We start from the raw sequence: 56,244 nt of genomic DNA, 5'->3' as shown, positions 1-56,244 counted from the left end.
CCGTCAACCGCCGCCGTGCGGATCGTCAGAACCGCGGCTGGGCCGGGGCTCATCGCGATCAAAAGCTGCACAAGAGCAAGGCTGGCGAGTGCGGTTGCCGTCATTCCTTGCTCATGTCCGGTGCGTCTACGGCTTTCATACCGACAACGTGATAGCCTGCATCGACGTGCAGGTTCTCGCCCGTGGTGCCGGAGCCCAGATCGGAGACAAGGAACAGTGCCGCCTTGCCCACATCATCAATGGTCACGTTGCGGCGCAGGGGCGAATTGTATTCGTTCCACTTCATGATGTAGCGGAAGTCGCCAATGCCGGAGGCGGCCAGCGTTTTGATCGGACCGGCAGAGATCGCGTTGACGCGAATGCCGTCTTTGCCCAGATCCTCGGCCAGATATTTCACCGATGCCTCAAGCGCAGCCTTGGCCACACCCATGACATTATAGTGCGGCATGACCTTTTCCGCGCCGTAATAGGTAAGCGTGACAGCGCTGCCGCCGGGCGACATCATCTTTTCTGCGCGTTGCATCACTGCGGTGAAAGAATAGACAGAGATGTCCATCGACATGGCAAAGTTGCCGCGGCTGGTGTCGACATAGCGCCCGCGCAATTCGTTTTTGTCGGAGAACCCGATGGCATGAACCACAAAATCCAGTTCGCCCCAGCGTTCTTTGAGATCGGCAAACAGTGCATCCAGTGAGGCCTCATCGCCCACATCGCAAGGCAAAACAATGTCACTGCCCAGTTGCGCGGCCAGCGGATCAACGCGTTTCTTCAGCGCATCGCCCTGATAAGAAAACGCCAGTTCTGCCCCGGCATCGGCCAGTGCGCGTGCGACGCCCCAAGCGATGGATTTGTCGTTGGCGAGGCCCATAATCAGCCCGCGTTTGCCCTGCATCAAGTCGTTCGCCATAGTGCTGCCTCACCCTGAAAGTCATTAACAGAGCCACGTTTAGGGGATTGTGACCATGCCATCAAGCGCCGCGCGGCGCATATGTCCAATTGACCTTTGCGTTGCCGCCATATGTCTATTGCGTTAGCGATTTGGAAATCCCGGCGCTGTCGGAACAAAGCATGGATGAGTATCACAATGGAAAAACGTACAGGTCTGTTTGCGGGTGATGACCCTTTTGAGATTGCCCGCCGTTGGTTGGCAGAGGCCGAACCGGCCGAGGTGAATGACCCCAACGCGATTGCTCTGTCGACAGTGGATGCGGATGGTTTGCCCAATGCGCGGATGGTTCTGCTTAAGGAAATTGAGGCGGATGCCTTTGTTTTTTATACCAATTACGAAAGCGCCAAAGCACAGGAACTGGATGGTGCGGGCAAGGCGGCCTTTGTGATGCATTGGAAATCCCTGCGCCGGCAGGTGCGGGCGCGGGGGCTGATCACCCGTGAGGACGGACCGCAGGCCGATGCATATTACGCGTCGCGGTCCCTCAAAAGCCGGCTGGGGGCCTGGGCCTCTGCCCAGTCGCGGCCACTAAGCAGCCGCACCACTTTGATGGCGGAAGTGGCCAAGATCACCGCCAGCAAAGGGCCGAATCCCCCCCGTCCACCGTTTTGGGGCGGCTACCGTTTGAGGCCGCTTGAGATCGAGCTTTGGGCAGATGGTGATTTTCGTCTGCATGACCGATTTCAGTGGCGCCGCGACAGCCCTGATGCACCATGGAGCGTGACGCGTCTAAATCCGTGATGTGATATGACATAGATCGCGGGCTAAATTTGATGCAAAACCCGAAAAAATGTCTAAGGTCGTGATGATAACGAAGCCGTGATCGGCAAAACAGTAATGGTTGAGATGTGTCACAAGACAATCCTGAAATACCCCAGGTTGATCCGCAGCCACTGACTGGTGTGGTCAAATGGTTTGACCCAGTCAAAGGCTTCGGGTTTGTTGTGTCGGATCATGGCGGACCTGATATTTTGTTGCATGTCAACGTGTTGCGGAATTTTGGGCAAAGCTCTGTCGCGGACGGGGCCAAGATTACGTTTCATGCCCATCAGACAGATCGCGGCGTTCAGGCGGCAAGCATTACCGAGATCATTCCACCTGAGGGTGCGCAGGCGGCGGTGCTGACGGACATTGGTGAATTGGATGCAGGCGCGATGGCAGATACGCCGTTGCAACCGGCGCGTGTCAAATGGTTTGATAAGGCCAAGGGATTTGGATTTGCCAATGTCTTTGGCAAGGACGAAGATGTGTTTTTGCATGTCGAAGTGTTGCGCCAGTCGGGCTTGTCCGATCTGCAACCGGGCGAAGCTTTGGCGATGCGGGTGATCAACGGTAAACGCGGCGTTATGGCCGCAGAGGTGCAGGCATGGGAAGCAGCAATTGGGGCAGACGAGGGTGGCGGCACCTAGGCGGAGCGGCGGCACTGTCGTTCTTGCCATTGGGAGCGGTCGCTCAGGACATCTGCCAAGACGATACGGTCAGCCTGCGCGGCGATTGGGGGCAGGCGCGGTTCAACGTTGAAATTGCCGATGATCCCGACGAACAGGCACAAGGGTTGATGCACCGCGAGGAACTGGCGGCCAGCGCCGGGATGCTCTTTGTCTATCCCGCGCCGCAGGTTGCCCAATATTGGATGCGCAACACGCTGATTCCCCTCGATATGCTGTTTGCCGATGCGCACGGCGTCGTGCAGCACATTCACCATCAGGCGATTCCCCTTGATGAAACGCCGATCTTTGGCGGTGATCAGGTGCTGGCGGTGCTTGAGATCAACGGAGGAATGGCGAAAAAACTGGGGATCACCGAGGGCAGCGCCCTGCGGCATCCGGCCTTTGGACCGCATGATCCGGCCTGGCCTTGCAATTGATCTCAGAAACTCGAAATCAGGGCTTTTCATTCAGATCAACTGTGGCTAAAGAGGCCACGTCGGAGCGTGGCGCAGCCTGGTAGCGCACCTGTTTTGGGTACAGGGGGTCGGAGGTTCGAATCCTCTCGCTCCGACCACTTTCACTAACATCATCAAAGACTTCCGCTTTTGCGGAGTGTTTGGTGCGTGAAAGTTTTCATCCGCCATGGCGGAGGCATTTTTCACCTTTCTTAGCGTTTCTCGGATAGTTTCCTGCGCAAGCCGCATTTGATCTGCAGGGCTGCAAACCGATCCGGCCTGGGCGAATCCCGGTTGAACTGCGGCCCACGGCAAGGCACTCTTTTGCGATTGAGGCCAATAGACATCTGCCTGTGAAGGAACGGAGATATGGCATCTATCGAAATTGCCGGACGCAGGGTTGGACAGGACGTATCGACCGGCGCCGGCCATCTTGCATTGATCCTGACCGATGATCTGGGGGCGGAGTTTATTCTTTCGGCCTATACGGACAACACCCTGTTTTCAGGGGAGTTATTCATTGAGATCTATGGGCAAAGCGCATGGGTGCCGCGTGCGTTGTCATCAGAAAACAACATTGCAGAGCACCGGATTGACCGCGTGACGCTGGATCTGGGGGCCAGATCGCCTGCGGCTGTGGCCATGCTGATTGACCAGTTTGCGCTGGCGATGAATGGTCAGACCCTCAGCTACGAAGTGTTTGACCAAAACAGCAACTCTGTGATCGGGACGTTGTTGGATCTGGTCGGGATTGACGTGGATGATGTGCTGCCCAATCCGTCCGGTGTGGGCTGGCTTGGTTTTGTGGCGCGGGACACGTTGATCCAATTCCCGTATTCAATCGTTGGTACGCCGGAGGCGGATATCATCCAGTCCCGTGGATTTGACCAAGAGATATTTGGCGCTGGAGGGGATGACAGGCTGTCTGGCGGTGCTGGTGACGACCTATTGGATGGCGGTCAAGGTATTGATACTGCTGTCATTTCGGGAGCAAAGGGCAGCTATACATTGAGCATTGGCCCCGAAGATGTAGTGCTGCTGGATCGCAGGCCGGGCGGCGAGGGCGCAGATACCTTGATCCAGATCGAACATCTGCAGTTCAGCGGCGCACCTGCCGATGCCGGGGTTTATCTATCGGGCCTGATGGCGCTGCCGAAGATCGCAGAGGCTGATCTGAGGCTTATCATCGAGCTTTACGTGGCCTATTTCGACCGGGCACCAGACGCAGAAGGCCTGCACTTTTGGGCCGGGGCGTTCGCGGGCGGGGTATCGCTGGATCAGATGTCACAGGCGTTTTCCGATCAGGCTGAAACGATTGCCACCTATCCCGCCGGCACCAGCACGGCAGATTTTGCGTCTGCGGTTTACGACAATGTTCTGGGGCGTGCGCCCGATCCGGATGGGTTAAACTTTTGGCTGGGGCTGCTGAACAGCGGGCAAGTGCAACGCGATGCATTCATCCTGCGGGTGCTCGAAGGTGCCAAGGCCGAGCCGCCCGAAGATTTGGGGCAGGACTTTATGGATCAGCAACTGGCGGACGTGGCGTTTCTCAGAACCAAGACTGATATTGGCGCGTATTTTGCTGTGCAACTTGGCATGTCTGACGTGCAAAGCGCGGCCTCGGCGATGGCTCAGTTTGATGGCAGCGGCGATGGTCTTGTCGCAGCGATTGCAACCATTGATCAGGCGCATTTTGCCGCGCTTGATCCGGTTGATGGGGCATTCCTGGTGCCGGTGACGGGCATTTTGGATGATCTATTTGCCGTGGCCTGAGCCTAGATCGCGAACGGATCATCCACCACACCCACAACAGAGATCAGGAATTCGCCGTTCTGGGCGTCCACTGCATCTGCAAAGTATCCGTCGATGGCCGCTTTTGCCTCGGTGATGCTGTCTGCACTTCCGTCGAACAATGACATGGCAGCACGGGCATTTTCCACATCGCTCATACCTTTGATGGCAGAGAAATAAGTGCCCAGATCGCCCTTGTTTGACAGATAAGCCACATCGGCGGCCTTTTGATCCTTGAAGGCCTGGCTTGCGTCATCGGGGGCGGGGGCCTTGGCGCCATAGATGATTTCAAGCATGAAGGTTGGCAGGGCAACAGCGCCGCTTTGCAGAACCGACACCCAGAAATCCAGGCCAGCTCGATCAAATTGGCGGCCCAGAACGTTTTGATAGACCTGTTGGGCAAATCCCTGCAGGTCTGTGATCTCTTCGCCATAGATGCTGCGGGTTTCGTCCTGATCAAAGAACAGGCCCGCGATGGTTTCCAATGGGGTACCGTTGGACAAGGCATTTGCCCAGAAAAACAGGCCCTCGGCATCGGGAGCGCGGTTGAAATAGGCGATATACATCTCGATGAAGGTCGAAAACTCCGCCTCGCTCAGCGTCGTCACGTCAGAAAAGACATGCAGCGGCCAATCGTTGTCCAAAAAGGCCAAGGTTTCGATATTTGCGATCTGGTCGGTACCATCACCATCGGCCCGGCGGTCGTCCACGATGATACCTTGCTGGCTGAGGGTGATGGAGTAGCTTGCCCGATCCGCGGTCAAGGTCAGCGTGTCGTAATCCTCCAAACCATCAATCAGATCGTTGCCAGAGGTGCCGTCCAGTTGATCAGCGGAACTTGTCCCGATGATCGGGTCTGGCATGGCAAGGGCCGCACTGGCGAGGGTCGCTGCCGCACCGGTGCTGTCAACATATTGCAGTTGCACGGTGATTTCACGGCCCATCAGCTCTGGCGTGATTTGCAACATGGCCTCGGTCGCGCCGGTGATGGGCAGTCCGTCGCTGAGCCATTGGTAGTTCTCGCTGCTCAAGGCGAGACCGTCCGGATCAATCAACTGGTCTTTGGAAACCTGCAACACCTCGAACAATCCGGCAGTGCCGCTGATGCCAAGCGATCCCGTCACCGGCGTTGCCTCGGCCGCAACCGGACCGGTGGCAAGGCTGTTCACTGCCTCCGCTGTGCCGCCCTCATCGGTATAAGACACCGCAACCGAGATCGCCGCGCCGACGTCTGCCGCACCAAGGGTCAGGGTATTGGCCGTGGCACCGGCAATTGCGGTTTCACCGCGCAACCATTGATAGGATAGTGTGCTGGCGTTGATGGTGTCCGGATCCTCCAGCTGAGACAGGTTGGCCGATAGGGTTTGCCCGACAACCGCAGCGCCGGTGATCTCAACGTCGCCGGTTGGCGCATCATTCACGTTGTTTATCGTTACAGTGACGGTCGCGGTGTCGGTGCCGCCGCTTTGATCCGTTGCGGTATAGGTGAATGTGTCGGTGCCGTAGAAATCAGGGTCGGGCGTGTAGGTGACCGTGCCATCCGCATTCAGGGCTGCATCGCCAGTACTGCCATCGGTCACCGAGAGGATGGTCAATGGATCGTCCTCTGCGTCGCTGTCATTGTCCAACAGGTTCGCGATGACAAGCGCTGCGTCTTCGGTGCCGACTACGGTGTCATCCTGCGCCACAGGCGGGTCGTTCACTGCGTCGATGGCCAGATCAAAGGTTTGCGTTGCGGTGCCGCCGTTTCCATCCGTAATGGCAATGGTGATCGCATGGGTTCCAACGTCTGCCTGCGTTGGTGTGCCGCTGATGGTGCCGCTTGTCGGATCAAGGAACAGCCAGTTCGGCAAGACGGTGTTTTCTGCGTCGATGGTTGCGGTGTCGCCGTCCTCATCATCAAAGGTCGGGGTGTAGCTATAGACGGTGTCTTCGGTGCCGGTGAGGATCGGGGAGGTCTCAAAGACCGGGTCATCATTGACGTTCAGCACCTCGATGACAAATTCCTGCGTGGCTGTCAGGCCACCCGCATCCGAAATGACAAAGCTGAATGCGTTACCGTCGGTGCCGACATTCTCTTGGGTCGGGGTGCCTGTCAGGACACCGCCCACCGGCGTCAGCCAGGACGGCCATGAAGAGCTGACAAAGCTGAGGTTGTCGTCATCGGGGTCATCTGCCGTAACGCGGTAAGAGAACACCTCGTCCTCGTTGATGGTCAGGGGCGGCACGCTGGTGAATTCAGGGGCACGGTTGGCAAACACCCCGAGTAGGGTGACCGATGTGTCGCCATCAAAGGTAAACACGCGGTATCCATCGGCATCAACAGTTTCGACCACCACGGGTTCGCTTCCAAACCCGACAGAGCCGAATTGATCAATGCCGACCTGAAAATCTGTGATGACGTCATGGCCGCCGCCAGGGGAGAACTGAAAGATGTCGGCGCTGCCGCCGCCGGTCAGGGTGTCATCGCCGCCCATGCCGTTGATCCGGTTGCTGCCCGCGTTGCCGATGATGACATTGCCCACCTCATTGCCGGTCGCGCTCGCGTTCCCACCTCCGGTCAGCGTCAGGTTCTCGATCTGGTTCTCGCCACCCGCTGCCGTCCAGGACAACAAGGCCCAACTTACACTGGAGCGTACCTCATCAATGTCGCCCGTCGCCGTGTTGCCGGGGCCCATCACATCTGAGGACAGCTCGACCGTCTGATCACCAAAGTTGTCGACGATATAGACCGTCGCGCCGCCGCTGCCTTGCATGTAATCTGCGCCGGTGCCGCCGTCGATATACTGCACCGCGCCGCGCCCGGTGATGCTGTCGTTGCCCGCCTCGCCATAAGAGATAGAGTTGTTCCCGGCCGGCAGGTCGTCGCCCATGTTGATCCGGTCGTCGCCATCGCCGCCATAGATTTCATCGGTGACCGTTAGATCGGCTTCGGCCACCCCAAGGTTTGCTCCGTCATGGTCTGGGTCCGGACCGTTCGAGCTGACGATGGTGTCATTGCCGTCGCCGCCCCGGATGGTATCCGCGCCGAGGCCGCCGATGATGCTGTCGTCGTTGTCGCCGCCCTCAATCAGGTCATCACCGCCCAATCCATAGATCGTGTCATTGCCCGCGAGGCCGAGCAGCGTTTCATCCGCCTCCGTGCCGACGATCAGGTTGTCGGGCGAGGTGCCGCTGACGCTGTTCACCAGATCCGTGATTTCCAGGGTATAAGTGCCGATGCCGGTCAGCCCGGTTGCAGACAGGTAATAGACCCCGCTGTAAGGTGCATAAAATGTCGCCGCGCTATTGGCTGTGTCAGGGCCGGCATCATCATTGCCGGTATCCACCGTCGCCGTGCCATCGGACAAAAGACACCTGCGAATTCTGGATCGGCCAAAGTGCCGTCTGCGGTATCCACTCCGCGCATTTCAATCGCATAGACGCGCCCGGCGATCAGCGTGACCTCAAACCAATCTGCATCGCCAATGACTTCGATCTCGCCAGTGACGGCTGTGCCGGGGGTGATTGCACCGGTGGTCAGAATGGTGTCGGCAAAATCGTCAGGCATTTAATTGGCTTTCTCAAATGTCGTAGGGCAGGCCATGGTTGGCGCTTTGCAGCTAGATGATCCGGGTCAGGGGCAGATCTATTTGATTTGGAGGTGCAATTTGTCCTGAACCGCTGCTGCACAAAGTGGCGTACCCTAGACCCAGACCGCAAGTGGGGCCAAGTGGAAATTCGGCAGGCCTTGCTTTGAGGAGGCAACATTTGGTCAAAGAGCCGCATTTACCGCGCCCCCTATATATGGTGGGAGGAGGCGTAAAACCATCCTAGATGAAGTGATTGGCGGAACTGGCTCTCAGAGAGATTCGGTGCCGATTCTTTTGGCGCGGCGGGAAAACGGGCACTGCGCGGCGCAGAAAAGCGCAAAGGTTAACGCGGGGTTAGCGATGGTCAGGCCTTCGATTTTTGTAACTAGTTTTTGTGGATAACTTCACCCAACAGATGAGCAGTTTTGGCTAAGCCTGCCGGAAACTTCGGTTAATTAGGATGCTGTGCGGACCTGTGCAGATGCAAGAGGCTGGGGATAGATTGGCATTGAATCACTTTGGCCGGTTTGGTCCGGATGGAATATCTCTGGTCAACAAATTCTTTTGGAAATTTTTACAATATTTCCGTTGACCCATTAGGGGTGAATACGCCAGTTTGTGGAGGCCGACGATGATGCCACAATATGTAGTGGATGAAACCACAGGGGCGCATCGCAGGTGCAGGCAGGTTTAGGACTAAATACCAAAGTCAGATGCTGCGTTACAGCCGGCCAAATATTATTGGCCGGGCCAAAAAACGACTGCGCCAAACCGGCGGATACAAAGGGGTGGAGGCGACCTGCAATGACGGGTGCGGCTCTTGATGTGAACAGCTGGATATGAGGCAGCGACAATGAAGATTGAACGGAATTTCACCAAAGCCGGGCAGGACGCCTATGCGGACCTGGATTTTATCACCACGGTATCGGAAATCCGAAACCCCGATGGATCGGTGGTGTTCAAACTGGACGATGTCGAAGTTCCGTCAAGCTGGAGCCAGGTTGCCAGCGATGTGATCGCGCAGAAGTATTTCCGCAAGGCGGGTGTGCCGAGCAAGCTCAAGAAGGTCAAAGAAAAGGGCGTGCCTGAGTTCCTGTGGCGCTCCGTTGCTGTGGATGGCGCCGAAATGGGCGGCGAGACCTCGTCCAAGCAGGTGTTCGATCGTCTGGCGGGCGCTTGGGCCTATTGGGGCTGGAAAGGTGGCTATTTCACCACCGAAGACGATGCCCGCGCCTATTATGACGAAATGCGCCACATGCTGGCCAGTCAACGCGCCGCGCCGAACTCGCCTCAGTGGTTTAACACCGGCCTGCATTGGGCTTACGGCATCGATGGTCCGGCACAGGGCCACTATTATGTCGATCACAAATCCGGCAAGCTGACCCGCTCCAAATCCTCATACGAGCACCCCCAGCCGCACGCCTGCTTTATCCAGTCGGTTGCCGATGATCTGGTGGGTGATGGCGGCATCATGGATCTGTGGGTGCGTGAGGCGCGTCTGTTCAAATACGGTTCCGGCACTGGCACCAACTTCTCGTCCTTGCGGGCCGCAGGAGAAAGCCTGTCTGGTGGCGGCAAATCCTCGGGCCTGATGGGTTTCCTGAAAATCGGTGACCGTGCTGCGGGCGCGATCAAATCGGGCGGGACAACCCGCCGTGCGGCCAAGATGGTGATTGTCGATGCCGATCACCCCGATATCGAAGAATTCATCAACTGGAAGGTGCTGGAAGAGCAGAAAGTGGCGTCCATCGTCGCAGGCTCCAAAATGCACGAGCAGAAGCTGAACCAGATCTTTGACGCGATCAAAGCATGGGACGGGGCAGAGGCGGATGCCTATGATCCAGCCAAGAACGATCAGCTCAAAACAGCTGTGCGCGATGCCAAAAAGGTCGCGATCCCAGAGACTTATGTCAAGCGAGTGCTGGATTATGCCAAGCAGGGCCACACCAGCATCGAATTCCCGACCTATGACACCGACTGGGATTCCGAAGCCTATAACTCCGTGTCCGGCCAAAACTCCAACAACTCGATCCGTGTCACCAACGCTTTCCTCACCGCTGTTGAGAAAGATGCCGATTGGGAGCTGATCGACCGGGTGAACGGCAAAGTGTCCAAAACCATCCGCGCCCGCGATCTGTGGGAACAGGTGGGCCACGCGGCATGGGCCTGCGCCGATCCAGGCATCCAGTACCACGACACGGTCAATGAATGGCACACATGCCCCGAAGACGGCGCCATTCGCGGCTCAAACCCTTGTTCTGAATACATGTTCCTTGATGACACGGCCTGTAACCTTGCCTCGATGAACCTGCTGACCTTCCTCAAGGATGGCGAGTTTCAGGTCGAAGACTACATGCATGCCTCGCGTCTGTGGACGGTGACACTGGAAATCTCGGTGATGATGGCGCAGTTCCCGTCCAAGGAGATTGCGCAGCGGTCCTATGACTTCCGCACCTTGGGTCTGGGTTACGCCAACATCGGCGGCTTGCTGATGAACATGGGTTACTCCTATGACAGTGATGAGGGCCGTGCCCTTTGTGGTGCGCTGACCGCGATCCTGACAGGTGTGTCTTATGCCACCTCTGCCGAAATGGCGGGCGAGTTGGGCGCGTTTCCGGGCTATGCTAAGAACGACAAACACATGCTGCGGGTGATCCGCAATCACCGCAACGCGGCATACGGTAATGACACCGGCTATGAAAAGCTGGCGGTCAAGCCTGTGGCGCTGGATCATGGCAACTGCCCACAGCCGGGTCTGGTTGATGTGGCGATGTCCTGCTGGGATGAGGCGCTCAAGCTGGGCGAGGTCCATGGCTACCGCAATGCGCAGGTTTCTGTGATCGCGCCAACCGGCACCATCGGTCTGGTGATGGATTGCGACACCACGGGCATCGAGCCTGACTTTGCGCTGGTAAAGTTCAAGAAACTGGCCGGTGGCGGTTATTTCAAGATCATCAACCAATCGGTGCCGGGCGCCCTGGAAAAGCTGGGTTATGGCTCTGCCCAGATCGAAGAGATTGTATCGTACGCAGTGGGCCACGGCACCATTGGCAATGCGCCGGGGATCAACCACACGTCCTTGGCCGGTCACGGCTTTGGCCCCAATGAACTGGCCAAGGTTGACGCGGCATTGGCGCAGGCTTTTGACATCCGCTTTGTGTTCAACCAGTGGACCTTGGGCGAAGAGTTCTGCACGCAAGTCCTTGGTATTCCCGCAGAAAAGCTGAACGATCCGACGTTTGACCTGCTGAAATCCCTGGGTTTCTCCCGCAAGGATGTGGACGCGGCCAACGATCATGTTTGCGGCACCATGACCCTTGAGGGTGCGCCGCATCTGAAAGAAGAGCATTACGGCATCTTCGATTGCGCCAACCCTTGCGGCAAAAAGGGCAAACGTTACCTGAGCGTCAACAGCCACATCTACATGATGGCAGCCGCACAAAGCTTTATCTCCGGTGCGATCTCCAAGACCATCAACATGCCAAACGATGCCACCATCGAGGATTGCCAAAAAGCCTATGAGCTGAGCTGGTCCTTGGGCATCAAGGCCAACGCGCTCTATCGTGACGGCTCCAAACTGTCGCAACCTCTGGCGGCAGCGCTGGTTGAGGATGACGACGAGGCGGCAGAGGTGCTGGAAAGCGGTTCCATTCAGGAAAAAGCCGCCGTGCTGGCCGAAAAAGTTGTGGAAAAGGTGATCGTCAAAGAGATCATCAAATCCCACCGCGAGAAAATGCCGGAACGCCGCAAGGGCTATACCCAAAAGGCGGTTGTTGGAGGGCATAAGGTCTATCTGCGCACTGGCGAGTACGAAGACGGCAAACTGGGCGAGATCTTCATCGATATGCACAAAGAGGGTGCTGGCTTCCGCGCGATGATGAACAACTTTGCCATCGCGGTGTCCGTTGGCCTGCAATACGGCGTGCCGCTTGAGGAATTTGTTGATGCCTTCACCTTCACCAAGTTTGAGCCAGCGGGCATGGTGCAGGGCAACGAAACCATCCGCAATGCGACCTCGATCCTCGATTATATCTTCCGCGAACTGGCGGTGAGCTATCTGGATCGCACCGATCTGGCCCATGTAAAGCCGGAAGGCGCGACATTTGATGATCTGGGCAAGGGCGAGGCCGAAGAAAACGTGGCCAATGTGTCTGAACTGTCCGAAACCGCCGCAACGCGGTCTTTGGAAGTGCTCAAGCAGATCAGCTCAACCGGGTATCTGCGCAACCGTTTGCCGCAGGAACTGGTTGTCCTGCAAGGCGGGCAGGAAGTTGCTGCGTCGTCCATCGAAGTTTTGGCACCCGAGGTCGCCAGTGGTGGCGGTGTCGCGGTGGCGATGTCGACCACCACCGCTGTGGCGTCCGGCTCTGTCACCAGTCTGGATGCCCGGACCAAGGCAAAGATGCAGGGTTATGAGGGTGAGGCCTGCGGTGAATGCGGCAACTACACCTTGGTGCGCAATGGCACCTGCATGAAATGCAACACCTGCGGCGGCACAAGCGGCTGTAGTTAAGGAATTGGGGCATCGGTGATCCGGTGCCCCTTTGCGATGGGTGGGGCGGTACGTTACGTCCCCCCACCTCACAAGGGGCGGGTGCGCTCGCCCCGGACGACGTTCAGGCCGCAGGCAAAAATAAATCTCGAGCGGTTAACATATTGAGCTTGAACGGCGAAACTCAGGGAGAACTTCGGTTCTCCCTTTCTTCTTTTGGGGGCGTGACGCGGGCTGACTCCACCTTTGTCTGCGCCAAAGGTTCTGTCAGGGGAGTGTGCGTTCTGAAGAACGCCCCCGTGAACGGCGAAACTTAGGGAGAACTCCGGTTCTCCCTTTCTTCTTTTGGGGCGCTGCCCGGCGGGCAAAGCCCTAGTGTCCGGGCAGGAACTGCCGTGGCTTAGAAGCGACGCTATTGCACCGGTAGATGGATCGGAAACGCTTCTCGCAAGGCCTTCTCCAGCATCGGATCAAAGCTGGCGGCGGATCTTTGCCCCAAAATCTGCTCTTTGCGGGCTTTGGCTTTCTCGATCAGGTCCGGTTTGCCCAATTCGTCCCATTCTTTCGGCGACGACCGATCGCCAAGCGCGGGGTAAACATGGTCCTGCTCCATCCGGCTCAGCGTTTGTTCGGTGCCAAGGTAATGACCCGGCCCGCCCATGCAGACTTGCCGCATCTGATCCAGCGCCAGCGTTTCGTCATTCACCTCGATCCCGCGCACACAGCGCAGCGCCTGACCGATCAGATCATCCCCAAGGATCAGGGATTCATGACAAAACCCGAGCAGGGAGGCATGCATCCCGGCGGATTCGTAGATCATATTGCAGCCGGACAATCCGGCCATGACGTTGGAACACATCTGTTCCCATCCGGCTTGCATATCGGGCAGTTTGCTGTCTGCGATTCCCGCCGCCGCGCCGCCGGGCACGCCGTAGAATTTGTGCATCTGCGCGCAACCTGCGGTCAGCAGCGCCTGTTCACCCGATCCGCCCGTCATCGCGCCCGACCGCAGATCAAGGCCAAAGGGCCAAGTGCCAAAGATCGCCGGATGCCCCGGTTTCACCGCGTTGACATAGACCAAACCGGCCAGACATTCTGCCACCGCCTGCACAATCGCGCCCGCGATGGTGGAGGGGGCCGTGGCCCCGGCCATGCCAGCCGAAAGCAGAAGCACCGGCATCCCGCCCTCGATCACCGCCTCCATCACCTCGCAGGATTCAGTGGCGAATTTCATCGGCGGGACCACAAAACAATTGCTGTTGGACATGAAGGGGCGTTCGCGCCATTTGTCCTCGCCGCCTGCAATCATATGAAGCATTTCCAAAGCCTTAGGCACAAAGGATGGTTCGGTGAAAGAGGTGCCGATATGCTTGGTCGTGCCAGAGCAGCAGGCAAAAATGGTGTTGAGGTCCATTTCCTGATTGTCGGGAATATCGCGGCAAACCATGGGGCGCTGCACAAAATGGATGTTGTCCAGAGTGTCACAAATCCGCGCTGCATCATGCAGATCCTGCACACCGCATTCCCGGTAATTGCGCCCCTGCGCATCGACCATATGCACCGCAGCCCCCGCCGTGCCGAAATGCACGCGGTTGCCGCCCAGTTCCAGATCATGGGCCGGATCGCGGGCGCATAGGGTGATCTCGCGGTTGGCTTTGGCCAGCGTATCTTCGACCAAGGCGCGGGGAAAGCGGATGCGTCCATCATCGCCCAAAATCGCGCCCGCACCCGTCAGATAAGCCACGCCGCTGGGCGGCGCATCGGCCAGCCCGATCTCTTCAAGTGCTTCAAGTGCGGCGCGGTGTATGGCCTGCATATCCGCCTCGCTGAGCGGTTTATAGGTGCCGCCCTCAAGGCCGGGACGAATGGGGCGCAGGTGTTGGGCAAGGGGCGCATTGCGCGCAGCACGGCGGGCGGCACGGCCACCGCTGCGTGAGGGAGAGATATCTGACATGGCAAGATCCGTTATGAAAAGAAGGGGAAGGGCGGATTACCCCTTGGCCGGTGCCCCCCGCGCCGCACGCCCCCGTTCCGCACCGATGGTGCGGATCACACGGGAAATAATGCAGAGGTCTCTTTTCATCTGTGCTTTGGTCCTTTTGAAAAGTTTGGGAAATCCCGGATCGCGGTTCTGTCCCGTTTGCGACCGGCTGTTCCGTTTGCGACTTGGCGAAGGCATTGGGGTTTCAAGGGCCGGACAGGCGCGATTGTGCGGGTTTCACGCCCATGCGCCAAAGCTGGCCGATGTCAGATGCGGATCGGGCAGTATTTCGCCCATGCATGGCGCGGGGGATGCGGAGGAGGCAACCCGTTCCTATTTGCCGCGTTAACAGATGATCCCGCCGTATGGGCGGGGCTGTTGTTAACAAGGAGCAGAGATATGACCTATTTTACCAAACTGACCGCCGCCGCCGCGCTGTTGTCTGCCACCGCCTTTACCGGCATCGCTCAGGCAGGCAGCCTGCAAGACCCAGCCGTTGAAGCCCCAGTGGCCGCGCCAGCCCCTGTGATCGCTGCCTCCGGTGACTGGACAGGGTTCTACACCGGTTTGCAGCTTGGCTATGCCGATGTGGATGGTAGCGGGGCGCTGGACGGCAATGACAATTCCTATGGTTTCCACGCAGGTTACGACTATGACTTCGGCGATTTTGTTCTGGGCGGTGAGCTGGACTATGACAAAACAGACGTCAGCCTTGGCGGCGGCGCGGCATCGGTGGATTCCGTTGCACGTCTCAAGTTGAAGGGTGGCTATGATCTGGGCAACACCTTGATCTATGCAACGGGCGGTGTGGCCCGTGCGGACACCTCCGTGGGCAATGAGACCGGCCCGTTTGCGGGGATCGGTGTGGCGCATAAAGTGACCGAGCGGTTTACCGTCGGGGCCGAACTGCTCGAACATCGGTTCAGCGATGTTGGCGGTGTGGCTGGCAACGATGTGGATGCTACAACCTTCAGCTTGCGCGGCTCGCTGCGGTTCTAAACGCGGACTGGGAAACACCCAAAACGGGCCGGGGTGCAGATGTGCCCCGGCCCTTTTTCTTAGCCTTGCGCGCAGGTTTGGGCAAAGGCGCAAAGGGTCTTAAGCGCCGCCTCAAAAGCATCATCCTCAATCGTCATCGCCACACGCAGATGGCCCGCCGCCGCCTCGCCAAAACTTTCGCCGGGCATGGTGGCGATCTGATGGGCATCGAGCAGCGCATTGGCAAACTCTTCGCCGCTCATTCCGGTGCTGCGCAGATCCAGCATCAGATACATTGCCCCCTGCGACGGCACCAAAGAAACTGTGTTCTGTCCGGCCAGAACCCGCCGCGCAATGGCGCGGCGGCGGCGGAACGGATCGGCAATTTCTTCTTCAAACGCAGTGCCTTGTTCCAGCGCGTAAACAGACGCGTCCTGAATAAACCCCGGCACGCCATAGGTTGTGTGGGTGGCCAGATTGATCAGATCACCAATCACATCCTCAGGCCCGATGATCCAGCCGCAGCGCGATCCGGTCATGGCGTGGGATTTCGACATCGACCCGACCACCAATGTACGCTCTGCCATACCGGGCAGGGCACGGGGCGAGATATGTTCGCCTTCCCAAATCTGAGTGTCATACACCTCGTCCGAGATCAGCCACAGATCGTGATCGGTGCAGACCTGCGCGATGCCTTCGAGCGTGGCGCGGGAATAGACCACGCCGGTTGGGTTGTTGGGCGAATTGATCAACAGGGATTTGGCACCTTCGGCGGCCGCCGCGATGTCTGCGGCGCGGGGCTGAAACGCATCTTCGGCGCGGGTGGCAATGCGGCGCGGTGTGCAACTGACCCCGCGAATGGTGCCGGGGTAGGTGGCATAGAACGGATCAAGATAAAGCGCGGTATCGCCCGCATCACAGGTCACCATATGCGCGGCATAAAGCGCCGACTGTCCGCCGGGGGTGATCAACACATTGTCGCGGGTGGTTTTTACGCCGGTGCGGTCCTGAACCCGCTGCGCCACAGTGTCACGCAGCGCATTGGTGCCAGGCACAGCGGCATAGCCTGTGTGACCCGCCATCGCGGCGCGGTGCATGTCTTGCAAAATCGGCGCGGCGGTGCGGATGTCATGTTCCCCGATGGTCAGCTCTGTCACGGCCACGCCATCCGCGATCATATCGCGGGCGCGGTTGAACACATCCCAACCGTCCGATCCACCACCCAGAATGCCGCCAATGCGCTGCGATACCTGCATAACTTTCTCCCATGCTTTGACCGCAGGGGCGCAGAGGTCATTTGATTCGTCAATTGCCCTTGACCAAAGGACGCGGCGCAGGCTAGGCAGGGGTATGAACAAGATGACCTGCATTATCTGCTGCATTATTACCTGCTGAGACTTCTCGCGGGCGTGTTCATGTCGTTTTCATTCTGAGAAATATGTGGCAAGCCCGCGCCAGACCTGCGCGAGGACGAACCCATGACGACGATCAAGCTGCACAATACCAAGACCCGGACAAAAGAGGATTTTGTCCCGATCAACCCTGACGATGTGCGCATGTATGTCTGTGGGCCAACGGTTTACGACCGCGCCCATATCGGCAACGCGCGGCCCGTGATCGTCTTTGATGTGCTGTATCGTTTGCTGCGCCATGTCTATGGCGCGGATCACGTGAGCTATGTGCGCAATTTCACGGATGTGGATGACAAGATCAACGCACGGGCAGCATCTGCCGGGCGTCCTATTTCGGAAATCACTGCCGAAACCACTCAGTGGTTTTTGGATGACATGGCCGCCGTCGGTGCGTTGCAACCGTCGATCAAGGGGGCGGCCCATCAAAAGGCGATGCCCCGCGCCACGGCCTATATCGCCGAAATGGTCGCGATGACCGAAGATCTGATCGCCAAGGGTCATGCCTATGAGGCCGAGGGGCATGTGCTGTTCCGGGTGCGGTCTTATGAGAATTACGGATCGCTTTCGGGTCGGTCTGTGGATGACATGATCGCCGGTGCGCGGGTCGAGGTGGCGCCTTACAAGGAAGATCCGATGGATTTTGTCCTGTGGAAGCCATCAGATGCGGACTCCCCCGGTTGGGACAGCCCCTGGGGCAAGGGGCGTCCGGGCTGGCACATCGAATGCTCGGCCATGGCGGAGGCCTTGCTGGGCAGTGAGTTCGACATTCACGGCGGCGGCAATGATCTGACCTTCCCGCACCATGAAAACGAGATCGCGCAAAGCAAATGCGCTGGTCACGGCTTTGCCCGCTATTGGATGCACAACGAGATGCTTCAGGTCGAGGGCAAGAAGATGTCCAAGAGCCTGGGCAATTTCTTTACCGTGCGCGATTTGCTGGATCAGGGCGTGCCGGGCGAGGTGATCCGCTTTGTCATGCTGTCCACGCATTATCGCAAGCCGATGGACTGGACCGAGAAGAAGCGGGTAGAGGCGGAGAAGACGCTGCGGAAGTGGTACGAACAAGTGGGCGAGACCAAAGATGAAGTTGTGCCGCAGTCCGTAGTGGACTTGCTGGCAGATGACCTGAACACCCATGGTGCCTTGACCGAGATGCATAAGCTGTCGGCAAAAGGTGACACGGATGGCCTGCGGGGGGCGTTAACCGTAGTTGGTTTGCTTGATGGGGGCGTGCCGGATTGGGCCGCAACCCAAAGCATAGATCTGTCGGCGCAGGAGGCGCGGTTTGCCTCTGTTCGAGAGGCTGCAATGCAAAGCAAGGATTTCGCCGAGGTGGACCGGATCAAATCGGCGCTGCTTGAACTGGGCATCGAAGTGCAGATGAGCAAAGCAGGTGTCAAGCTGACTGCGCCATCTGGTTTTGATGTCGCAAGGCTGGAAGGGGTGCTGTGATGTTTGATGGCAATATTCAGAACTGTCCCAGTTCGCGGACGGTCGGGGACTGTTCTTGCCACGGGCACGAACCCGTGTTTGGAACTGATGTCTCCTGCCTACAAGGAGCGCAGTCATGAAAACCCGTCTGTGCCTCTATGACACCACCCTGCGCGACGGTCAGCAGACCCAGGACGTGCAATTCTCCACCGAAGAAAAGCAACAGATCGCCCGTGCGCTTGATGATCTGGGTGTGGATTACATCGAAGGCGGCTGGCCCGGTGCCAATCCGACCGACAATGCCTTTTTTGATGCCGCCCCAAAAACCACAGCCAAGATGACCGCCTTTGGCATGACCAAACGCCCCGGCATGTCGGCGCAAAACGATGATGTTTTGGCCGCCGTGCTGAATGCAGGCACAAATTCGGTCTGTATCGTCGGCAAAACCCATGAATTTCATGTAAAAACCGCCCTTGGCATCACGCTTGATGAAAACCTCGTCCTGCTGCGCGACAGCATCGCGCATATCGTCGCCAGCGGGCGTGAGGCGCTGTTTGATGCGGAACACTTCTTTGATGGCTACAAGGCCAATCCCGACTACGCGATCGCCTGCCTGCAAACCGTGCGGGACGCCGGTGCGCGTTGGATCGTGCTGTGCGACACCAACGGTGGCACATTGCCTGCCGAGGTAGGGCGGATCACGGGTGAGGTCATCGCGGCGGGCATTCCGGGTGAGAGCCTTGGCATTCACACCCATGATGATACCGAAAACGCGGTCGCCTGTACCTTGGCCGCCGTCGATGCCGGGGCGCGGCAGATCCAAGGCACGCTGAATGGGCTGGGCGAGCGTTGCGGCAATGCCAATCTGACGGCGCTGATCCCGATTTTGCTGCTGAAAGAACCCTATGCCAGTACCTATGACATTGGGGTCAGTAAGAATGCTCTCAAGGGTCTGACCCGCACCAGCCGGATGCTGGATGAAATCCTCAACCGCGTACCCAAGAAACAGGCGGGCTTTGTCGGGTCTTCGGCCTTTGCGCACAAGGCCGGCTTGCATGCCAGCGCGATCCTCAAAGATCCCAGTACCTATGAGCATGTCGATCCCGCATTGGTCGGCAACACCCGGATCATTCCGATGTCCAATCAGGCCGGGCAATCCAATCTGCGCCGCCGACTGACCGAGGCGGGGCTAGAGGTGCCAAAGGGCGATCCTGCGCTGGGTCGCATTCTGGAAGAGGTCAAAGCCCGCGAGGCGATGGGCTATGCCTATGACACCGCGCAGGCCAGTTTTGAGCTGCTGGCGCGGGATGCCTTGGGGCAGATGCCGGAACTGTTTGAGGTCAAACGGTACCGCGTGACCGTCGAGCGGCGCAAAAACAAACACAACCAGATGGTCAGCCTGTCAGAGGCGGTGGTGGTCGTAAAGGTCGATGGCGAAAAACGCATGTCGGTCAGCGATTCCATGGACGAGATCGGCGGTGATCGCGGCCCGGTGAACGCGCTGGCGAAGGCCTTGGCCAAGGATCTCGGCAAATATTCCGCCCTGATCGAAGATATGCGGCTGGTGGATTTCAAAGTGCGCATCACCCAAGGCGGCACCGAAGCCGTGACCCGCGTTATCATCGACAGCGAAGACGGGCAGGGCCGCCGTTGGTCAACCGTGGGGGTCAGCGCCAACATAGTCGATGCCAGTTTTGAGGCGCTTTTGGATGCGATCCGGTGGAAGCTGGTGCGCGACACAAAGGAATAAGGTTTTGATTTTTAAAGTTCTTTCGTTTGCGGCCATTTCGCTCTGCATCACATTGGTGATCGCAGTGGGTTTGATCCTGTCACAACGCCCCGGCCCGTTGAAACCCGTTGAGGGTGGGCTTGATTTTGATCAGACCCTTGCGGCGGAGCGCGCAGAACCTGCTGCGCTGGAGCCTGTGAAAATGCGTGATGGATTTGATTTGCAGGTCCGCCGATATGCCGCGGCGAGGCCCGATGCGCCGCTTGTGGTGCTGGTGCATGGCTCTGGCTGGCATGGGCTTCAGTTTGATGGGCTGGCGCGGCAGTTGTCGGCGCAGGCCGATGTGCTGGCGCCCGATCTGCGTGGTCACGGACCCAAACCCGGACGGCGCGGCGATCTCGATTACATCGGCCAGTTCGAAGATGACCTTGCCGATCTGATCACCGCAGAGCGCAAGGCAGGACAAAAGGTTGTGCTGGCCGGCCATTCGTCAGGTGGCGGTCTGGTGGTGCGGTTCGCAGGCGGTGATCATGCCGCGCTGCTGGATGCTGCGGTGCTGATGGCGCCTTTTCTCAAACATAACGCGCCAACCACGCGCCCCAATTCCGGCGGCTGGGCAGAGCCGCTTTTGCGCCGGATTATCGGGCTTTCGATGCTCAACACTTTCCGCATTACAGCCCTCAACCATCTGACAATCATGCAGTTTCACATGCCCGCCGCGGTGCTGAACGGGCCGCTGGGCGATACGGCGACAACTGCCTATTCTTTCCGGCTCAACACCTCCTTTGCCCCGCGCAGCGAATACCTCAAAGACGCCGCAGCGCTGCCGCCTTTCTTGTTGATTGCAGGATCGGAGGATGAAGCGTTTTATGCAGATAAGTATGAGCCGACCCTGGCCGAAGCCACCCAAAAGGGCCGGTATGAGATTGTTCCGGATGTGGGCCATCTGGACATCGTGAGCGCCCCGCAAACCGCCACGGCCATAAAGGAATTTCTCAATGACATCTGACCCGATGAAAGCCTTTTTTGAGCTGCACCGCGATCTGCCCCGCGAGGGGCCGGGCGAGGCCGCGGATGTGGCTTGGGCCGCAGCAATTGCGGGTTTGCCCGCCAGTGCCGAGATTGCTGATGTGGCCTGCGGGCCGGGCGGCGATATTGCCAGCCTGCTGGAAGCTGCGCCTGAGGGCCACGTGACCGCGCTGGACAAGACCGCACATTTTGTCGAGGCCGCCCGCGATGTGTGGCAAAGTGACAGCCGCGTGACCGTGCTCAAGGCTGATATGGCGCGGATCATGAACAGCTATGACATGATCTGGTGCGCTGGTGCGGTCTATTTTCTGGGCGTGACCGAGGCGTTGACGGCTTGGCGCAAATCGCTTCGCCCGGGCGGGGTTGTCGCCTTTACAGAGCCGTGTTGGTTCACCGATGACCGCTCAGAACGGGCACAAAAGATGTGGGCGGAATATCCGCCGATGACGGATGCGAATGGTATCGCGGCGCGGGTTGGGGCCGCAGGGTTTGAAACACTGGCCACGCGCAAACTGTCTGATGCGGCATGGGAGGGGTATTTTGCCCCCATCGACAAGCGGATCGCAGTTTTGCGTCCGGGGGCTGATGCGGCTTTGACTGCGGTGCTCGATGAGGCCGAGGAAGAGGCAGCGACGTGGCGCGCGCACCGTGATGAATGCGGTTATCTGCTGAGTGTTGTGCGCCTCAAATGAGCTTTGACGCTGATCTAAACGCCTGCGCGGCATTGGTGGAGCGGGGCGATCCGCTGCGGTTTCGCGCGGTGATGGCAGCGCCGGTAGCGGCCCGCCGTGTGCTGTTCCCGCTCTATGCCTTCAACGTTGAAGTGGCGCGCGCGCCGTGGGTCACGCAGGAACCGATGATCGCGGAAATGCGCCTGCAATGGTGGCGCGATGTTTGCGAAGAGATCGACAAGGGCGGCCCGGTGCGCCGGCACGAGGTCGCCACGCCATTGGCGCAAGTGATCACTTCAGAAGATGCCAATCTGTTGGATGAGCTGGTCGCGGCAAGGCGTTGGGACATCTACAAAGATCCGTTTGAGGATGCAGCGCATTTTGCCGACTACCTGAACAAGACCTCCGGCCATCTCACTTGGGTTGCGGCGCGGTCATTGGGGGCGGCAGATGAAACTGTCGTGCGCGATGCGGCGTTTGCCGCGGGGGTTGCGACATGGCTGCGGGCCATACCCGAGCTTGAGGCGAAGGGGCGCATTCCCTTGCTGGATGGCACGGCAGGTGGGGTGAAAACCTTGGCCGCAGATGCGTTTGCGCGGCTGCAGAAGGCCCGCAAATCCCGTGCATCGGTTTCAAAAGCTGCCCGCTCGGCACTGCTCCACGTTGGGCAGGCGGAAAGCACGTTGAAGGCTGCAATGGCAGATCCTGCACGGGTCGCTGACGGGCGTTTGCCCGATGTTGCGGCGCAAGATCAGCTGCGCCTCGCTGTGCGCAGTCTCACCGGGCGCTGGTAGCCGCAGATCAGGCGTCTTCGCCGCGCATCACCAGCCAGATCAACGACCCGCCAGCCAGCGCCAGAAACGGCACCATCGCCATATTTACCGCCGTCCAACCTTCGACCGCCGACCCACCAGAGCAATTCATCAGCCCGCCAGAGGCCAGCGATGCCACGGTCACACCGCCAAACACCAGCAGATCGTTCAACCCCTGCATCCGGCCACGCTCATGCGGCTCATGTGCGCCAGTGAGCATGGTCGTCGCCCCGATAAAGCCAAAGTTCCAGCCGAGCCCAAGCAGGATCAAAGCGACAAAGAAGTTTTCAAGATCAACGCCTTGCAGGCCAACGATGCCCGCCGCTGCGAGGATCGCGATGCCCAGCCCCATGATCTTTTCCACGCCAAAGCGGTTGATCAGGTGACCGGTGAAAAAGGACGGCGCAAACATCGCCAGAACATGGCCCGTGACAACATAGCCAGCGGTTTTTTCGGTGTACCCGCACCCAACCACCGCCAAAGGTGTGGAGGTCATTACCAGGTTCATCAACGCGTAAGAGACCATCGCACAGATCACCGCAACCGCGATGCGCGGAGTGGTCAGCAGCTCCCACCGGGTGCGCCCGCGCGGGGCGTTGGGGCTGATAGGTTCAGGCTTGGGGATGTCGAGGAACAAAAACAGCAGCGATCCGATCACATTGACCGAGACAACTGCAAAATAGGTGCCCAGAAACGGCACAACAAAGGCTGTGGAGGTGGCCGTGGCGAGCTGCGGCCCGATCACCGCGGAGATCAGACCACCGGCCATCACATAAGAAATCGCCTTGGGCCGGAAATCATCAGAGGCCGTGTCGGTCGCGGCAAAGCGGTAAAAGCCCTGAGCAGACATATAGATGCCCGAGATGAACGAGCCGACGAGGAACAATGTGAAAGACGCGGTATAAAGCCCATAGGCCGATACAACCGCCCCGGTTGCGCCGCCAAAGGTGCCCAGGAAAAAACCGGCCCGCCGTCCGTAGCGCTGCATGATCGCCGACACCGGCGTCGCCGACAACATCGAGCCAAGGACAATCATCGAAATGGGCAGGGTCGCGAAACACACGTTGCTGGCCAGCATTTGCCCAGCCAGCCCCGCCACAACAAACATCATTGGCATCTGGCTGCCCAGAATGGCTTGCGCCCCGACCAATACCGCCACATTGCGTTTGGCGCGTCTATCATCAATCATCGTAAATCCACTTCTGCGCCAAGGCGTAGCGCCGCGATTGGGCAGGAGCAACCCCTTGCACACGCCGATCAGGGGCCTAATGTCGCGACCATGACAGGCGGATCAGACATAATGCTATTGGCCGGCAGCGCCGAGGCGCGGCAGATCGGCGCAGCACTGCGCAATCAGGGCATAGGCGTGCGGGCCTTGATGTCAGAGCCGCCGCGCGGATCGAATCCAATGCCGATGCCCTATGAACTGCATGATTTTGACGATCTGTGCGGATTGACCGCCCAGATGGAGGGCTGCCGGGCGGTGGTGGATGCAAGCCACGGCTTTGACGGGATCATGACGCAGCAAGGTCATCTTGCGGCGCGGCAGGCAGGCCTGCCTTTTGTCAGCCTCTCGCGGCCAACGTGGGATGTCGGGGCAGGGCGCAATCTGCACGCCGCCGCAGATGTGCGCAGCGCCAATGCAATGATCCCGGCGGGTGCGCGGGTGTTTTCGGCAACCGGCTGGGCCAGTTTGCCCGACTATCTGCCCTTTGAAGGGGCGCAACTGTTCCTGCGCCAAACCGGTCGCCATGACCGCAGGGCACCTTATGATTTTGTTGAGCTGGTTTTTGGCGAACCACCCTTTACCGTGGCCAATGAGATTGCGCTGTTTGAGCGGCTGGCGGTGGATGTTCTGATTTGCCGGAACCTTGGCGGCCTTCCCAGCCGCCCCAAGGTGGACGCCGCAGAGGCGCTTGGTTTGACCACGATCCTGATCGACCGGCCTGCGCCGCCGCAGGGCGCATTGGTGGTGCGTGATGTCGGGGCAATCCTTGATTGGGTGGCGGAGCTTTGAGCGCGCCATTCCGTCTGATCCAAAGCCATGATGACCTCACCGAAGGGGCCGCGTGGCTGGCGCGAGCAGAGCCGCGATTTGCCCCGGTGCTGGATCAGGTCGGGGATTTGCCCCTGCGCCTGAAACCGCCGGGTTTCAAAGGTCTGGTCGAGATTATCATTAGCCAACAGGTCAGCGTTGCCTCCGCCGATGCGATCCGGTTGCGCATGGCCGAGGCCGGACTGTTTCACCCCTCCAAGGTGCGAACGGCTGGTCAAGACGGGCTACGCGCGGCAGGTTTGAGCAAACCCAAGGCCCGCTATGTGCACGCATTGGCGCTGTCAGATCTGGACTATGCCGCGCTTGAGCGCTTGCCGGACGGCGATGCGATTGCCGCGCTCACCGGTCTTTTGGGCATCGGCCCCTGGACCGCACAGATTTATGTCATGTTCTGTCTGGGCCGGGCCGATATGTTCCCGCCCGGCGATCTGGCTTTGCAAGAGGCCGCGCGGGTGCTGTTTGACCTCGACGCGCGGCCCACGCCAGAGGCACTTGCACTCATGGCACAGCAATGGTCGCCATGGCGGTCGGTTGCGGCGCGGGCGCTCTTTGCCTACTACCGCATTATCAAACAACGGGAAGGTCTGGGATGACACGGGTACTCAACGCGGGGCGCCGGGCGCCAAAATCAGGCGAAACACGATCGGTTGTGGTGTTTCTGCACGGCTATGGCGCCAACGGGGCGGATCTGCTGGGGCTGGCTGATCCATTGGCCGACCACTTGCCGGATACGCTTTTTGTCGCGCCCGATGCGCCAGAGGCTTGCGCCGGTGCGCCGATGGGCTTCCAGTGGTTTCCAATCCCCTGGATCGACAATTCTTCCGAAGAAGAATCCGAACGCGGCATGACGCAGGCGGTTGCGGATCTCAATGCCTTTCTCGACGCGCTGATGGTGGATGAAGACGTGCTGCCCGAACAGGTCGTTCTGTTTGGGTTTTCCCAAGGCACAATGATGGCCCTGCATGTGGCCCCGCGCCGCGAGGATGAGGTCGCGGGCATTGTCGCGTTCTCTGGGCGTTTGCTGTCCCCCGAAACGCTTGCGGATGAGGCCGTGGTCAGACCGGCGGTTCTGTTGGTGCATGGCGACGAAGATGACGTGGTGCCGCCGCAATCCTTGCCGCAAGCCGCCGAAGCGCTACAAGAGGCCGGATGGCAAGACGTCTATGCTCATATCATGAAAGGCACCGGCCACGGCATCGCGCCTGATGGTCTGAGCGTGGCTTTGGCCTTTATGCGTGACAAACTGGGGCTCTGAGCGGGCGCATGTTATGAAACTGTCGTAATCCCCGCCTATATGTTCCGCGACATCTTGTGCAAAACCTAGGGCTTGCCAGAGGAAAACCACGAGATATAGTTGATGGAAACGGGCAGGGGGCGACACCAGAAATGGACGGCGATTTCAGAACCGAATTCACCCGCGCACCAGCGGGCCTGAAACACAAGCCAGCGCTTGTGCTGAACGCGGACTGCCGGCCGCTCAGCTATTATCCACTATCACTTTGGCCCTGGCAGGATGCGATCAAGGCCAAATGGCTGGACAGGGTCGATATCGTCGCCGAATACGAAGATGTGGTGCGCAGCCCTTCCACGGTGATCAGGATACCGTCGGTTGTTGTGCTCAAAGACTATGTAAAACCTCAAAAGCGCGTGGCCTTCACGCGCTTTAATTTATTTTTGAGGGATGAATTTCGCTGCCAATACTGCGGCGCAAAGGGAGATCTGACCTTTGATCACGTGGTGCCCCGTGCAGCGGGCGGTGTGACCTCTTGGCAAAACGTGGTGGCGGCCTGTTCGCCTTGCAACTTGCGCAAAGGCTCCAAACCGCTGCACCACACCGGGCTTTCCCTGCGCAAACCGCCGCGCCAACCGGGCGCGGAAGAGCTGCGCAACACGGGGCGCAAATTTCCGCCCAATCACCTGCATGACAGCTGGCTCGACTACCTCTATTGGGACGCCGAGCTCGAAGCCTGAGCCCTGCCTTTTTGGCCTTAAATAATCTCGGGGGTCCGGGGGCAGACAGCCCCCGGCGATCCGCCAAGCAGCGCTAGGCTCAGAAATCCAGATCGACCCAGACCGGAACGTGATCGGACGGCTTTTCGCGCCCGCGCACATCGCGGTCAATCTGGCAATCGCGCAGCATGTCCGCGCAAACCGGGCTCAGCAGGAAATGATCAATGCGGATGCCATTGTTGCGGTTCCATGCGCCGGCTTGGTAATCCCAGAAACTGTAATGCCCCGGCCCCTGCGTGCGGGCACGGAAGGCTTCGGTCAATCCAAGGTTCAACAGCCGCCTCCAGGCTGCGCGAGATTCCGGGCGGAACAGCGCATCCTCGCGCCAGCCCTCCGGTTTGGCGGCATCTTCGGCCTGCGGAATGATGTTGTAATCTCCGGCCATCAAAAACGGCATCTCATCGGCAAGCAGGGCCTTGGCCCGCGCCTCCAGCCGTTGCATCCACGCCAGCTTGTAGTCAAACTTTGGCCCCGGCGCGGGATTGCCGTTGGGCAGGTAAAGCCCGCACACCCGCAAGGCGTCGCGCTCCCCCATCACCGTGGCTTCGATCCAGCGGGCTTGTTCATCATCGTCATCGCCGGGCAGGCCGCGTGTGACATCTTCCAAAGGGTGTTTGGACAGGATCGCCACGCCGTTAAACGACTTTTGGCCATGGGTTTCGACATTGTATCCACGGTCTTCAAACAATTCGCGGGGGAAGTTTTCATCAACCGATTTGATTTCCTGCAGCAAAACCACATCCGGCTGCGCTTCATCAAGCCATGCCGGCAGGGCTTCGGCTCGTGCTTTGATCCCGTTGATGTTGAATGTGGCGATTTTCATCTTGTTGTCCTCACTGCTTCTCTTTGGAATGCCGCAAACCAGAGGTTCGGACAAGGGGAGAGCGCCGAGTTTGATTCGCTTTTGCCGCCTTTGACGGGATTGGCCATTTGCTGATCTTCGCCGAATGGGCACGCCGCCGTGCGATATTTTCAAAAAGCCCTGATTGTGGACAAAATCCAGTAATCTGCCACGCAGAAAAATTTGTGAAGCGTTCTTAATGTGGATAACTGTGCGGCTCTCCTAAAAGTTGATTTGGATCATTGGCAAAACAACCTAAACGAGCATTGCTTATTGAGATTGCAATCAAAACTTTCATTCATCCCAAAAAGGAGATTGTCCCATGACATCACTTGCACTTGCGATCCCAACGCCAGCCCGCCCATCCTCAACCGCACAAATGGACAGCGGTCACGGCCTTGAACTGTTCACCACAGGGTCTGCGCCTGGTGCTGCGGATCTGTTGACCGGCGGCGGTCTTGATCTGTTCACCACCGGCTCTGCGCCATCGGGGCGGCTGGCAACATCGGGTCACGGGCTGGACCTTTTTACCACCAGTTGCTGATCCGTCCTGTCAGGGCCCGCATCCAATTGCGGGCCCTTGGCTTTCATCCCCCAGCAGGAGCGTTCGCATGTCAAATATTGTCACCTTTCAACCCCTGATGCAGCAAAATCAGGAGGCCCGTCTGTCAGCCCTGATCACCGCGATTGTGGAGGAGCGACATGGCGCAAATGACGTCTATTGGCTCAAGGAAGTTGCTGAATTGCTTGGCATTTTGGCCTCCTCGGGGGCGAGCCTGCAATCCGGTGCGCTTGACCCGTTGCAGGAGTTCTACGACCGCATCGAAGATCGGCTGCACTTCTTTCCTCAGTATTACCGGTTCTTGCTGTCGATCTGTCTAGATCTAGAGGATCTTGGCATCAACGGGCGGCGCGGCCAAGCCCTGTGCGATTGGGTGGCCCAACATAAATCTGCCCAAGCCGAGATGTCGGATTTGCAACGTGCCGAGGCCCGGCGGTTGCTTTGCCGGCGTGGTGTTGGTGCGCCAGTTGATGCGGGCCAATTGGGGGCGCGTTTACATCGCTTTATGTCCCGTCCCGCCACCTTTGCATTGCCGAACAAAAAGGCCGCTTATGAGCTGACCCATGTTGTATTTTACCTGTCTGATTATGGCCGCCGCAAAGCGGTAGTGTCAGATGACGCGCTTTTGGGGCTGCATTACGCGGGCATACTGGCGCATCTCGATCAGGATATGGATCTCTTGGCCGAGGTCTGTGCCGCGTTAACCTTGGTCAAGGCACTAGTGCCGGAGGTCTGGACCCGCGCCATCACCGAGAGTTATCGCCAGATTGATCTCTTTGCGGATCAAAATGCTTCGCTGAGCGATGGATACCATCTGTTTTTGGTCACCAGATGGGCCTTGGGTTTGATGGGGGCGCAGCCTGAATTGGCACAGATCCCCGCAGGGCAGTTGCGGTTTTCGCTGCCGGATCTTGCGGTTCGCCCACTGCATGGCATGTCAGAAAGCCTGCATGATATGGGCGCCGCGCGGCAAAGTGATTGGCAAAGGATGCGCGGGCATGTCCTGGCCTATCTGGCGCCAGAGGCACAGGTCATTTTGGCAGATGCAGAGGGCGCAACGCCTTATTTCGAAACGTTTTTTGAATGTTTTTCCCGCGCAACTTTTGCCGCAGGTCCAATGCCTAGATCCGTGCGTTCCGGGGCCTGATGGCCGCGCGGCTCCCTACATCGAGAACGATGTGCCGCAGCCGCAGGCCGAGGTGGCATTGGGGTTTTCGATGGTGAACCGTGCCCCGATCAATTCTTCGCTGAAATCAATCACGGCGTCGGTCAGGAAGGGCAGTGAGATGCTGTCTACAACCACCTTTTGCCCGCCGCCTTCGAGGATCAGATCGTCCTCTTTTGGTTCATCCAGCGCAATTTCATACTGAAATCCTGAACATCCGCCGCCTTCAACGGCAACGCGCAGGGCCTTGCCCTCACCAGCGGCGCCAATCTCGGCGAGGCGTTCAAAGGCGCGGGAGGTCACTTTAGGCGGCAGGTTCATTGCGGTGCTCCGAAGGGTCGGTTTTCATCTGTGGTTGCCTGTAATATAGAAAGCCCAAAGACAGGCGACAAGGACCAGCCGCTATGCGCGCGTCATTTGCCTCTGATCCGGCACAAACCATGGGACGGCGCGTGCAGGAAGAGGAAAGTACATTTCGTTCCTGCTTTCAGCGGGATCGGGACAGGATCATCCATGCCAGCGCCTTTCGGCGTCTGAAACACAAAACGCAAGTTTTTGTGGAGCATGAAGGCGACTATTATCGCACCCGCCTGACCCATTCCATCGAAGTGGCGCAGGTCGCACGGACCATTGCGGGCGCTTTAGGGCTGAATGGGGAACTCACTGAGGCGGTCGCGCTGGCCCATGATCTGGGTCACACCCCATTTGGCCACACGGGCGAAGACGCGCTGCATGCGTTGATGGCCCCTTACGGCGGGTTTGATCACAACGCGCAAGCGATCAAGATCGTGACCTCGCTTGAACGGCATTATGCCGAATTTGATGGGTTGAACCTCACTTGGGAAACCCTTGAAGGCATTGCAAAACACAACGGTCCGGTGGTCGGTGAATTGCCGCATGCCCTGTCCGGTTACAACGCCCTGCATGATCTAGAGCTGGACACCCACGCCAGCGCCGAGGCGCAGGTGGCGGCTTTGTCTGATGACATTGCTTATAACAACCACGATCTACATGACGGTCTGCGCGCCGGTCTGTTTACCGAAGCGGAAATCGCCGAGCTGCCGATGGTTGGTCCGGCCTATGCGGCGGTTGATCAGCTTTATCCTGACACAGACAGCTACCGGCGGCGGCACGAGGCGTTGCGCCGGGTGTTCGGGGTGATGGTGTCGGATGTGATCGACACGTCGCGGAGCCTTTTGGCGGCCTCGGCGGCCACGTCAGCGCGTGACATCCGCCATCTGGGCCGCCCGGTGATCCGGTTTTCGGATCCTGTCTGGGCGGATCTGCGGCAAATCCGGGCGTTCTTGTTCAAGCGCATGTACCGTGCCCCGTCTGTGATGCAAAAACGCGCCGAAGTGACCAAAGTGGTCGAGGATCTGTTTCCGCTGTTCCTGGCACAGCCCGAATTGCTGCCGCCCCATTGGGCGCGGCAGGTGGCCGATGCGGGCGGAGATCCGACAGCACTGGCGCGGATGGTGTCTGACTATATCTCAGGCATGACCGACCGCTTTGCGCTTGGAGAACACCAACGTCTTTTTGGCCGTCAAGAGACCGCCTGATTGACTGCGCCTTCCCAAGTGGTACATGGGCGGTGAACAAGGAAAACTGACATGAATATCTTTGCCGAAATCCGTGGTTTGATCATTGCCACACTGGACCAGATGGTTGCCGAAGGGGCGCTGCCCGAGGGGCTGAACTTTGACCCGATCACCGCAGAGCCGCCCCGCGATGCGGCCCATGGTGATATGGCGACCAACGCCGCGATGGTGCTGGCCAAACCTGCTGGCATGAAACCGCGCGATATTGCCGAGGCACTTGCGGCACGTTTGGCGGATGATACGCGGATCACCTCCGCCGAAGTGGCAGGGCCGGGTTTCCTGAACCTGCGGCTTGCGGCGTCAGTTTGGCAACAGGTGGCGGCAGCAGTGCTGGACAGCGGTACAGGTTTTGGCCGGGGATCGCTGGGGCAAGGGCAGAAGGTCAACGTTGAATATGTATCGGCCAATCCGACCGGCCCCTTGCACGTGGGTCACACGCGCGGCGCGGTTTTTGGTGATGCGCTGGCGTCCTTGCTGGATTTTGCCGGTTATGACGTGACGCGGGAATATTACATCAATGACGGCGGTGCGCAGGTCGATGTGCTCGCCCGGTCAGTGTACCTGCGGTATCTTGAGGCGCATGGGCAAGAGGTTGCCTTTCCCGAAGGCACGTACCCCGGTGATTACCTGATCCCGGTTGGTGAAACTCTCAAGGCCAAGGTTGGCGATGCCTATGTGGGCCAGGACGAAAGCGTCTGGCTGGCTGAGGTGCGAGAATTTGCGACGGAACAGATGATGGATCTGATCCGCGCCGATCTCAAAGCGCTTGGCGTCGAGATGGATGTCTTTTACTCGGAAAAATCGCTTTATGGTACGGGCCGGATCGAGGCCGCCTTGGAAGATCTGAAATCCAAAGGTTTGATCTACGAGGGTGTGCTTGAACCGCCCAAAGGCAAAAAGCCCGAAGACTGGGAGCCGCGGGTTCAGACCCTGTTCAAATCCACCGAACATGGCGATGATGTGGACCGTCCTGTGATGAAATCTGATGGCGGCTGGACCTATTTTGCGCCCGATATCGCGTACCACTACGACAAGGTACAGCGCGGCTTTGATGCGTTGATTGACGTCTTCGGCGCCGATCACGGCGGCTATGTCAAACGGATGAAGGCGGCGGTTTCGGCGCTGTCTGATGGCAAAGTGCCATTGGATATCAAGCTGACACAACTGGTGAAGCTGTTCAAAAATGGTGAGCCGTTCAAGATGTCCAAGCGGGCAGGGACGTTTGTGACCCTGCGCGATGTGGTGGATCAGGTTGGCCCTGATGTGACCCGTTTTGTGATGTTGACCCGTAAAAATGACGCGATGCTGGATTTTGATTTTGACAAAGTTCTGGAACAAAGCCGTGAAAACCCGGTGTTTTACGTGCAATACGCCCATGCGCGGGTGTCATCGGTGCTGCGCAAGGCGGCTGAGGCTGGCATTGATGTGTCCGAGGCCGCGATCAAGGGCGCTGATCTGGGTAAGCTGGACCATGAGGCCGAAATTGGCGTGTTGCGCAAGCTGGCGGAATGGCCGCGTTTGGTCGAAACCGCTGCGCGCACCAATGAACCGCACCGTGTTGCGTTTTACCTTTATGAACTGGCCGGTGATTTCCACGGGCTCTGGAACCGCGGCAATGATGTGACCTCGCTTCGGTTCATTCAGGAGGGCGATGCACAAACCTCGCAGGCAAAAATCGCGCTTGCGCAGGCCGTGGCGATTGTAATTGCGGCAGGTCTTGGTATTCTTGGGGTTAATCCGGCGCAAGAGATGCGATAACGCACCAACGCGCCGATCACAGGCAACCCAAGATCAGCCCCGCAGGGCATCGTATTCTGCGGGCAGTGAGGCAGACATGGCAGATTTTACGTCCTCTCCCGTTTCGGGGGATTACGCAGATGAATCCGCATCCATCTACGTGACGGAACAGCCCGTTAACGCACTGACAACGTTCACCAATGTGGCGGGCGCTGTGGTGTCTTTGGCGCTTGTGATAGGGATCGGGATTTGGGGCTATAAACTGCTTGTGCGTGATGTGTCCGGCATTCCTGTGGTCCGTGCTGTCAGCGGTGAGATGCGCGTGCGCCCCGAAGAGCCGGGCGGCGTATTTGCCCAGCACCAGGGCCTTTCGGTCAATGAGGTTGCCGCCGAAGGCACCGCTGGCCGCCCCGCAGATGAACTGCATCTGGCCCCCGCTGCGCTGGATCTTGCCGATGAGGATCAGGTGATCACAGCGGCGATGGTTGCACAGGCGCCACAGGCCCCGATCGAGGCCCCCGCTGCGCTGAGCCCTGATGCTGCGCAGCCTGCCTTGGACGTATCAGCCGCGCTGCAATCCGGGAATGTGGATGATCTGGTCGCGCAATTGACCGAAGGCGTTGCGCCCTTGTCTGATCTGGATGACACCGCCGCCAAGCCGACCAAGACAGCCGTAAAACAGGCCGTTGCCGAAGTGCAGGCCGCCGAAAAGAAATTGGCCGCGGTTCTGGATGCCCCCGGTGTGCGGCATTCACTGCGTCCGCGCAAACGGCCCGCCAACATGCCGGTGATTGTGCCTGCCTCGTTGGCCCCGGCCACGCCACAGGAAACGCAAGACATTGATCCCGCGACCTTGCCCGCTGGCACTCGTCTGGCCCAGCTTGGCGCCTTTGACAGCGCAGACGTGGCCCGCGAACAATGGGACCAGATCAAGGGCCGCTTTGGCGTTTACCTTGAGGGCAAAAGCCGCATCGTTCAAAAGGCCACCAGCGGCGGACGCGTGTTCTATCGCTTGCGGGCAATGGGGTTTGAAGACATTGCCGATGCGCGGCGGTTCTGTTCGGCTTTGGTTGCCGAAAACGCCGATTGTATTCCCGTGGTGACACGCTGATGGGATTTGGTGCTACCATCCTTGATGCAGAAGGTCTGCGGCTCACGGCCGAGGAAAAGGCGTTTTTCCGTGATGCCGATCCCTTTGGATTTATTGTCTTTGCCCGCAACATCGACAGTCCGGATCAGCTTCGGGCGCTTTGCGGTGACATGCGCGAGGCCGTCGGCCGCGATGCGGTGATCACTATTGATCAAGAAGGCGGCCGCGTACAACGCATGCGCGCCCCGCATTGGCGCGAATGGCCCGCGCCGCTGGAATTTGTCGCGCTTGCCGGGGATCGCGCCGAAGAGGCGATGTACCTGATGTACCGCACTATCGCGCATGAGCTGCGCAGTTGCGGGGTTGATAGCAACTGCGCGCCAATGGTGGATATCGCCGGGCCGCAAACCCATCCGTTTTTGCGCAACCGCTGTTACGGCAGTGACCCCGAGCGGGTGATCAATGTCGCCCGCGCGGCGGCCAAGGGGCTGCTGGATGGCGGAGTGTTGCCAGTGATGAAACATATGCCGGGCCATGGCCGCGCCACGATGGACAGCCATTTCGATCTGCCATTGGTCGAGGCACAGATTGCCGATTTGCGCCGCAGCGATTTTGCGCCCTTCAAGGCGCTCAATGACTTGCCGATGGGAATGACCGCGCATCTGGTCTATGAGGCGCTCGACTATCGCCCGGCGACCCTGTCCCCCAAGGTCATGCATCTGATCCGCGAAGAGATCGGTTTTGACAACCTGATCATGACTGATGACATCTCGATGAAAGCGCTCAGTGGCACACCGCCCGAGAATGCCGCCGCTGCTGTCGCGGCGGGCTGTGATGTGATCCTCTATTGCAACGCGCCGCTGGCCGACCGCATCGCCGTGGCCGAGGCCGCAGGCGAGATGACGCCCGCCGCCCAGACCCGCGCAGAGCGGGCACTTGGCATGCGCATAACACCCGAAGATATTGACATTTCCGCCCTTGATGCGCAGCTTGAGACGCTTCTGGGCGGGGCATCTCATGGCTGACACCTCACTATTCGAAGAAGACGCCGTTTCAGTGGCGGACCGCCTCGCGGCGGAAGCGCTGATTGTGGATGTTGACGGCTATGAAGGGCCGCTGGATCTGCTCTTGTCGCTGAGCCGGACGCAAAAGGTGGATCTGCGCAAAATTTCGGTGCTGCAACTGGCGCGGCAATATCTGGCCTTTGTGGAAAAGGCCAAGGCGCTGCGGCTGGAACTGGCGGCGGATTATCTGGTGATGGCCGCCTGGCTGGCGTTTTTGAAATCCCGTCTGTTGTTGCCGCCGGACCCCGACGAAGAAGGCCCCTCGGGCGAGGAACTGGCCGCGCATTTGGCGTTTCAGCTTGAGCGATTGCAGGCCATGCGCGATGCCGCTGCCCGCCTGATGGCGCGGGATCAATTGGGCCGTGATTTCTTTGCCCGCGGGCAGACCCATGAGGTCAAGCAGGTGCGGCGGGTGACCTATACTGCGACATTGCTTGACCTGATGCAGGGCTATGCCCGGATTCGCACCCGCGATGATTTCCGCCCCTTTGTGATGGATCGCGATGCGGTCTTTACAATGGAACAGGCGCTGGACCGGATGCGCGGGCTGATCGGCTATGCCGGCGATTGGTCGGATCTGACCAGTTATTTGCCCGAGGGTTGGGAAAGTGACCCGGTGCGCCGCCGCTCTGCCACGGCATCAACCTTTGCGGCCTCACTGGAACTGGTAAAAGAAGGCCATCTGGAAATCCGGCAGACAGAGCTGTTTGCGCCGATCCAGTTGCGCAAAAAGGAATAGAACGTGGCCGAAGACAGCCCAGACATCGAAGAAAGCCTGTTTGAAGCGCCGCCCATGGCCGAGCAGGAGCGCATGATCGAAGCGGTGCTTTTTGCCACCTCTGATCCGATCACGCTCAAGGATCTGGCCGCGCGGATGCCGCATGGCTGTGATCCGGCCGAAGCGATGGTGCATCTGCGCGAACGCTATGAGGGGCGGGGGGTGCAGGTGGTGCGTGTCGGGGACGGCTATGCCATGCGCACGGCGCCGGATCTTGGATTTTTGATGCAAAAAGAAACGGTTGAGGTGCGCAAGCTGAGCCGCGCCGCGATCGAAACACTGGCGATCATTGCGTATCATCAACCTGTGACGCGGGCCGAGATCGAAGAAATTCGCGGCGTTTCCGTGTCGCGCGGGACCGTGGATCAATTGTTGGAACTGGAATGGATCCGCTTTGGCCGCCGCAAGATGACACCGGGGCGGCCGGTGACATTTGTGGTTACGCAGACCTTCCTTGATCACTTTGGTCTTGAGAATGCCCGCGATCTGCCGGGACTCAAGGAACTCCGCTCTGCCGGGCTGCTTGAGAACCGTCCGCCGCTTGGCACATTGCCAACACTGGGCGAGGACGCGGAGGAAGATCCTGAAGCGACCGAGGGTCAGAGCGAACTTTTTGAAGATTAATCCCCGCTTTGCCCGAAAAACGACAGATTTAACGCTATGTTAAGCTGCGAGGCAGAAAAGGGTCAGTTCATGAACCAGATTATCAATATGATCATTCGGCAGGTGATGCGCCAGCTTATCAACCGCGGAGTGAACGCAGGTTTCAATCAAGCCAGCAAGCTTGGCAAAGGCAAAAGCGCCCGTGCGGATGCGGATGCCGGGCCGCAGATGACAGGTGCGGAGCGCCGCGCCCAGCGGCAGGCGCGTCAGTCGATGAAGGCAATGCGCCGGGTCAGCAAGTTCTGATCTGCGGATTTTTGCGGTGCAGAAGGGGGCCAGCCCCCGACCGCCCATTGGGCGATCTCCCCCGGATTATTTTTGGCCAAAAAGGGCAGCGGCTCAGGGGCTTTTGAAGTGCTTGGACAGTTTCAGACCTTGGCCCTGATAGTTTGACGCCAGATCCGCGCCGTAAAGCTGGGTCGGCGGTTCGGCCATACGTTCATAGACCAAGCGGCCCACGACCTGACCATGCTCCAGCACAAAGGGGGCCTCATGGCAGCGCACCTCCAGCACGCCGCGCGATCCTGCGCCGCCTGCATCGGCATAGCCAAAACCGGGGTCGAAAAAGCCCGCGTAGTGCACACGGAATTCACCCACCATCGCCAAAAACGGTGCCATTTCAGCGGCATAGTCTGGCGGAATGGTCACCGCCTCGCGGCTGACAAGGATGTAGAACGCACCGGGGTCGAGGATGATTTGGCCATTGTCGCTGTGCACTTCTTCCCAGAAATCGGCTGGTGTGTAATGGCCGATGTTGTCCAGATCGATCACGCCCGTGTGCGGCTTGGCGCGGTAGCCGACCAAGGTTGTGCCGGGCAGGCGCAGATCGACGGAAAAGCCCAGACCTTCGTCAATGACGGCCTCACCATCCACCAGCGGTGTTTCGCTGTGCAGATCGCGCAGGGCGGCATCGTCCAGCACAGCATCACCGCGTCCAAAGCGGATTTGGTTCAAGCGCATGCCCGGACGGACCAGAACAGAAAAGGAGCGCGGGCAGATCTCGGCATAAAGCGGGCCGGTGTATCCCGGCGCGACACGGTCAAACTCTGTACCGCTGTCAGTGATCGTACGGGTCAGAAGATCCAGCCGCCCGGTTGAGCTTTTGGCGTTGGCGACGGCCGCCACATCATCGGGCAGGGCCAGCGATTCCATCAAAGGGACAACGTAAACACAGCCTTTTTCAAGCACGGCACCGTCGGTCAGGTTGACCTGATGCATCTGGAATTCGTCCAGCCGCTCGGCCACGGTTTTACCTGCACCGGCCAGAAACGAGGCCCGCACCCGGTAGGCGACGGTGCCGAGACGCAGATCAAGGCTGGCGGGCTGGATCTGTTCGGGGATCACCGCAGGAGATGCGGCGATGGCGCCGTTTTTGATCATGCCGGAGATATGCTGGTTCGGGATCACGCCGTTCATTGCGCCGCTCTTTCTTCAAAAACAAACGCCCGCGTCCCAACAAGGGCGCGGGCGGTTTGATGTTGTGTTGGTCGGGCTAGCAGGACTCGAACCTGCGACCTTCCGTCCCCCAGACGGACGCGCTACCAGGCTGCGCCATAGCCCGACTTGAGCCGGTTCATACCTGATCTTGCCGCTGGTGCAAGAGGGAATTGCCACCGATTGCATGGGTTTAGTCTTTTGTTCCGGCACTTGCGCCGCCGCGCCGGCTTGCGGCCATCGAATCGCGCAGGGCTGTGAGCCGTTGCAAAAGCGGCGCGGCGAGACGGGCCTGATCGGGCGTGAGGCGTTTGGCGCGGAACGCCGCGCTGAGCACGGCTGGGCTGGCTTCGATCTGGTCTTCGGGCGTGATTGCAGGTCCGTCAATGATCCGAGGTTTCGGGGCAGGCGGCGGTGCTTCCGGCTCTGGCGTGGGCTCAGGGTCTGCGGCCTGCGGTTCGGGTGCTTGCGGGGCCTCATCGGACACGGGCGCGGATGGCTCTTCTGCGGCCGGCGGGTTGTCACGGGCCGCGGGTGTTTCCGGGGTCAGTGGCCGGCGCAGGAAATCTGGTATGGCGGCCGCGGCGGTTTGCTCTTCCGTGGGTTTGGGGCGGTCTGGTGCGGCGGCATCCTGTGCGGCGGTCTCTGTGCCATCGGATGCGGCAGCGGGTTCTGATTGCGCTTGGGATTCCTCGGCAGGCTGCTCAGCGGCAGGCTGCTCAGCGGCAGGCGGCGTTTGCGCCGCGGCGGATAATGGCGATGGCTGGATGCCTGCGGCGTCTTGCTTTGCGGGCGCTGGTGGTGCGCTATCCACAGGGGGTGTCGGCGCGGCAGATACGGCTGGCTGCGCGGGTTCTTGAGCTTCCGCATGGTCATCTGTTGGCGCTTTTATGGGATCGGCTGCAATGTCTGCAACTTCATCTACCGCTTTAACTTCATCAGATGTTTCTTTTTTATCAGTATCTTCTGTGGCGTTTTTGATGCCATCTTCGGCCGGTTTCGCCTCAAAATTCAGCACCACACCTTTGGGTTCTTCGGCAATCGTCACGGGCACTTCGGCCTGCTGCAAGACGCTGGTATCTTCGCCAATTTGCTGCAATGTCAGTTCATCCAGCGGCGGCGACATCTCTGCGACATGGCTCATGCCTTCTTCGCGCAGGATCTTTTGCACGCCTTTGATGGTTAGACCATCCTCGTGCAAAAGCTGCTTGATCCCGCCCAAAAGCATCATATCCGCAGGCCGGTAATACCGGCGCCCGCCTGCACGTTTGATTGGCTTCACTTGCGTGAATTTGCTTTCCCAAAAGCGCAGCACATGGGCCTGAATACCCAGCCAGTCTGCGACCTCGGAAATGGTGCGGAATGCGTCGGGCGATTTGGCCATCAGATCAGGACTTGTTCCCGTCTGCGACACGGTCTTTCATCAGGTGCGACGGACGGAAGGTCAGCACGCGGCGCGGGTTGATTGGCACCTCTTCACCGGTCTTTGGGTTGCGTCCAACGCGGGCGGTTTTGTCCCGTACGGAGAAGGTGCCAAAGGACGAGATCTTGACCTGTTCACCGGCGACCAATGCATCGGACATATGGTCCAGCACGGTTTCAACCAGCTGTGCGCTTTCGTTGCGTGACAGACCGACCTCGCGGAAAACCGCCTCGCTTAGGTCCATACGCGTTAAAGTCTTATTCGACATTCCATCCCCCATGTTTTGATCAACATAGGCCGTTGGGAAATTCGGAGTCAATATCAATGGCTTGCAACGCATGATTGAGTTGCGTTTTTTTGGTCCTGATCTCAGGTATTTACCAGCGCAGAACCACTGCGCCCCAGGCCAGGCCGCCGCCGATTGCCTCGGTCACAATCAGGTCGCCCTGTTTGATTTGGCCGCGGTTGCGGCCCACGGACAGGGCCAGCGGGATCGAGGCGGCAGAGGTGTTGCCGTGGTCCTGAACGGTCACGACCACCTGTTCCATTGGCAGATCCAGCTTTTTTGCGGTGCCTTGAATGATGCGGATATTGGCCTGATGGGGCACGATCCAGTCGATCTCGCTTGCGCTGACGCCTGCACGCTCCATCGCGGTTGTGGCTGTGGCCGCCAGTTTGGAGACCGCGTGGCGGAACACCTGATTGCCCTGCATCCGCAGATAGCCTGTGGTGCCCGTGCTGACGCCGCCATCCACATAAAGCAGGTCGCGGTAACGGCCGTCTGAGTTCAGGTCTGTGGACAGGATGCCGCGATCAGCGGGGCTTCCTGCACCGTCCTGCGCTTCGAGCAGCAATGCGCCTGCGCCATCGCCAAACAGCACGCATGTTGATCTGTCCGTCCAGTCCATGATGCGGCTGAAGGTTTCGGCGCCAATCACCAACACTCGTTTGGCTTGTCCCGAGATGATCAGGGCGTTGGCGTTGCTCAGCGCATAGACAAAACCGGCGCAGACGGCCTGCACGTCAAAGGCAAAGCCGCGGGTCATGCCCAATTCAGCCTGCACCATGGTCGCAGCGCTGGGGAAAGTCAGATCGGGCGTGGATGTGGCCACGATGATGGCATCAACGTAATCCGCGGCCAGCCCAGCGTCCTTGAGGGCGGCTGTGGCGGCGGCTGTGGCCATGTTGGAGGTGGTTTCACCCTCGGCTGCGAAATGGCGGCGTTCGATCCCTGAGCGGCTGCGAATCCATTCGTCATTGGTGTCCAGTGTGGCCTCAAACTCTTTGTTTTCGACAACACGTTCAGGCAGGTAGTGGCCACAGCCGATCACAACAGCGCGCAGGCTCATCTGGGTTATTCCTCAGTCGGTAATGTGGCAGCGACACGGGCTGCCAGCTTATCGTTGAACTGGTTCTCTGACAATTGTGCCGCCAGTTTTATTGCCGCCGAGACACCAGTGGCATCGGCGGAGCCGTGGGATTTGACCACTGTGCCATTGAGGCCCAGAAACACGCCGCCATTGACGCGGCGTGGGTCGATTTTCTTGCGCAGGCGCATCAGGGATGGATAGGCTAACAGCGCGGCCAGTTTGGACAGAATCGAATGGTTGAACGCCTCGCGCAGGCGCAGGCTGACCAGGTTTGCTGTGCCTTCGCCCGTCTTAATCGCGACGTTTCCGGTAAATCCGTCCGTGACAATGACATCTGCCACGTTGCCCGAGATATCACCGCCTTCGACAAAGCCGACAAATTCAAAGCCCGCTTCGGCTTCGCGTTCCCGAATCAGATCATAGGCTTCTTTGAGCTCGCTCCGGCCTTTGTGTTCTTCGGTGCCGACGTTCAGCAGGCCAACGCGGGGGCGGGACAGGTCCATGCCGTTGCGGGCATAGGAAATGCCCATCAAGGCAAAGCGCATCAGATCATCAGCATCTGCCCGCACGTCCGCACCCACGTCCAGCATGACGTTGAACCCATGCGGATTGGAGGAAGGGTAAAGAACAGCAATTGCGGGGCGGTTCACGCCGGGCAATTTGCGCAGGCGGATCATTGAGATGGCCATCAGGGCGCCGGTGTTGCCGCAAGACACGGCCACAGCTGCCTCGCCGGAACGGACAGATTCAATGGCCGACCACATCGAGGTGTCTTTGCCGGTGCGCACCACTTGGCTGGGCTTGTCATCCATCGTGACGACGCCGCTGGTGCCGCGAATTTCGCAGCGCCCAGACAATTCGGGACGTTTCGCCACCAACGCGGTCAATGCGGCCGCGTCGCCGTGCAAAATAAACCCGATGTCGGAATTCAACTTCGCAGACAAAGAACACCCGGCAACCACTGCTGCCGGGCCTTCATCACCCCCCATGGCATCCACGGATATGAGGGTGTGTCTGGCTTTCGCGTTGTTCTGATCGGTCTGGGCCGTCATGACTGCGAATGCCTTATATGATCTGCGAACAGAGGATAAACGCGCTTAAGCTGCGTCGTCTTCCAGATCGATCTCGTCGGTCAGGGCAACAACTTCGTTGTCGTTGTAGTGACCGCAAGATGCGCAAACGTGGTGGGGGCGTTTCAGCTCACCACAGTTGGAGCATTCGTTTGGATTCTCTGCGGAGAGCGAATCGTGTGCGCGGCGGTTGTTGCGGCGCGACTTGGAAACTTTATTCTGCTGGACAGCCATGTCTGGTGCCTTTGTCATTCGGGGGTCGGAGCCAAAATGCGCTGGCCGGACCCGTGTTTCATCTATCCCCTGATCGGGCGTGACGCCGCTTTAGGCCCAAGGCCCCGCAATGTCCAACCTTAATTGGGGTGAGGGCGGCAAAATACTGCGAAACTGTGACGATGCAAGCCCGTAATTCGGCCTGCGCGATCTTGCGCTAGTCCTCATCCTTTTCCAGCTTTCCCTTCAGCGCGGCCAGACCGGCAAAGGGCCGGGCGTCTTCGTCCGTCATCGGGGTCTCTCCGGGCTTGGTATACACCATTTGGCCCAGTTCTGCATCGGTTTTGCGCGGATAATCGGGCACCGCAAGGGCCAGCGCCTCCATCATCACCACGGCGGGATCAATCCACTGGCCAAGTGCCTCGGTGCTGTCATCCTCGGGCATTTCTGCCTCGGCTTCATCGGTTTCTTCGAAGTCGCTGACAAAATGCCGGGTCACATCTACGTCAATGCGGGTAGTCACAGGTTCCAGCGTGACGACGCAGGGCTGCACCACAGTCGCGCCAAGGCGGGCCGTGAGGGTCCAGTCGGTCTTGCCCTGAGGGGCGATGGTGCCCTCAAAGGCCAGCTTGCGCAGGGCGCTGAGGTCCAGTTCCTGTGCGATCAGTTCGCGTTGCGGCGCCTCTGGGCGCAGGGCAAAACTGTTGTCAGAGCTATGCGACAGCTCTGAAACGCGAAACGCGGTGTCACTGGGAGGGGTGCGAGACATGGCAAGCCTTCTTTCGTTTCTTGAAACCAAGGGGCTCCTTGGTGTATGCGGAATAAAAGCCAGAACATCCAAGGGCAAGAGGGCAGACCACATGCGTAACAAGAGCCGCGCCAGCATTATGGCAATTCGGGCTGCATCCTTTGGCCTGATCTTTGCCCTCGGGGCCTGTACGGCCAAGTATCAGAACCATGGATATATACCCCCGAAGGAAGATCTGGATCAGATCACAGTGGGTGTGGACACCCGCAGTTCGGTCGCTGACAAGATTGGCACACCGGCCTCTGCGGGGGTTTTGACCAATTCGGGCTATTACTATGTCCGGTCGCGCAAACGTGCGCTTGGCCCGCTCGCCAACCGCGAGATTGAGCGTGAAGTCCTGGCTATCAGCTTTTCCGAGGCGGGCATCGTGCAGAACATCGAACGGTTCGGCCTCGAAGACGGGCGCGTGGTTGCGTTGGAACGGCGGGTGACATCTTCCGCTGTCAGCAACAAAACCTTCCTGCGTCAGCTTTTGGGCAGCATTGGCCGGATCACACCTGCCGGGTTCAACGGCTGATTTTTTCGGTCATGTTCCGGTTACGTTTTGTGGTCTAACATCGGGCGGTAAAACGCTGATCGAAAGAAGCCGGCATGATCTTGCTTGAAAAAGGCAGATATAGAGCGCGTCAATCCGGCGATCCTATGGATATCGCGGCGGCACAGGCCTTGCGGGCGCGGTGTTTTGGATTGAACACCGCCGCAGATCACGATTCCTTTGATGTCAAAAGCGTGCATATCCTATTGGAAGATTCCACAGACGGGACGTTGGTGTGTTGCTTCCGGCTGTTGCCCTTGCAAGGCCGGGATTTGCCCAATTCCTATGCCGCGCAGTTCTATGAGCTGAGTGCGCTTGCCGCCTATGACGGGTTGATGATGGAAGTGGGGCGATTTTGTATCACGCCGGATCGCACCGACCCAAACATTCTGCGCCTCGCATGGGCGGCGATGACAGATTATGTGGACAGGGCAGGCGTGGGCATGTTGTTTGGCTGTTCTTCTTTTGCCGGGGTCGAAACGGCGCAATATCTGGATGCCTTTGCCGTGCTCAGGGCGCGGCATCTGGCGCCGAAACGCTGGTTGCCACAGATCAAAGCGCCTGACGTGTTCCGGTTTGCTGCGAAACTGCGGCGCAAGCCGGATATGAAACAGGCGATGTTGCGGATGCCGCCGCTGCTGCGCAGCTATTTGATGATGGGCGGCTGGGTCAGCGATCATGCCGTGGTGGATCGCCAGATGAACACCCTGCATGTCTTTACCGGGCTTGAGATCGGGGCGATTCCGGCGGCACGAAAACGGCTTCTGCGTGCTTTGGTCTAGAATAATCAGACAGCGGCAATTGACCTCCGCGCTGGCGCCCGATAGCTGGCAACCATGGCACGCGCACCTCTTTTACAACTGAATGAAATTTCGCTTACCTTTGGCGGCGATCCTGTTTTTGACGGCCTTTCGCTGGTGATCCAGCCGGGGGACCGCGTGGCGCTTGTCGGGCGCAACGGATCGGGCAAATCCACCTTGATGAAAGTCATGGCCGGGCTGGTTGAAGCCGACCGCGGTGATGTGATTGCCGGGCCGGGCGTCAGTGTTGGCTATATGGAACAGGATCCGGATCTGAGCGGGTTTGAAACCTTGGGCGAATTTGCCGCTCACAGCCTTGATCCGGGCGAGATGTACAAAGTCGAACGCGCGGGCGAGGGGCTGAAGTTTGATCCGGCACGACCTGTGGCCACGGCCAGTGGCGGCGAACGGCGGCGGGCGGCCTTGGCGCGTTTGATGGCCGAAGAGCCTGAACTGATGTTGCTGGACGAGCCGACGAACCACCTTGATATCGAGGCGATTGCCTGGCTCGAACAGGAACTGAAAAACACCCGTACCGCCTTTGTGATCATCAGCCACGACCGCGCCTTTCTGCGCGAATTGACCCGCGCGACCCTTTGGATCGATCGCGGTATGGTGCGCCGGCAGGAAAAGGGCTTTGCCGCCTTTGAGGCTTGGCGTGACACCCTGTGGGATGAAGAGGACATGCAGCGCCACAAGCTGAACCGCAAGATCAAGGCCGAGGCGCGTTGGGCGGTTGAGGGTATCTCGGCGCGGCGCAAACGCAATCAGGGTAGGGTGCGGGCGTTGCAGGACCTGAGGGCGCAGCGGGCGGCGCAGATCACCCGCCAAGGCACCGCCGCGATGGAACTGGACGTCGGTCCCAAATCCGGGCGCAAGGTGATCGAGGCCACGGGGCTTTTCAAAGGTTTCGGCGACAAAACCATCGTGAAGGACTTCTCCCTCACGGTGCAGCGCGGCGACCGCATCGCGCTGGTTGGTCCCAATGGCGTGGGCAAAACCACCTTGCTCAATATGCTGATTGGCCGCGAAAAACCGGACGCTGGCACGGTGAAACTGGGCACCAATCTGGAACTGGCGCTGTTTGATCAGGCGCGGGCACAGCTTGATGGCGATATGACTTTGTGGGAAAGCCTCACGGGCGATCCTGACATGCGCGTGTCGGGCAAGGCCGATCAGGTCTTGGTGCGCGGCAACCCCAAGCATGTCGTTGGATATCTTAAGGAATTTCTGTTTGATGAGGCGCAGGCCCGGGCGCCGGTGCGGTCCCTCTCGGGCGGCGAAAAGGCGCGGCTTTTGCTGGCCAAGATCATGGCACGGTCCAGCAACCTGTTGATTTTGGACGAACCGACCAACGATCTGGACGTGGAAACGCTGGACCTGTTGCAGGAACTGCTGGGCAATTACGATGGCACGGTGATCCTTGTCAGCCACGACCGCGATTTTCTGGACCGGGTTGCCGCCACCACCATCGCAATGGAGGGCGACGGCAAAGCAACAATCTATGCCGGGGGCTGGAGCGATTATCTGGCGCAGCGCGGACAGGATGATTTTGCCCAAAGTGTCGCGGAGACCAAGAAAGCCGCCGTGGCACGGCCCAAACAGGATAAAACCGCCAAGAAAGGTCTCAGCTTTACCGAAAAGCACCGCCTTGAAGCTTTGCCATCCGAATTGGAACGCCTTGAGGCCGAGATTGGCAAACTCGAAGAGCTGCTTGCAGATCCTGAGCTGTTCACCCGCGAGCCGGTCAAATTCAAAAAAGCCACCGAAGCTTTGGTGCAGCGCCAAGAGAAACTGGCCGCCTCCGAAGAGGAATGGCTTGAGCTGGAAGAGAAAGCCGCAGGTTGATCAGCCCCAAGGCCGCCAGCGCAGCCATGTGCCGCCGGTCTGTACCCTCCGTGCACCGCTGCGCAGTTTGAACCGGTTCAATCCGGCGGTGCGCGGATTCAGAAGCCCCAGATCAACAGTTTCAATCCCGATCCGCGCCAGATCGCAGAATGCCCGCCATAACAGCAGGTTATGTGCGCACTCCGCCTTGCCCCGCGTGGTGGTGTGACCGATGTGATAACTGGCCCGCCCGCCATGCGACAAAAACAACATATGCGCCACCGGTTGCGGCCCTAAGGATGCGATAAACAAGTGGGTCTGGTCCGGTGCGGCCTTGGCAAAAGCAGCGGTCAGGGGGGCAGGCCAATGGGCATATCTGCGTACCTGCGCCTGCGCCGCATCAAGCCGCAGCACGGGATGATCCGGATCCGCAGGCATAAGCGTTTGCGACACTTTCAGCGGACCGGCTTCTGCCTTGCGCAACTGATTGCGCCACTTGGGATGCAACGCGGCGCGGCGCTGCGCCTCAGGTGGTCGCAGATCCACCTGCGCTGTCGATTGGGGCCGGTGCAGCCGTATCGCCCCGAAACCCTGCCATGACTGCTCCGGTGACAGGATCAGTGGCAAGCGTTGCAATCCTGTGTCCGACAGTTGGGCCGCCAGATCATCCGTGGGCATGGCACGGGGCAGCATCAGCACCGGCACGCCAAAGAATCGCCGCTTGAGAATTACGGTTCCATCCGGCAACACAATCGGATTTTGCCCGCACAATCGCAGCGCAGCCACAAAGGCGGGGTCTTGCAGCAAGGCATGGGAGGAAGGGCGGACCGCATCGAACATGTGCCCGATAAAGCCCGCCCTTGGTTAATTTGCGGTTAGCATGCTTGTGGTCAGCGCTTGTCACCTTGCGAACAAGTGACCCGAAAAAGGGTTGCACTGGTCGATGAATACCTAAGATCGCTGGCCGGGCATTTTCTGCGCCGCTCGAAATGCCCCATCATCTTCTTGGCCTGTGCAACTGACGGGATCGGCGTACCCGCGAGGGTTACGATGCCGACTTCATAAAAGGTCTTACTCCGCCCGGCTTTGCGCGGTTTCGTGGCAAATGCATGGTAGCTGCCTTCTCCGATATAGCGGGTCTTGATGTCGAACGGGATCAGAGCCTCCCCGCGACAGACCGCCTGAACTGTTTGCGGTCTCACAAGCTTTGCAAGGGACTTTGGCAGACAGTTGGCCAATCCCGGTGTCGCGGACATGCACAGGCCCGCGACAAGGCCAAGGTTAACCCAATTGTACAAGCGCATGGCGTTTCTTCCCGGCGGAGAGTTTTATGGGGCTCGACAGGGCAGCCGCGTCAATCATCAGGCCAGCATTGGTCAGCGGGGCGTCATCCAGTTTGGCACCGTTCTCCGCAATCAGGCGCTTGGCCTCCTTGCCGGAACCCGCCAGACCGGACTTCACGATCAGTTGCACAATCGACATCCCGTCGCCCAGATCCGCCGCCGACAGGGTCAATGTCGGCAAATCATCACCGACACCGCCCTTTTCAAACACCTCACGTGCCGTCGCCTCTGCCGCCTGCGCGGCCTCCGCGCCATGCAACAGCGTCGTGACCTCATTTGCCAGCCGCACCTTGGCTTCGTTGATCTCGGACCCGGCGAGGGCACCCAGACGATCACATTCATCCACTGGCATCTCAGTATAAAGCTTCAGGAACCGGCCCACATCGGCATCTGTGGTGTTGCGCCAGAACTGCCAGAACTCATAGGGCGACAACATATCGCCATTCAGCCAGATCGCACCGGCCTGGCTTTTGCCCATCTTCTTTCCATCCGAGGTGGTCAGCAAAGGCGATGTCAGACCGTAAACCTCACCGTCAATCACCCGGCGGGTCAGGTCGATCCCGTTGACGATATTGCCCCATTGATCCGACCCACCCATTTGCAGGATACAGCCATAACGGCGATGCAATTCCATAAAATCATAGGCTTGCAGGATCATGTAGTTGAATTCGAGGAACGACAGGCTTTGTTCGCGGTCCAGCCGCGATTTGACACTTTCAAAGCTCAACATCCGGTTGATCGAAAAATGCCGGCCAATGTCGCGCAGGAAATCGAGATAGTTCAACTCATCCAGCCATTCGGCATTGTTGATCATCATCGCATCCGACGGACCATCGCCATAGGTCAGATAGGCCGAGAATACCTTTTTGATGCCCGCGATGTTGTCGTCAATCTGATCGGGGCCAAGCAGGGGGCGTTCATCGGCGCGGAACGAGGGATCGCCCACTTTGGTTGTGCCGCCGCCCATAAGGGTGATCGGCTTGCCACCCGACTTTTGCAGCCAGCGCAACATCATGATCTGGATCAGAGACCCCACATGCAAAGACTTCGCAGTGGCATCAAAACCGATATAGCCCGGCTGCCCGCCCTTGCGCAGCGCCTCATCGAGGCCCTGATAATCGGTGCAATCGGCGAGAAAGCCGCGCTCTTTCATCGTGTGGATGAATTCCGATTTGGGATGGTAGGTCATGATCACTTGCCTCGGGCTTGAATTGCGGGGCAATCTATAGGCGCAGAGCAGTCAAAGGAAAAGGCCATGAATAAGGCCATCGGAAAAACAGGCCCGGTTGTGGCATTGGGGGCGATGTCCGGCACCTCGCTGGATGGGGTGGATGCGGCGGTGCTGAGTACCGATGGGCATGACATTCTGTCCTTCGGGGGCAGCGCCTATCGTGCCTATACGCCGCAAGACCGTGCCACGATCGCAGCCGGTTTCGGCAAATGGTCCGGAGCCGAAGTCGAAGCCGCTGCACAGGTGGTCGAAGCCGCGCATCTAGAACTGCTTGCAACTTTCGAAGATGTTGATTTGGTTGGATTTCACGGCCAAACTCTGGCCCATGCCCCACGGATGCAAGGCACCTTGCAAGTGGGAGACGGTGCAACCTTGGCCAATGAATTGGGCCTGCCAGTGGTCTGGGATTTCCGCAGCGCCGATGTGGAACTCGGCGGCGAAGGGGCGCCGCTGGCACCGTTCTTTCACCACGCCTGCGCCCGCTGGGCCAAGCTGGAAGGGCCGGTCGCATTCCTCAATTTGGGCGGGGTCGGGAATTTGACATGGGTTGATCCCAGCTTTGATCACCCTCAGGAAGAGGGGGCGCTATTGGCGTTTGACACTGGCCCTGCCAATGCGCCGGTCAACGATCTGATGCACTCGCGTCTGGATTTGCCATTTGATGAGGGGGGCAAGATCGCCGCCAAAGGGCAGGTGGAACAGGGCGCGTTGGAGCTGTTTCTGGCGGAACCATACTTTGCAAGAATACCGCCCAAGTCACTGGACCGCAATGATTTTGCCGAAATTGTGGCGCTGGTGAACGAGCTGTCCGATGCCGATGCCGCCGCCACATTGACCGCCATGTGCGCCGCTGGCGTGGCCGAGGCGATGCAGCATTGTCCCAAGCCGCCCACACGGGTTCTGGTGACCGGCGGCGGGCGGCACAATCCGGTCTTGATGCAAATGCTGTCCGTGAGTCTTGATTGCCCGGTCACGCCGGTCGAAGACGTCGGCCTGGACGGTGATATGCTTGAGGCGCAGGCCTTTGCCTATCTGGCCGTGCGCGTGGCACGCGGCTTGCCCACGTCTTGCCCCGGCACCACCGGTGTACGCGCGGCTGTGGGCGGCGGAACGGTCAGCTTGCCTTAACGAAGGGCAGTTCTGTTTGGCAAATACCCGGGGCCCTGCCCCGGACCCCAGAGGTTTAAGGGCCAAATGAAGAAAAAGGCGTTCTTGTCTTCATTTGGCTAAAAAACCTCCGGGGGGAGCGCCGCGCAGCGGCGATGGGGGCTGGCCCCCTTTAACGCGGGATATCAAAATCCGGCGCGGCGAGGGTGAAGCCCGCAAATTCAAATCCCGGCGAAACCGTGCAGCTGACCAAGGTGTAATCGCCAGTGGTACGCGCGGCCTGCCAATGGTTTTCCGGCACGATGATCTGCGGTGCGCCTTTGTTTAGATCCGGTGTCAGCAGGTGATCTTGCGCCGGGCCAGCATCGGTTGATGCCATTGATAGGATCAGCGGCGCGCCCGCGTGATAGAGCCAGATCTCGGTGGCGTCTACCTTGTGCCAGTAGCTGCACTCCCCTGATTTCAATAGGAAATAGATGCAGGTGCCGGAAGGACGGCCTGCATTTTCTGCCACCCAGGTTTGACGGTAATGGCCACCTTCGGGATGGGGGGAAAGGCCAAGGTGGGCAATGATTTGATCCGCGGTCATGACAGGGCTTTCATCATCGATAGGTTGCAAGTGGTGGCATAGCCCATGGCGCGTTTGATGCCGGGAAGCAGGGCGGCGCCGTTCATCGCATAGGACAATTCGATAAGTCCCGCTTCGCCATAGGCCCGCAAGATCTCGGCACGTGCCTCCGGCGCGTCTTCTTTTGCGGCAACAACTGCGTCGGCCAGGGCCACCACCGCGCGCAGCGGCCCATCCAACGTGCCGTTCAGGATGGCTTTGACCAGATCTTTGCTCAGCCCGGCTTGCAGCGCAAGATTGATCTCGGCCTCAACGCAGGTTCCGCAATCTGCGGCCAGCGCACCGCGCAGGCGCGCGGCGTGATAGGCCGGCGCGGGGAGGTGTTTGCGCGGATCAAGGAAGCCGAAGACCTTGTTATATCTTAACAACAGACCAAAGTTGGTCTGCGCGATTTTGCGCACGTAATCAAAGGTCACGCCGACGCGGTTCTCGGCCTGTTTGACCATTTTCAAAGTGAGGGGGGTGAGAAATGCCATGATCTTGTCCTTTGCAATATGTGGACAGATTGGCAGTGTTCGATGGATGCGCAAGGTGGCAGATGCGACAATTCAGATCAAAGATTGACCGGGCGTGTCACCCGGTCAATCCGTTTGATTGATTTACTTCAGAATGCTGCGCCCGGCGTATTCCGCCGTCTCGCCCAGCGATTCTGCGATCCGGATCAGCTGGTTATACTTCGCCAGCCGGTCGGACCGCGCCAGAGAGCCGGTTTTGATCTGGCCGCAGTTGGTGGCGACTGCGAGATCGGCGATTGTGGCATCTTCGGTCTCGCCTGAGCGGTGTGACATCACGTTGGTAAACCCGGCGCGGTGGGCCATATCGACCGCCTTGAGCGTTTCGGTCAGGGTACCGATCTGGTTGACCTTGACCAACATCGAATTGGCGCTGCCGCGTTCGATGCCAGTGGCAAGGCGGGCCGGATTGGTCACAAACAGATCGTCGCCAACCAATTGGATTTTGTCGCCCAGTTTGTCTGTGAGGGCTTTCCAGCCGTCCCAGTCATCCTCGGACATGCCGTCTTCGATGGAGATGATCGGATAGTCCGCAACCAGCGCCGCGAGATAGTCAACGTTTTCTTCGCTGGACAGGGATTTGCCTTCGCCCGCCAATTCATAACGGCCATTCTTAAAATATTCAGTTGCCGCGCAATCCAGGGCGAGGTGAATATCCTCCCCAGGCTTATACCCAGCCTTCTCAACAGATTTCAAAATGAAATCAAGCGCATCACGGGCGGAGCTGATGTTGGGCGCAAAACCACCCTCATCGCCGATCCCGGTCGAAAGGCCCGCGTCGGACAGCTCTTTCTTCAGGGTGTGGAACACCTCCGCGCCCATGCGCACCGCATCGCGGATGTTGGTGGCGCTGACCGGCATGATCATGAATTCTTGGATGTCGATCGGGTTGTCGGCATGTTCGCCGCCGTTGATGATGTTCATCATCGGCACGGGCAGGATGCGGGCGGATGTGCCGCCGACATAGCGATAGAGCGGCTGTGTGCAGAAATCTGCCGCGGCCTTGGCGGCGGCCAGCGAGACACCAAGGATCGCATTGGCGCCGAGGCGCGATTTGTTTTCAGTGCCATCCAGTTCGATCATGCTTTCGTCAATCTCGACCTGTTCGGTGGCATCGATGCCGACCAGCGCCTCGGCGATCTCGCCGTTCACGGCGGCGCAGGCTTCCAGCACGCCTTTGCCCAGATAGCGCGACTTGTCACCGTCCCGGCGCTCGACCGCCTCATAAGCGCCGGTAGATGCACCCGATGGCACGGCGGCGCGGCCCATGGTGCCGTCTTCGAGGATCACATCAACCTCCACTGTCGGGTTGCCCCGGCTGTCGAGGATTTCGCGGGCGTGGATGTCGATGATCGTGCTCATGGGCAATGTCCTTTTGGCTCAAGTCGAGTGCGTTTTAACGGGGCAGGGCCGGGTTGGAAAGGCGGCTTACTGTAGCGGCCTGATTTTGCGCTCGCGCCAGACGGTGTAAATGCCTGATGCCACGATGATCGCAGCGCCAAGCAAGGTCAGCGTATCGGGGGATTCGTCGAATATGACGACACCAGCAATCAGCGCAAAAATCAGCCGCGTATAACGGAAGGGCGTGACAAATCCGATGTCGCCGACCCGCGTAGCGGCGACGATGGCGTAATAGGCAAAAAGGCCAATGGTGATGGCCGAGACAACCTTGATCCAGCCACCAGAGGTCGGCGCGACAAGGCTTTCGCCAGTGAACAGCAACAAGATCACTCCCGCAGGCAGCACCGAGACAAAGCCGACAAAGCTGAGCTGCATCGACGACACGCTTGGCGGGATCTTGCGGGTGGACAGATCCCGCAGCGCCAGCGCAAAGACCGCGATTAGCGCCAGAATGGACAACATTTCAAAGCTGTCCATGCCGGGCCGGATGATCAAAAGCACACCAAACAGCCCGACAAAGATCGCGCTCCAGCGGCGCCAGCCCACCGGTTCACCCAAGAACAGCGCCGCGCCCAAAGTCACCACAAGCGGCGTGGCCTGCAAAATCGCCGAGGCGCTGGAGATCGGGGTGAGCACAATGGCCGAGACAAAGGTCAACGCGCCAATCAATTCGCCCATGGCGCGGGCCAGAATGGGCCAAGACATCATTTCGCGGGTGAACAGGGATCGGCCCTGTGCCAGAACCACCGCGCCAAAGACCGCCGATCCGCCAATGCCCAACATTAAGAGGATCTGACCGATGGGCAAAGCGTCGGCCAGCAGCTTGATGAACATGTCCTCAAGGGCAAAGCCCAGCATCGCCAATACCATCAGGACGGCGCCGCGAAAGTTGTCCATGTTCAGATCCTAGCCAAATGTCTTTTCTCCGCCATGACGGTTTTGGCGTCCAAGGGCAAGTGCGGCTAGAAGCTGCCTGCAACCAATGATAGCAGGAGGTATGCAAAAAGACATTTCCCGGATCTCCCCGCAAACCACCGCAGTCACACTTGCCATAGCGATCATGGGCGCGGCCCTCGGATGGGCGATCAATGCACCGGTTTATATGCTGCTTGGCCCCGCGATTGCGGTGACCTTGGCAGGTTTGGCAGGCCTATCCACGGGTGTTGACACGCGGTTGAGAGATGTGTGTTTTCTGCTGTTGGGGATCGCCGTTGGCGCGGGATTTGATGCCGATGCCTTGGCGGCGATGCTGCGTTGGCCATTGGCGTTTGTCTTTATGGCGTTGATCATCTGGGCGATCCTGATCCTATGCCGGATCATGCTGGTGCGCGGGTTTGGATTCGATCCAAGATCAGCCATCCTCGCCTCTGCGCCGGGGCATCTGAGCTTTGTTATGGCCATTGCGACCGAAGGCGGCTCTGATGTGGCGCGGATCTCGATCACACAATCGGTGCGGCTTTTGTCGCTGACGATTGTTGTGCCGTTCATTGCCTTGGCCATGGGGATCGAAGTGTCCGGCAATGTCGCGCCGCAAGGCGATCAGATGAGCCTGCCTGTGATTGGCATTCTGGCGGCACTGTCCGTTGGGGTTGGCTATATTTTCATGCGTTTGAACGTGCCTGCGCCGCTCCTCTTGGGCGGAATGGCAGTCAGCGCGATTGGGCATGTGACGGAACTGACCCCCGGTGTCTTGCCGGCATGGTTGATCCTGCCGGCCTATCTGGTTCTTGGCGGGTTGATCGGGACACGGTTTTCAGGGGTGACACTGGCCCGGCTGGCCAGCGGACTGACAGCCGGACTGGCAATCACCGGCGTGGCGGTCGGGCTGGCCGCGCTTGGCGCTGTGCCGGTTGGTCTGGCGCTGGGAATGCCCTTGGCGCATGTGCTGGTGGCCTTTGCGCCTGGTGGCTTTGAGACCATGATCGCGATGGGCGCGGTGATGGGCGTGATCCCCGGCTTTGTGGCGGCCTGCCATATCATGCGGCTTGTTGTGCTCAGTTTTGTCTTGCCCGCGATGTTGGCGCGGCACAGACGCAAAGAAGGCGCGCCTTAGTCGCCTTTTTTGATCGGCACACCATAAAGCTCCATCCGGTGACCGCGCAGCTCATATCCAAGCTTTTTGGCGATGCGTTCCTGCAATTGCTCAATCTCGGCATCGACAAATTCGATGACTTTACCGGAGTTGAGATCAATCAGATGGTCATGGTGATCCCGCTCTGCATCTTCATACCGCGCGCGCCCGTCACCAAATTCCAACTTGTCCAGAATACCGGCCTCTTCAAACAGCTTGACCGTGCGATACACCGTGGCAATGGAGATCGCTCCATCAAGGGCAGAGGCCCGTGTGAACAATTCCTCGACATCCGGGTGGTCGCGGCTGTCTTCGATGACCTGCGCAATGATGCGGCGCTGGCCGGTCATACGCAAACCCATGCTTTCGCAGCGGGTGATGATGGATGTGCTCATGGGCCGCCCCCGGTCGCCAGATCGTCAAAGAGACCCCGTCTTAGCGGTCTTCGCGCCGCAGTGCTACAGGCTTTTGGCCGCAGCGGTTGACTTTCGCGCCGCAAACCCCCATTTGACCGCTCAAGCGATGCTTCTGCCGCGTGAGCAGTTCCGGTGCCGGGGATACGCCCCAACAGTCCGGCTTGTAAGCTTCGCCCCTTGTTCCCAAAATCACGCGTGGGGCCAAACGCATCAGACAGGTGTTGGCATATGGCCCGCGCCTGCGATCTGTTTTGCGTGACCCTGCCTGCGCCTTGATGGGCGTGATGCAATAAGAAAAAGCGCCGGGGCACTGCCTCAAGGCGTTGGAAAGACGTAAGATGAGCGATTTTGACATGATGGACCTGCCACCAAAACTGGTGGAGCGTCTGAATGAAATGGGTCTCAAAGACCCGACCCCGATCCAGAAACAAGCCATCCCACATGCGCTGAACGGGCGCGATGTGATGGGTCTGGCGCAAACCGGCACCGGCAAAACCGCGGCCTTTGGTGTGCCGTTGGTGGCGCAGATGCTTGAGATGGCCCAGCGGCCCAGCCCCAAATCCGTTCGCGGTCTGGTGCTTGCCCCGACGCGGGAACTGGCCCAACAGATCATGCAGAACCTCAAAGGGTTTTGCGAACGCACCCCGTTGAAGGTCCAGATGGTTGTGGGCGGTCAGTCGATCAATCCGCAGATCAGCCGTCTTGCAAAGGGGGTGGATCTGCTGGTGGCCACACCGGGCCGCCTGCTGGATCTGATGGACCGCCGCGCAGTGCGCCTTGAGGAAACCACGTTTCTGGTGCTGGATGAGGCTGATCAGATGCTCGACATGGGCTTTATCCACGATCTGCGCAAAATCTCGTCGGTGATCCCCAAGGAACGCCAGACTATGTTGTTCTCGGCCACCATGCCGAAACTGATGAACGAGATCGCGAACAGCTACCTGCGCAGCCCGATCCGTATCGAAGTGTCCCCTCCGGGCAAGGCGGCGGACAAAGTCACCCAAGAGGTGCATTTCATCGCCAAGGCCGAAAAGACCAATCTGCTGATTGAACTTTTGGCCAAACATCGCGGTGAACGGGCGCTGGTCTTTGGCCGCACCAAACACGGGTCTGAAAAGTTGATGAAAACGCTGGTCAAAGCCGGATTTGACGCGGCCTCGATCCACGGTAACAAATCCCAAGGTCAGCGGGACCGCGCCATTGCGGGTTTCAAATCTGGTGATGTGACGATTTTGGTGGCAACAGATGTTGCGGCACGAGGCTTGGACATTCCGGACGTCAAACATGTCTACAACTACGATTTGCCAAACGTGCCTGACAACTATGTCCACCGCATTGGCCGGACCGCACGTGCGGGCAAAGACGGCGCCGCCGTGGCCTTCTGCGCACCGGATGAAATGGGCGAATTGAAAGCGATCCAGAAAACCATGGGCATCAGCATTCCCGTGGCCTCGGGCCGCCCGTGGGAGGCCGTTGATGCCCCCGACAAACCCAAGGGCAGGGGCCGCGGTCGCGGTGGTCGCCCAGGTGGCGGTGGCGGAGGTGGCGGAAATCGTCCGCAAGGCGGCGGCGGTGGCGGAGGCGCACCCGGCAAACCCGGCGCAGGCCGCAGACGCCGGCGCGGCGGCGGTGGCGGCAAACCGGGCGGTCAGAAAGCCGCCTGACCCCGCGCCCTTTTTGGCCAAAAATACTCCTGCGCGACGCAAGCCCGTTGCGCAGGTTTTTCTTTGTCAAACATACCCTCGATGTCAGGTATATA

The 56,244-nt window shown here is 59.1% G+C and carries 55 protein-coding genes and 2 tRNA genes (2 of these 57 cut by a window edge); 31 read left to right on the top strand and 26 right to left on the bottom strand.

From position 1 onward, the window contains the following. Together C8N31_RS03935 and fabI are read right to left on the bottom strand one after the other, a co-directional pair. Window positions 1–104 carry the beginning of a LysE family translocator gene (locus C8N31_RS03935; protein WP_025049035.1) on the bottom strand. The gene continues 508 nt to the left of window position 1, outside the view, so only the first 104 of its 612 coding nucleotides appear in the window; its start codon is at window positions 102–104; the stop codon falls past the left edge of the window. Further along, window positions 101–907 carry an enoyl-ACP reductase FabI gene (fabI, locus tag C8N31_RS03930; protein ID WP_025049036.1) on the bottom strand — a complete coding sequence of 269 codons (807 nt, stop codon included), beginning with the start codon at window positions 905–907 and terminating at the stop codon, window positions 101–103. The genes C8N31_RS03935 and fabI overlap by 4 nt, the downstream gene beginning before the upstream one ends. A gap of 177 nt (window positions 908–1,084) precedes the next feature. On the opposite strand from fabI, the gene pdxH reads away from it, so the two are divergent. From pdxH to C8N31_RS20625, 5 genes are all read left to right on the top strand, one after another. Then, complete coding sequence (gene pdxH / locus C8N31_RS03925) at window positions 1,085–1,690, top strand: pyridoxamine 5'-phosphate oxidase (RefSeq protein WP_025049037.1); 606 nt, start codon at window positions 1,085–1,087, stop codon at window positions 1,688–1,690. Between the two features lie 107 nt (window positions 1,691–1,797). Further along, window positions 1,798–2,358 (top strand): cold-shock protein, encoded by a 561-nt coding sequence (locus C8N31_RS03920; RefSeq protein WP_025049038.1) that lies wholly within the window; start codon window positions 1,798–1,800, stop codon window positions 2,356–2,358. After that, complete coding sequence (locus tag C8N31_RS03915; RefSeq protein WP_081785712.1) at window positions 2,316–2,816, top strand: DUF192 domain-containing protein; 501 nt, start codon at window positions 2,316–2,318, stop codon at window positions 2,814–2,816. Before C8N31_RS03920 ends, C8N31_RS03915 begins: the two co-directional genes overlap by 43 nt. A gap of 60 nt (window positions 2,817–2,876) precedes the next feature. Beyond that, window positions 2,877–2,953 (top strand) — tRNA-Pro (locus C8N31_RS03910). A 250-nt stretch (window positions 2,954–3,203) separates the two neighbouring features. Beyond that, a complete protein-coding gene (locus tag C8N31_RS20625) occupies window positions 3,204–4,607 on the top strand; it encodes a DUF4214 domain-containing protein (protein WP_025049040.1) in 1,404 nt (467 codons plus the stop codon). A gap of 2 nt (window positions 4,608–4,609) precedes the next feature. Here the strand turns inward: C8N31_RS20625 and C8N31_RS03900 are convergent, their stop codons facing one another. Both C8N31_RS03900 and C8N31_RS03895 read right to left on the bottom strand, forming a co-directional pair. Next, entirely contained in the window at window positions 4,610–7,954 is a 3,345-nt protein-coding gene (locus tag C8N31_RS03900) for an Ig-like domain-containing protein (protein ID WP_146173101.1), read from the bottom strand. Next, on the bottom strand, window positions 7,852–8,175 hold the full coding sequence (locus C8N31_RS03895) for a hypothetical protein (protein WP_037918720.1): 324 nt from the start codon (window positions 8,173–8,175) through the stop codon (window positions 7,852–7,854). The genes C8N31_RS03900 and C8N31_RS03895 overlap by 103 nt, the downstream gene beginning before the upstream one ends. A gap of 875 nt (window positions 8,176–9,050) precedes the next feature. Between C8N31_RS03895 and C8N31_RS03890 the strand changes: the two genes are divergently transcribed. Beyond that, a complete protein-coding gene (locus C8N31_RS03890; RefSeq protein WP_025049042.1) occupies window positions 9,051–12,710 on the top strand; it encodes a vitamin B12-dependent ribonucleotide reductase in 3,660 nt (1,219 codons plus the stop codon). Between the two features lie 391 nt (window positions 12,711–13,101). On the opposite strand, the gene C8N31_RS03885 is transcribed toward C8N31_RS03890, so the two are convergent. Continuing rightward, complete coding sequence (locus tag C8N31_RS03885; RefSeq protein ID WP_025049043.1) at window positions 13,102–14,643, bottom strand: trimethylamine methyltransferase family protein; 1,542 nt, start codon at window positions 14,641–14,643, stop codon at window positions 13,102–13,104. 426 nt (window positions 14,644–15,069) lie between these two features. On the opposite strand from C8N31_RS03885, the gene C8N31_RS03875 reads away from it, so the two are divergent. After that, window positions 15,070–15,669 carry an outer membrane protein gene (locus C8N31_RS03875; RefSeq protein WP_025049045.1) on the top strand — a complete coding sequence of 200 codons (600 nt, stop codon included), beginning with the start codon at window positions 15,070–15,072 and terminating at the stop codon, window positions 15,667–15,669. A 59-nt stretch (window positions 15,670–15,728) separates the two neighbouring features. Here C8N31_RS03875 and C8N31_RS03870 read toward each other — a convergent pair whose 3' ends face one another. Beyond that, window positions 15,729–16,904: a pyridoxal phosphate-dependent aminotransferase gene (locus C8N31_RS03870; protein WP_025049046.1), complete on the bottom strand. Its 1,176-nt coding sequence runs from the start codon at window positions 16,902–16,904 to the stop codon at window positions 15,729–15,731. Window positions 16,905–17,126: 222 nt separating this feature from the next. On the opposite strand from C8N31_RS03870, the gene cysS reads away from it, so the two are divergent. The 5 genes from cysS (at window position 17,127) to C8N31_RS03845 (ending at window position 22,714) form a co-directional block, all read left to right on the top strand. Further along, window positions 17,127–18,512: a cysteine--tRNA ligase gene (cysS, locus tag C8N31_RS03865; RefSeq protein WP_025049047.1), complete on the top strand. Its 1,386-nt coding sequence runs from the start codon at window positions 17,127–17,129 to the stop codon at window positions 18,510–18,512. A gap of 115 nt (window positions 18,513–18,627) precedes the next feature. Next, complete coding sequence (gene cimA, locus C8N31_RS03860; protein ID WP_025049048.1) at window positions 18,628–20,241, top strand: citramalate synthase; 1,614 nt, start codon at window positions 18,628–18,630, stop codon at window positions 20,239–20,241. Window positions 20,242–20,245: 4 nt separating this feature from the next. Next, complete coding sequence (locus tag C8N31_RS03855) at window positions 20,246–21,229, top strand: alpha/beta hydrolase (RefSeq protein ID WP_037918722.1); 984 nt, start codon at window positions 20,246–20,248, stop codon at window positions 21,227–21,229. Next, window positions 21,219–21,941 carry a class I SAM-dependent methyltransferase gene (locus C8N31_RS03850; RefSeq protein ID WP_025049050.1) on the top strand — a complete coding sequence of 241 codons (723 nt, stop codon included), beginning with the start codon at window positions 21,219–21,221 and terminating at the stop codon, window positions 21,939–21,941. The genes C8N31_RS03855 and C8N31_RS03850 overlap by 11 nt, the downstream gene beginning before the upstream one ends. Continuing rightward, window positions 21,938–22,714 carry a squalene/phytoene synthase family protein gene (locus C8N31_RS03845; RefSeq protein ID WP_025049051.1) on the top strand — a complete coding sequence of 259 codons (777 nt, stop codon included), beginning with the start codon at window positions 21,938–21,940 and terminating at the stop codon, window positions 22,712–22,714. Before C8N31_RS03850 ends, C8N31_RS03845 begins: the two co-directional genes overlap by 4 nt. A 7-nt stretch (window positions 22,715–22,721) precedes the next feature. On the opposite strand, the gene C8N31_RS03840 is transcribed toward C8N31_RS03845, so the two are convergent. After that, window positions 22,722–23,921, bottom strand: coding sequence for an MFS transporter (locus tag C8N31_RS03840; RefSeq protein WP_025049052.1), 1,200 nt, complete (start codon window positions 23,919–23,921; stop codon window positions 22,722–22,724). 90 nt (window positions 23,922–24,011) lie between these two features. Between C8N31_RS03840 and C8N31_RS03835 the strand changes: the two genes are divergently transcribed. The 4 genes from C8N31_RS03835 (at window position 24,012) to C8N31_RS03820 (ending at window position 26,759) form a co-directional block, all read left to right on the top strand. Beyond that, entirely contained in the window at window positions 24,012–24,749 is a 738-nt protein-coding gene (locus C8N31_RS03835; protein WP_025049053.1) for a precorrin-6A/cobalt-precorrin-6A reductase, read from the top strand. Then, window positions 24,746–25,381: a DNA-3-methyladenine glycosylase family protein gene (locus C8N31_RS03830; RefSeq protein ID WP_037918725.1), complete on the top strand. Its 636-nt coding sequence runs from the start codon at window positions 24,746–24,748 to the stop codon at window positions 25,379–25,381. Before C8N31_RS03835 ends, C8N31_RS03830 begins: the two co-directional genes overlap by 4 nt. After that, complete coding sequence (locus C8N31_RS03825; RefSeq protein WP_025049055.1) at window positions 25,378–26,043, top strand: alpha/beta hydrolase; 666 nt, start codon at window positions 25,378–25,380, stop codon at window positions 26,041–26,043. The genes C8N31_RS03830 and C8N31_RS03825 overlap by 4 nt, the downstream gene beginning before the upstream one ends. Before the next feature lie 131 nt (window positions 26,044–26,174). Then, the gene (locus C8N31_RS03820; RefSeq protein ID WP_025049056.1) at window positions 26,175–26,759 is read left to right on the top strand and encodes an HNH endonuclease; all 585 of its coding nucleotides are present in this window, start codon (window positions 26,175–26,177) and stop codon (window positions 26,757–26,759) included. Window positions 26,760–26,838: 79 nt separating this feature from the next. Here the strand turns inward: C8N31_RS03820 and xth are convergent, their stop codons facing one another. Further along, entirely contained in the window at window positions 26,839–27,621 is a 783-nt protein-coding gene (gene xth / locus C8N31_RS03815) for an exodeoxyribonuclease III (protein WP_025049057.1), read from the bottom strand. Between the two features lie 340 nt (window positions 27,622–27,961). Between xth and C8N31_RS03810 the strand changes: the two genes are divergently transcribed. Further along, window positions 27,962–28,183: a DUF6749 family protein gene (locus tag C8N31_RS03810; RefSeq protein WP_025049058.1), complete on the top strand. Its 222-nt coding sequence runs from the start codon at window positions 27,962–27,964 to the stop codon at window positions 28,181–28,183. Window positions 28,184–28,250: 67 nt separating this feature from the next. Further along, window positions 28,251–29,348, top strand: coding sequence for a DUF6902 family protein (locus C8N31_RS03805; RefSeq protein ID WP_025049059.1), 1,098 nt, complete (start codon window positions 28,251–28,253; stop codon window positions 29,346–29,348). Between the two features lie 15 nt (window positions 29,349–29,363). Here the strand turns inward: C8N31_RS03805 and C8N31_RS03800 are convergent, their stop codons facing one another. Continuing rightward, a complete protein-coding gene (locus tag C8N31_RS03800) occupies window positions 29,364–29,687 on the bottom strand; it encodes a HesB/IscA family protein (RefSeq protein WP_025049060.1) in 324 nt (107 codons plus the stop codon). An 83-nt stretch (window positions 29,688–29,770) separates the two neighbouring features. On the opposite strand from C8N31_RS03800, the gene C8N31_RS03795 reads away from it, so the two are divergent. The 7 genes from C8N31_RS03795 (at window position 29,771) to C8N31_RS03765 (ending at window position 36,542) form a co-directional block, all read left to right on the top strand. Continuing rightward, window positions 29,771–30,925 (top strand): deoxyguanosinetriphosphate triphosphohydrolase, encoded by a 1,155-nt coding sequence (locus C8N31_RS03795; RefSeq protein ID WP_025049061.1) that lies wholly within the window; start codon window positions 29,771–29,773, stop codon window positions 30,923–30,925. Between the two features lie 51 nt (window positions 30,926–30,976). Then, window positions 30,977–32,722, top strand: a complete 1,746-nt coding sequence (gene argS / locus C8N31_RS03790) for an arginine--tRNA ligase (protein WP_025049062.1) — start codon at window positions 30,977–30,979, stop codon at window positions 32,720–32,722. 76 nt (window positions 32,723–32,798) lie between these two features. Further along, window positions 32,799–33,812 (top strand): SPOR domain-containing protein, encoded by a 1,014-nt coding sequence (locus C8N31_RS03785; protein WP_025049063.1) that lies wholly within the window; start codon window positions 32,799–32,801, stop codon window positions 33,810–33,812. Next, complete coding sequence (gene nagZ, locus C8N31_RS03780) at window positions 33,812–34,816, top strand: beta-N-acetylhexosaminidase (protein WP_025049064.1); 1,005 nt, start codon at window positions 33,812–33,814, stop codon at window positions 34,814–34,816. The genes C8N31_RS03785 and nagZ overlap by 1 nt, the downstream gene beginning before the upstream one ends. After that, on the top strand, window positions 34,809–35,594 hold the full coding sequence (locus tag C8N31_RS03775) for a segregation and condensation protein A (protein ID WP_025049065.1): 786 nt from the start codon (window positions 34,809–34,811) through the stop codon (window positions 35,592–35,594). Before nagZ ends, C8N31_RS03775 begins: the two co-directional genes overlap by 8 nt. 54 nt (window positions 35,595–35,648) lie before the next feature. Beyond that, window positions 35,649–36,257 carry an SMC-Scp complex subunit ScpB gene (gene scpB, locus C8N31_RS03770; protein ID WP_051544642.1) on the top strand — a complete coding sequence of 203 codons (609 nt, stop codon included), beginning with the start codon at window positions 35,649–35,651 and terminating at the stop codon, window positions 36,255–36,257. A gap of 69 nt (window positions 36,258–36,326) precedes the next feature. Beyond that, the gene (locus tag C8N31_RS03765) at window positions 36,327–36,542 is read left to right on the top strand and encodes a hypothetical protein (protein ID WP_025049067.1); all 216 of its coding nucleotides are present in this window, start codon (window positions 36,327–36,329) and stop codon (window positions 36,540–36,542) included. Window positions 36,543–36,635: 93 nt separating this feature from the next. On the opposite strand, the gene C8N31_RS03760 is transcribed toward C8N31_RS03765, so the two are convergent. The 8 genes from C8N31_RS03760 to C8N31_RS03725 form a co-directional block, all read right to left on the bottom strand. Beyond that, window positions 36,636–37,712: a 2'-deoxycytidine 5'-triphosphate deaminase gene (locus C8N31_RS03760; protein ID WP_025049068.1), complete on the bottom strand. Its 1,077-nt coding sequence runs from the start codon at window positions 37,710–37,712 to the stop codon at window positions 36,636–36,638. Window positions 37,713–37,780: 68 nt separating this feature from the next. Continuing rightward, window positions 37,781–37,857: transfer RNA gene (locus tag C8N31_RS03755), tRNA-Pro, on the bottom strand. A 66-nt stretch (window positions 37,858–37,923) separates the two neighbouring features. Continuing rightward, window positions 37,924–39,114 (bottom strand): MerR family transcriptional regulator, encoded by a 1,191-nt coding sequence (locus C8N31_RS03750; protein WP_025049069.1) that lies wholly within the window; start codon window positions 39,112–39,114, stop codon window positions 37,924–37,926. 4 nt (window positions 39,115–39,118) lie between these two features. Continuing rightward, window positions 39,119–39,421: an integration host factor subunit alpha gene (gene ihfA / locus C8N31_RS03745; protein WP_025049070.1), complete on the bottom strand. Its 303-nt coding sequence runs from the start codon at window positions 39,419–39,421 to the stop codon at window positions 39,119–39,121. Between the two features lie 109 nt (window positions 39,422–39,530). Beyond that, window positions 39,531–40,502 (bottom strand): beta-ketoacyl-ACP synthase III, encoded by a 972-nt coding sequence (locus C8N31_RS03740; protein WP_025049071.1) that lies wholly within the window; start codon window positions 40,500–40,502, stop codon window positions 39,531–39,533. A gap of 5 nt (window positions 40,503–40,507) precedes the next feature. Next, a complete protein-coding gene (gene plsX / locus C8N31_RS03735; protein ID WP_037918728.1) occupies window positions 40,508–41,575 on the bottom strand; it encodes a phosphate acyltransferase PlsX in 1,068 nt (355 codons plus the stop codon). A gap of 45 nt (window positions 41,576–41,620) precedes the next feature. Beyond that, window positions 41,621–41,827 (bottom strand): 50S ribosomal protein L32, encoded by a 207-nt coding sequence (gene rpmF, locus C8N31_RS03730; protein ID WP_025049072.1) that lies wholly within the window; start codon window positions 41,825–41,827, stop codon window positions 41,621–41,623. A gap of 196 nt (window positions 41,828–42,023) precedes the next feature. Further along, complete coding sequence (locus C8N31_RS03725) at window positions 42,024–42,575, bottom strand: YceD family protein (RefSeq protein ID WP_025049073.1); 552 nt, start codon at window positions 42,573–42,575, stop codon at window positions 42,024–42,026. Window positions 42,576–42,666: 91 nt separating this feature from the next. Between C8N31_RS03725 and C8N31_RS03720 the strand changes: the two genes are divergently transcribed. The 3 genes from C8N31_RS03720 (at window position 42,667) to C8N31_RS03710 (ending at window position 45,797) form a co-directional block, all read left to right on the top strand. After that, complete coding sequence (locus tag C8N31_RS03720; RefSeq protein ID WP_025049074.1) at window positions 42,667–43,131, top strand: outer membrane protein assembly factor BamE; 465 nt, start codon at window positions 42,667–42,669, stop codon at window positions 43,129–43,131. Window positions 43,132–43,205: 74 nt separating this feature from the next. Continuing rightward, entirely contained in the window at window positions 43,206–43,931 is a 726-nt protein-coding gene (locus C8N31_RS03715; protein WP_025049075.1) for a GNAT family N-acetyltransferase, read from the top strand. Between the two features lie 54 nt (window positions 43,932–43,985). Continuing rightward, the gene (locus C8N31_RS03710; protein ID WP_025049076.1) at window positions 43,986–45,797 is read left to right on the top strand and encodes an ABC-F family ATP-binding cassette domain-containing protein; all 1,812 of its coding nucleotides are present in this window, start codon (window positions 43,986–43,988) and stop codon (window positions 45,795–45,797) included. On the opposite strand, the gene C8N31_RS03705 is transcribed toward C8N31_RS03710, so the two are convergent. The 3 genes from C8N31_RS03705 to tyrS all read right to left on the bottom strand — a co-directional run bounded on the left by C8N31_RS03705 (window position 45,798) and on the right by tyrS (window position 48,308). Further along, complete coding sequence (locus tag C8N31_RS03705; RefSeq protein WP_025049077.1) at window positions 45,798–46,616, bottom strand: GNAT family N-acetyltransferase; 819 nt, start codon at window positions 46,614–46,616, stop codon at window positions 45,798–45,800. 50 nt (window positions 46,617–46,666) lie between these two features. Further along, window positions 46,667–46,978, bottom strand: a complete 312-nt coding sequence (locus tag C8N31_RS03700) for a hypothetical protein (RefSeq protein ID WP_156026910.1) — start codon at window positions 46,976–46,978, stop codon at window positions 46,667–46,669. A gap of 79 nt (window positions 46,979–47,057) precedes the next feature. Next, window positions 47,058–48,308, bottom strand: coding sequence for a tyrosine--tRNA ligase (tyrS, locus tag C8N31_RS03695; RefSeq protein WP_025049079.1), 1,251 nt, complete (start codon window positions 48,306–48,308; stop codon window positions 47,058–47,060). A 66-nt stretch (window positions 48,309–48,374) separates the two neighbouring features. Here tyrS and C8N31_RS03690 point away from each other — a divergent pair, with 66 nt between their 5' ends. Continuing rightward, window positions 48,375–49,478, top strand: a complete 1,104-nt coding sequence (locus tag C8N31_RS03690) for an anhydro-N-acetylmuramic acid kinase (RefSeq protein WP_025049080.1) — start codon at window positions 48,375–48,377, stop codon at window positions 49,476–49,478. Window positions 49,479–49,629: 151 nt separating this feature from the next. Here the strand turns inward: C8N31_RS03690 and C8N31_RS03685 are convergent, their stop codons facing one another. The 4 genes from C8N31_RS03685 to C8N31_RS03670 all read right to left on the bottom strand — a co-directional run bounded on the left by C8N31_RS03685 (window position 49,630) and on the right by C8N31_RS03670 (window position 52,895). Further along, window positions 49,630–50,046 carry a cupin domain-containing protein gene (locus tag C8N31_RS03685; protein WP_025049081.1) on the bottom strand — a complete coding sequence of 139 codons (417 nt, stop codon included), beginning with the start codon at window positions 50,044–50,046 and terminating at the stop codon, window positions 49,630–49,632. Then, window positions 50,043–50,561, bottom strand: coding sequence for a hypothetical protein (locus tag C8N31_RS03680; protein ID WP_025049082.1), 519 nt, complete (start codon window positions 50,559–50,561; stop codon window positions 50,043–50,045). The genes C8N31_RS03685 and C8N31_RS03680 overlap by 4 nt, the downstream gene beginning before the upstream one ends. Before the next feature lie 123 nt (window positions 50,562–50,684). Continuing rightward, complete coding sequence (gene eno / locus C8N31_RS03675; protein ID WP_025049083.1) at window positions 50,685–51,959, bottom strand: phosphopyruvate hydratase; 1,275 nt, start codon at window positions 51,957–51,959, stop codon at window positions 50,685–50,687. Window positions 51,960–52,025: 66 nt separating this feature from the next. After that, window positions 52,026–52,895 carry a DMT family transporter gene (locus C8N31_RS03670; protein ID WP_025049084.1) on the bottom strand — a complete coding sequence of 290 codons (870 nt, stop codon included), beginning with the start codon at window positions 52,893–52,895 and terminating at the stop codon, window positions 52,026–52,028. Window positions 52,896–52,995: 100 nt separating this feature from the next. Here C8N31_RS03670 and C8N31_RS03665 point away from each other — a divergent pair, with 100 nt between their 5' ends. Beyond that, window positions 52,996–54,051 carry an AbrB family transcriptional regulator gene (locus C8N31_RS03665; protein WP_025049085.1) on the top strand — a complete coding sequence of 352 codons (1,056 nt, stop codon included), beginning with the start codon at window positions 52,996–52,998 and terminating at the stop codon, window positions 54,049–54,051. Here the strand turns inward: C8N31_RS03665 and C8N31_RS03660 are convergent. Further along, the gene (locus C8N31_RS03660; RefSeq protein WP_025049086.1) at window positions 54,048–54,464 is read right to left on the bottom strand and encodes a Fur family transcriptional regulator; all 417 of its coding nucleotides are present in this window, start codon (window positions 54,462–54,464) and stop codon (window positions 54,048–54,050) included. The genes C8N31_RS03665 and C8N31_RS03660 overlap by 4 nt on opposite strands. 359 nt (window positions 54,465–54,823) lie before the next feature. On the opposite strand from C8N31_RS03660, the gene C8N31_RS03650 reads away from it, so the two are divergent. Then, window positions 54,824–56,149 (top strand): DEAD/DEAH box helicase, encoded by a 1,326-nt coding sequence (locus C8N31_RS03650; RefSeq protein ID WP_025049088.1) that lies wholly within the window; start codon window positions 54,824–54,826, stop codon window positions 56,147–56,149. 84 nt (window positions 56,150–56,233) lie between these two features. Here the strand turns inward: C8N31_RS03650 and C8N31_RS03645 are convergent, their stop codons facing one another. Then, window positions 56,234–56,244, bottom strand: partial view of a tellurite resistance TerB family protein gene (locus C8N31_RS03645; protein ID WP_025049089.1) — the final stretch only. 802 nt of this gene lie beyond the right edge of the window; the window shows 11 of its 813 coding nt (coding positions 803–813); the start codon falls outside the window, past its right edge; its stop codon occupies window positions 56,234–56,236.

This window comes from Sulfitobacter mediterraneus (genome assembly GCF_003054325.1).
GTDB classification, from domain to species: domain Bacteria; phylum Pseudomonadota; class Alphaproteobacteria; order Rhodobacterales; family Rhodobacteraceae; genus Sulfitobacter; species Sulfitobacter mediterraneus.
This window is presented reverse-complemented; position numbering and strand designations above follow the sequence as displayed.

Bases quoted from the DNA above. Each gene is read 5' to 3' on its own strand.
- cysS (WP_025049047.1), top strand. From the start codon at position 17,127: ATGACGACGATCAAGCTGCACAATACCAAGACCCGGACAAAAGAGGAT.
- C8N31_RS03805 (WP_025049059.1), top strand. From the start codon at position 28,251: ATGTCAAATATTGTCACCTTTCAACCCCTGATGCAGCAAAATCAGGAG.
- C8N31_RS03870 (WP_025049046.1), bottom strand. From the start codon at position 16,904: ATGCAGGTATCGCAGCGCATTGGCGGCATTCTGGGTGGTGGATCGGAC.
- cimA (WP_025049048.1), top strand. From the start codon at position 18,628: ATGAAAACCCGTCTGTGCCTCTATGACACCACCCTGCGCGACGGTCAG.
- fabI (WP_025049036.1), bottom strand. From the start codon at position 907: ATGGCGAACGACTTGATGCAGGGCAAACGCGGGCTGATTATGGGCCTC.
- C8N31_RS03715 (WP_025049075.1), top strand. From the start codon at position 43,206: ATGATCTTGCTTGAAAAAGGCAGATATAGAGCGCGTCAATCCGGCGAT.
- C8N31_RS03915 (WP_081785712.1), top strand. From the start codon at position 2,316: ATGGGAAGCAGCAATTGGGGCAGACGAGGGTGGCGGCACCTAGGCGGA.
- C8N31_RS03800 (WP_025049060.1), bottom strand. From the start codon at position 29,687: ATGAACCTGCCGCCTAAAGTGACCTCCCGCGCCTTTGAACGCCTCGCC.
- plsX (WP_037918728.1), bottom strand. From the start codon at position 41,575: ATGACGGCCCAGACCGATCAGAACAACGCGAAAGCCAGACACACCCTC.
- C8N31_RS03665 (WP_025049085.1), top strand. From the start codon at position 52,996: ATGCAAAAAGACATTTCCCGGATCTCCCCGCAAACCACCGCAGTCACA.
- C8N31_RS03795 (WP_025049061.1), top strand. From the start codon at position 29,771: ATGCGCGCGTCATTTGCCTCTGATCCGGCACAAACCATGGGACGGCGC.
- C8N31_RS03820 (WP_025049056.1), top strand. From the start codon at position 26,175: ATGGACGGCGATTTCAGAACCGAATTCACCCGCGCACCAGCGGGCCTG.
- C8N31_RS03685 (WP_025049081.1), bottom strand. From the start codon at position 50,046: ATGACCGCGGATCAAATCATTGCCCACCTTGGCCTTTCCCCCCATCCC.
- C8N31_RS03840 (WP_025049052.1), bottom strand. From the start codon at position 23,921: ATGATTGATGATAGACGCGCCAAACGCAATGTGGCGGTATTGGTCGGG.
- xth (WP_025049057.1), bottom strand. From the start codon at position 27,621: ATGAAAATCGCCACATTCAACATCAACGGGATCAAAGCACGAGCCGAA.
- C8N31_RS03810 (WP_025049058.1), top strand. From the start codon at position 27,962: ATGACATCACTTGCACTTGCGATCCCAACGCCAGCCCGCCCATCCTCA.
- nagZ (WP_025049064.1), top strand. From the start codon at position 33,812: ATGGGATTTGGTGCTACCATCCTTGATGCAGAAGGTCTGCGGCTCACG.
- C8N31_RS03705 (WP_025049077.1), bottom strand. From the start codon at position 46,616: ATGTTCGATGCGGTCCGCCCTTCCTCCCATGCCTTGCTGCAAGACCCC.
- C8N31_RS03775 (WP_025049065.1), top strand. From the start codon at position 34,809: ATGGCTGACACCTCACTATTCGAAGAAGACGCCGTTTCAGTGGCGGAC.
- pdxH (WP_025049037.1), top strand. From the start codon at position 1,085: ATGGAAAAACGTACAGGTCTGTTTGCGGGTGATGACCCTTTTGAGATT.
- C8N31_RS03650 (WP_025049088.1), top strand. From the start codon at position 54,824: ATGAGCGATTTTGACATGATGGACCTGCCACCAAAACTGGTGGAGCGT.
- C8N31_RS03850 (WP_025049050.1), top strand. From the start codon at position 21,219: ATGACATCTGACCCGATGAAAGCCTTTTTTGAGCTGCACCGCGATCTG.
- C8N31_RS03785 (WP_025049063.1), top strand. From the start codon at position 32,799: ATGGCAGATTTTACGTCCTCTCCCGTTTCGGGGGATTACGCAGATGAA.
- C8N31_RS03750 (WP_025049069.1), bottom strand. From the start codon at position 39,114: ATGGCCAAATCGCCCGACGCATTCCGCACCATTTCCGAGGTCGCAGAC.
- C8N31_RS03680 (WP_025049082.1), bottom strand. From the start codon at position 50,561: ATGGCATTTCTCACCCCCCTCACTTTGAAAATGGTCAAACAGGCCGAG.
- C8N31_RS03895 (WP_037918720.1), bottom strand. From the start codon at position 8,175: ATGCCTGACGATTTTGCCGACACCATTCTGACCACCGGTGCAATCACC.
- rpmF (WP_025049072.1), bottom strand. From the start codon at position 41,827: ATGGCTGTCCAGCAGAATAAAGTTTCCAAGTCGCGCCGCAACAACCGC.
- tyrS (WP_025049079.1), bottom strand. From the start codon at position 48,308: ATGACCTACCATCCCAAATCGGAATTCATCCACACGATGAAAGAGCGC.
- C8N31_RS20625 (WP_025049040.1), top strand. From the start codon at position 3,204: ATGGCATCTATCGAAATTGCCGGACGCAGGGTTGGACAGGACGTATCG.
- C8N31_RS03885 (WP_025049043.1), bottom strand. From the start codon at position 14,643: ATGTCAGATATCTCTCCCTCACGCAGCGGTGGCCGTGCCGCCCGCCGT.
- C8N31_RS03875 (WP_025049045.1), top strand. From the start codon at position 15,070: ATGACCTATTTTACCAAACTGACCGCCGCCGCCGCGCTGTTGTCTGCC.
- C8N31_RS03670 (WP_025049084.1), bottom strand. From the start codon at position 52,895: ATGGACAACTTTCGCGGCGCCGTCCTGATGGTATTGGCGATGCTGGGC.
- eno (WP_025049083.1), bottom strand. From the start codon at position 51,959: ATGAGCACGATCATCGACATCCACGCCCGCGAAATCCTCGACAGCCGG.
- C8N31_RS03845 (WP_025049051.1), top strand. From the start codon at position 21,938: ATGAGCTTTGACGCTGATCTAAACGCCTGCGCGGCATTGGTGGAGCGG.
- argS (WP_025049062.1), top strand. From the start codon at position 30,977: ATGAATATCTTTGCCGAAATCCGTGGTTTGATCATTGCCACACTGGAC.
- C8N31_RS03765 (WP_025049067.1), top strand. From the start codon at position 36,327: ATGAACCAGATTATCAATATGATCATTCGGCAGGTGATGCGCCAGCTT.
- C8N31_RS03720 (WP_025049074.1), top strand. From the start codon at position 42,667: ATGCGTAACAAGAGCCGCGCCAGCATTATGGCAATTCGGGCTGCATCC.
- C8N31_RS03725 (WP_025049073.1), bottom strand. From the start codon at position 42,575: ATGTCTCGCACCCCTCCCAGTGACACCGCGTTTCGCGTTTCAGAGCTG.
- C8N31_RS03690 (WP_025049080.1), top strand. From the start codon at position 48,375: ATGAATAAGGCCATCGGAAAAACAGGCCCGGTTGTGGCATTGGGGGCG.
- C8N31_RS03740 (WP_025049071.1), bottom strand. From the start codon at position 40,502: ATGAGCCTGCGCGCTGTTGTGATCGGCTGTGGCCACTACCTGCCTGAA.
- C8N31_RS03710 (WP_025049076.1), top strand. From the start codon at position 43,986: ATGGCACGCGCACCTCTTTTACAACTGAATGAAATTTCGCTTACCTTT.
- C8N31_RS03760 (WP_025049068.1), bottom strand. From the start codon at position 37,712: ATGAACGGCGTGATCCCGAACCAGCATATCTCCGGCATGATCAAAAAC.
- scpB (WP_051544642.1), top strand. From the start codon at position 35,649: ATGGCCGAGCAGGAGCGCATGATCGAAGCGGTGCTTTTTGCCACCTCT.
- C8N31_RS03660 (WP_025049086.1), bottom strand. From the start codon at position 54,464: ATGAGCACATCCATCATCACCCGCTGCGAAAGCATGGGTTTGCGTATG.
- C8N31_RS03890 (WP_025049042.1), top strand. From the start codon at position 9,051: ATGAAGATTGAACGGAATTTCACCAAAGCCGGGCAGGACGCCTATGCG.
- C8N31_RS03835 (WP_025049053.1), top strand. From the start codon at position 24,012: ATGACAGGCGGATCAGACATAATGCTATTGGCCGGCAGCGCCGAGGCG.
- ihfA (WP_025049070.1), bottom strand. From the start codon at position 39,421: ATGTCGAATAAGACTTTAACGCGTATGGACCTAAGCGAGGCGGTTTTC.
- C8N31_RS03825 (WP_025049055.1), top strand. From the start codon at position 25,378: ATGACACGGGTACTCAACGCGGGGCGCCGGGCGCCAAAATCAGGCGAA.